Source organism: Paenibacillus antri, from assembly GCF_005765165.1.
Lineage (GTDB): Bacteria > Bacillota > Bacilli > Paenibacillales > YIM-B00363 > Paenibacillus_AE > Paenibacillus_AE antri.
The window spans coordinates 1-57,671 of the sequence record NZ_VCIW01000030.1; the positions used below are offsets into that span (position 1 = coordinate 1).

The 57,671-nt window shown below is 61.6% G+C and carries 49 protein-coding genes (1 of these 49 running past the window's edge); 13 read left to right on the plus strand and 36 right to left on the minus strand.

Annotated elements, in window-relative coordinates:
* Positions 1-301 precede the first annotated feature (301 nt).
* Entirely contained in the window at positions 302-1,162 is an 861-nt protein-coding gene (locus tag FE782_RS29030; protein ID WP_202914633.1) for an NAD(P)-dependent oxidoreductase, read from the minus strand.
* Positions 1,163-1,256: 94 nt separating this feature from the next.
* Here FE782_RS29030 and FE782_RS29035 point away from each other — a divergent pair, with 94 nt between their 5' ends.
* Positions 1,257-2,411 (plus strand): glycerate kinase, encoded by a 1,155-nt coding sequence (locus tag FE782_RS29035; protein ID WP_138197858.1) that lies wholly within the window; start codon positions 1,257-1,259, stop codon positions 2,409-2,411.
* Between the two features lie 73 nt (positions 2,412-2,484).
* On the opposite strand, the gene FE782_RS29040 is transcribed toward FE782_RS29035, so the two are convergent.
* Both FE782_RS29040 and FE782_RS29045 read right to left on the minus strand, forming a co-directional pair.
* Entirely contained in the window at positions 2,485-3,279 is a 795-nt protein-coding gene (locus FE782_RS29040) for a sugar phosphate isomerase/epimerase family protein (protein ID WP_138197859.1), read from the minus strand.
* 2 nt (positions 3,280-3,281) lie between these two features.
* Complete coding sequence (locus FE782_RS29045) at positions 3,282-4,361, minus strand: Gfo/Idh/MocA family protein (protein WP_138197860.1); 1,080 nt, start codon at positions 4,359-4,361, stop codon at positions 3,282-3,284.
* 149 nt (positions 4,362-4,510) lie between these two features.
* Here FE782_RS29045 and FE782_RS29050 point away from each other — a divergent pair, with 149 nt between their 5' ends.
* From FE782_RS29050 to FE782_RS29060, 3 genes are all read left to right on the plus strand, one after another.
* Entirely contained in the window at positions 4,511-5,350 is an 840-nt protein-coding gene (locus tag FE782_RS29050) for a helix-turn-helix transcriptional regulator (protein WP_138197861.1), read from the plus strand.
* Positions 5,351-5,498: 148 nt separating this feature from the next.
* Positions 5,499-6,401 carry a hypothetical protein gene (locus FE782_RS29055; RefSeq protein WP_138197862.1) on the plus strand — a complete coding sequence of 301 codons (903 nt, stop codon included), beginning with the start codon at positions 5,499-5,501 and terminating at the stop codon, positions 6,399-6,401.
* On the plus strand, positions 6,398-6,886 hold the full coding sequence (locus FE782_RS29060) for a flavodoxin domain-containing protein (protein WP_138197863.1): 489 nt from the start codon (positions 6,398-6,400) through the stop codon (positions 6,884-6,886). Before FE782_RS29055 ends, FE782_RS29060 begins: the two co-directional genes overlap by 4 nt.
* Before the next feature lie 77 nt (positions 6,887-6,963).
* Here FE782_RS29060 and FE782_RS29065 read toward each other — a convergent pair whose 3' ends face one another.
* The 9 genes from FE782_RS29065 to FE782_RS29105 form a co-directional block, all read right to left on the minus strand.
* Positions 6,964-7,284, minus strand: a complete 321-nt coding sequence (locus FE782_RS29065; protein ID WP_138197864.1) for a cupin domain-containing protein — start codon at positions 7,282-7,284, stop codon at positions 6,964-6,966.
* 78 nt (positions 7,285-7,362) lie between these two features.
* Positions 7,363-8,460 (minus strand): mandelate racemase/muconate lactonizing enzyme family protein, encoded by a 1,098-nt coding sequence (locus FE782_RS29070; protein WP_138197865.1) that lies wholly within the window; start codon positions 8,458-8,460, stop codon positions 7,363-7,365.
* Positions 8,461-8,526: 66 nt separating this feature from the next.
* Entirely contained in the window at positions 8,527-9,288 is a 762-nt protein-coding gene (locus FE782_RS29075) for an SDR family NAD(P)-dependent oxidoreductase (RefSeq protein ID WP_138197866.1), read from the minus strand.
* A gap of 18 nt (positions 9,289-9,306) precedes the next feature.
* Positions 9,307-9,984 carry a GntR family transcriptional regulator gene (locus tag FE782_RS29080; protein WP_158299605.1) on the minus strand — a complete coding sequence of 226 codons (678 nt, stop codon included), beginning with the start codon at positions 9,982-9,984 and terminating at the stop codon, positions 9,307-9,309.
* A gap of 106 nt (positions 9,985-10,090) precedes the next feature.
* Positions 10,091-11,761, minus strand: coding sequence for an extracellular solute-binding protein (locus tag FE782_RS29085; RefSeq protein ID WP_439116469.1), 1,671 nt, complete (start codon positions 11,759-11,761; stop codon positions 10,091-10,093).
* A 117-nt stretch (positions 11,762-11,878) separates the two neighbouring features.
* Complete coding sequence (locus FE782_RS29090) at positions 11,879-12,793, minus strand: carbohydrate ABC transporter permease (protein ID WP_138197868.1); 915 nt, start codon at positions 12,791-12,793, stop codon at positions 11,879-11,881.
* 16 nt (positions 12,794-12,809) lie between these two features.
* Positions 12,810-13,742, minus strand: a complete 933-nt coding sequence (locus FE782_RS29095; protein WP_238392704.1) for an ABC transporter permease — start codon at positions 13,740-13,742, stop codon at positions 12,810-12,812.
* 215 nt (positions 13,743-13,957) lie between these two features.
* Positions 13,958-16,249, minus strand: a complete 2,292-nt coding sequence (locus FE782_RS29100) for a helix-turn-helix domain-containing protein (protein WP_138197869.1) — start codon at positions 16,247-16,249, stop codon at positions 13,958-13,960.
* A 459-nt stretch (positions 16,250-16,708) separates the two neighbouring features.
* A complete protein-coding gene (locus tag FE782_RS29105) occupies positions 16,709-19,033 on the minus strand; it encodes a glycoside hydrolase family 95 protein (protein ID WP_238392705.1) in 2,325 nt (774 codons plus the stop codon).
* A gap of 353 nt (positions 19,034-19,386) precedes the next feature.
* Here FE782_RS29105 and FE782_RS29110 point away from each other — a divergent pair, with 353 nt between their 5' ends.
* Positions 19,387-19,833, plus strand: a complete 447-nt coding sequence (locus FE782_RS29110; protein WP_138197870.1) for a GreA/GreB family elongation factor — start codon at positions 19,387-19,389, stop codon at positions 19,831-19,833.
* A gap of 5 nt (positions 19,834-19,838) precedes the next feature.
* Positions 19,839-20,018, plus strand: coding sequence for a sporulation protein Cse60 (locus FE782_RS29115; protein ID WP_238392708.1), 180 nt, complete (start codon positions 19,839-19,841; stop codon positions 20,016-20,018).
* A 55-nt stretch (positions 20,019-20,073) separates the two neighbouring features.
* On the opposite strand, the gene FE782_RS29120 is transcribed toward FE782_RS29115, so the two are convergent.
* The 13 genes from FE782_RS29120 to FE782_RS29180 form a co-directional block, all read right to left on the minus strand.
* Complete coding sequence (locus tag FE782_RS29120) at positions 20,074-20,259, minus strand: hypothetical protein (protein WP_138197872.1); 186 nt, start codon at positions 20,257-20,259, stop codon at positions 20,074-20,076.
* A 311-nt stretch (positions 20,260-20,570) separates the two neighbouring features.
* A complete protein-coding gene (locus FE782_RS29125; protein ID WP_238392706.1) occupies positions 20,571-21,746 on the minus strand; it encodes a trans-sulfuration enzyme family protein in 1,176 nt (391 codons plus the stop codon).
* A 34-nt stretch (positions 21,747-21,780) separates the two neighbouring features.
* Positions 21,781-22,611 carry a carbohydrate ABC transporter permease gene (locus FE782_RS29130; protein WP_138197873.1) on the minus strand — a complete coding sequence of 277 codons (831 nt, stop codon included), beginning with the start codon at positions 22,609-22,611 and terminating at the stop codon, positions 21,781-21,783.
* Between the two features lies 1 nt (position 22,612).
* On the minus strand, positions 22,613-23,494 hold the full coding sequence (locus FE782_RS29135; protein ID WP_138197874.1) for a carbohydrate ABC transporter permease: 882 nt from the start codon (positions 23,492-23,494) through the stop codon (positions 22,613-22,615).
* A gap of 77 nt (positions 23,495-23,571) precedes the next feature.
* The gene (locus tag FE782_RS29140; RefSeq protein ID WP_138197875.1) at positions 23,572-24,909 is read right to left on the minus strand and encodes an ABC transporter substrate-binding protein; all 1,338 of its coding nucleotides are present in this window, start codon (positions 24,907-24,909) and stop codon (positions 23,572-23,574) included.
* A gap of 122 nt (positions 24,910-25,031) precedes the next feature.
* The gene (locus FE782_RS29145) at positions 25,032-25,709 is read right to left on the minus strand and encodes a FadR/GntR family transcriptional regulator (protein ID WP_238392709.1); all 678 of its coding nucleotides are present in this window, start codon (positions 25,707-25,709) and stop codon (positions 25,032-25,034) included.
* Positions 25,710-25,853: 144 nt separating this feature from the next.
* Positions 25,854-28,823 carry a DUF5005 domain-containing protein gene (locus FE782_RS29150; RefSeq protein ID WP_158299606.1) on the minus strand — a complete coding sequence of 990 codons (2,970 nt, stop codon included), beginning with the start codon at positions 28,821-28,823 and terminating at the stop codon, positions 25,854-25,856.
* 44 nt (positions 28,824-28,867) lie between these two features.
* Positions 28,868-30,379 (minus strand): sialate O-acetylesterase, encoded by a 1,512-nt coding sequence (locus FE782_RS29155; RefSeq protein ID WP_138197877.1) that lies wholly within the window; start codon positions 30,377-30,379, stop codon positions 28,868-28,870.
* A gap of 936 nt (positions 30,380-31,315) precedes the next feature.
* On the minus strand, positions 31,316-32,971 hold the full coding sequence (locus FE782_RS29160; RefSeq protein WP_158299607.1) for a DUF5005 domain-containing protein: 1,656 nt from the start codon (positions 32,969-32,971) through the stop codon (positions 31,316-31,318).
* Positions 32,972-33,018: 47 nt separating this feature from the next.
* The gene (locus FE782_RS29165; protein WP_138197879.1) at positions 33,019-33,969 is read right to left on the minus strand and encodes an ROK family protein; all 951 of its coding nucleotides are present in this window, start codon (positions 33,967-33,969) and stop codon (positions 33,019-33,021) included.
* Positions 33,966-34,877, minus strand: coding sequence for a carbohydrate ABC transporter permease (locus FE782_RS29170; RefSeq protein ID WP_138197880.1), 912 nt, complete (start codon positions 34,875-34,877; stop codon positions 33,966-33,968). Before FE782_RS29170 ends, FE782_RS29165 begins: the two co-directional genes overlap by 4 nt.
* Before the next feature lie 81 nt (positions 34,878-34,958).
* Entirely contained in the window at positions 34,959-36,332 is a 1,374-nt protein-coding gene (locus tag FE782_RS29175) for an ABC transporter substrate-binding protein (RefSeq protein ID WP_138197881.1), read from the minus strand.
* Between the two features lie 39 nt (positions 36,333-36,371).
* Positions 36,372-37,262 (minus strand): carbohydrate ABC transporter permease, encoded by an 891-nt coding sequence (locus tag FE782_RS29180; RefSeq protein ID WP_138197882.1) that lies wholly within the window; start codon positions 37,260-37,262, stop codon positions 36,372-36,374.
* Between the two features lie 160 nt (positions 37,263-37,422).
* On the opposite strand from FE782_RS29180, the gene FE782_RS29185 reads away from it, so the two are divergent.
* Positions 37,423-38,352, plus strand: a complete 930-nt coding sequence (locus tag FE782_RS29185; protein ID WP_138197883.1) for an AraC family transcriptional regulator — start codon at positions 37,423-37,425, stop codon at positions 38,350-38,352.
* 10 nt (positions 38,353-38,362) lie between these two features.
* On the opposite strand, the gene FE782_RS29190 is transcribed toward FE782_RS29185, so the two are convergent.
* The 8 genes from FE782_RS29190 to FE782_RS29225 form a co-directional block, all read right to left on the minus strand.
* Positions 38,363-40,963: a glycoside hydrolase family 38 N-terminal domain-containing protein gene (locus FE782_RS29190; RefSeq protein ID WP_158299608.1), complete on the minus strand. Its 2,601-nt coding sequence runs from the start codon at positions 40,961-40,963 to the stop codon at positions 38,363-38,365.
* A gap of 177 nt (positions 40,964-41,140) precedes the next feature.
* Positions 41,141-42,736, minus strand: a complete 1,596-nt coding sequence (locus FE782_RS29195; RefSeq protein WP_138197885.1) for an alkaline phosphatase family protein — start codon at positions 42,734-42,736, stop codon at positions 41,141-41,143.
* Positions 42,737-42,795: 59 nt separating this feature from the next.
* Entirely contained in the window at positions 42,796-43,353 is a 558-nt protein-coding gene (locus tag FE782_RS29200; protein ID WP_138197886.1) for a YhcN/YlaJ family sporulation lipoprotein, read from the minus strand.
* 141 nt (positions 43,354-43,494) lie between these two features.
* Positions 43,495-44,550 carry a DUF4432 family protein gene (locus FE782_RS29205; RefSeq protein ID WP_138197887.1) on the minus strand — a complete coding sequence of 352 codons (1,056 nt, stop codon included), beginning with the start codon at positions 44,548-44,550 and terminating at the stop codon, positions 43,495-43,497.
* Complete coding sequence (locus FE782_RS29210) at positions 44,547-45,416, minus strand: SMP-30/gluconolactonase/LRE family protein (protein ID WP_138197888.1); 870 nt, start codon at positions 45,414-45,416, stop codon at positions 44,547-44,549. Before FE782_RS29210 ends, FE782_RS29205 begins: the two co-directional genes overlap by 4 nt.
* 27 nt (positions 45,417-45,443) lie before the next feature.
* Positions 45,444-46,658 (minus strand): enolase C-terminal domain-like protein, encoded by a 1,215-nt coding sequence (locus FE782_RS29215; protein ID WP_138197889.1) that lies wholly within the window; start codon positions 46,656-46,658, stop codon positions 45,444-45,446.
* Between the two features lie 17 nt (positions 46,659-46,675).
* Entirely contained in the window at positions 46,676-47,467 is a 792-nt protein-coding gene (locus FE782_RS29220; protein ID WP_138197890.1) for an SDR family NAD(P)-dependent oxidoreductase, read from the minus strand.
* A gap of 3 nt (positions 47,468-47,470) precedes the next feature.
* On the minus strand, positions 47,471-48,145 hold the full coding sequence (locus FE782_RS29225) for a GntR family transcriptional regulator (protein ID WP_158299609.1): 675 nt from the start codon (positions 48,143-48,145) through the stop codon (positions 47,471-47,473).
* Positions 48,146-48,445: 300 nt separating this feature from the next.
* Between FE782_RS29225 and FE782_RS29230 the strand changes: the two genes are divergently transcribed.
* Positions 48,446-50,362 carry an electron transport protein gene (locus tag FE782_RS29230; RefSeq protein ID WP_138197892.1) on the plus strand — a complete coding sequence of 639 codons (1,917 nt, stop codon included), beginning with the start codon at positions 48,446-48,448 and terminating at the stop codon, positions 50,360-50,362.
* A 19-nt stretch (positions 50,363-50,381) separates the two neighbouring features.
* Positions 50,382-51,521 (plus strand): alcohol dehydrogenase catalytic domain-containing protein, encoded by a 1,140-nt coding sequence (locus FE782_RS29235; RefSeq protein ID WP_138197893.1) that lies wholly within the window; start codon positions 50,382-50,384, stop codon positions 51,519-51,521.
* A 58-nt stretch (positions 51,522-51,579) separates the two neighbouring features.
* On the opposite strand, the gene FE782_RS29240 is transcribed toward FE782_RS29235, so the two are convergent.
* From FE782_RS29240 to FE782_RS29250, 3 genes are all read right to left on the minus strand, one after another.
* Entirely contained in the window at positions 51,580-52,578 is a 999-nt protein-coding gene (locus FE782_RS29240) for an inorganic phosphate transporter (protein WP_138197894.1), read from the minus strand.
* A gap of 1 nt (position 52,579) precedes the next feature.
* Positions 52,580-53,200 carry a DUF47 domain-containing protein gene (locus FE782_RS29245; RefSeq protein ID WP_138197895.1) on the minus strand — a complete coding sequence of 207 codons (621 nt, stop codon included), beginning with the start codon at positions 53,198-53,200 and terminating at the stop codon, positions 52,580-52,582.
* Between the two features lie 338 nt (positions 53,201-53,538).
* Complete coding sequence (locus FE782_RS29250) at positions 53,539-54,588, minus strand: NAD(P)/FAD-dependent oxidoreductase (protein WP_138197896.1); 1,050 nt, start codon at positions 54,586-54,588, stop codon at positions 53,539-53,541.
* 200 nt (positions 54,589-54,788) lie between these two features.
* Here FE782_RS29250 and FE782_RS29255 point away from each other — a divergent pair, with 200 nt between their 5' ends.
* The 4 genes in view from FE782_RS29255 to FE782_RS29270 are tightly spaced (each overlapping or abutting the next) and all read left to right on the plus strand, a layout consistent with a single transcriptional unit that may run on beyond the window.
* Positions 54,789-55,661: an ABC transporter ATP-binding protein gene (locus FE782_RS29255; protein WP_138197897.1), complete on the plus strand. Its 873-nt coding sequence runs from the start codon at positions 54,789-54,791 to the stop codon at positions 55,659-55,661.
* Complete coding sequence (locus FE782_RS29260; protein ID WP_138197898.1) at positions 55,585-56,523, plus strand: iron-hydroxamate ABC transporter substrate-binding protein; 939 nt, start codon at positions 55,585-55,587, stop codon at positions 56,521-56,523. The genes FE782_RS29255 and FE782_RS29260 overlap by 77 nt, the downstream gene beginning before the upstream one ends.
* A complete protein-coding gene (locus FE782_RS29265) occupies positions 56,520-57,530 on the plus strand; it encodes a FecCD family ABC transporter permease (RefSeq protein ID WP_138197899.1) in 1,011 nt (336 codons plus the stop codon). Before FE782_RS29260 ends, FE782_RS29265 begins: the two co-directional genes overlap by 4 nt.
* Positions 57,527-57,671: the beginning of a FecCD family ABC transporter permease gene (locus FE782_RS29270; RefSeq protein WP_138197900.1), read on the plus strand. The gene runs 869 nt beyond the window's last position; only the first 145 of its 1,014 coding nucleotides appear in the window; its start codon is at positions 57,527-57,529; its stop codon lies off the right edge, out of view. Before FE782_RS29265 ends, FE782_RS29270 begins: the two co-directional genes overlap by 4 nt.

The window sequence follows — 57,671 nt, forward strand, 5'->3', positions numbered from 1 at the left end:
GCGGTGAATTGATAAAGAAGACAAAGAAAAAAAGACCGCTGAATGTCTCAGCGGCCAAACTTGAAAAAATTGTATGCGTTTTTCAGTGCTCTTCCGGTTGCGGGGCTCCTCTTTTTTGTGCTCGTTTCCTTCGCTGCATCGGAAGGCGACATCGTCCCAATCCGAGGCCATCGACCGGGCCTCTCGTTCCGAACGAAAAAAGCTGCCGGAGCCGGCAGCTTTTTTCTTCCTCGTTTTCCGGGTAAGGCGAGAGGGCGGCGCGGAACCGTACTCCCGTTCGGGCAAGTCGGCGTTCCGGTGTTTACTCCGTATAAAGTCGGTACAGCGACTGCGTGCCCTTCTCCGCGAAGCCCAAGTCGCTCAGCCGCTCGTACAGCGTCCGCGCGAGTGCCAGTCCGGGCAGCTCGAGCCCCATCTCCTCCGCGCTGTCCAGAGCGATCTTCATGTCCTTGATGAAGTGTTTCACATAGAAGCCCGGCTCGAAGTTGCCCGCGACGATGCGAGGAGCGAGATTGCTGAGCGACCAGCTGCCCGCCGCGCCCGATTCGATGCTCGCCAGCACCGTGCTCGGGTCGAGTCCCGCCCGCTTCGCATACGCGAGCGCCTCGCACACGCCCAGCATGCCGCTCGCGATCGCGATTTGATTGCACATCTTCGTATGCTGCCCCGCGCCCGGCCCGCCTTGCCGTACGACGTTCTTGCCGAGCACGTCGAAGATCGGCCGCATGGCGTCGAACGCCGCTTGCCCGCCGCCGACCATGATCGACAACCGCGCCTCCCGCGCGCCGACGTCGCCGCCGGATACCGGGGCGTCCAGCGCCTCGACGCCGCGTTCGGCGGCGGCGGCGTGAATGCGCCGCGCCAGCGCGGGGCTCGACGTCGTCATATCGATGAGCGTCGCGCCCGGCTTCGCGTTCGCCGCGAGGCCGTCCTCCCCGAGATAGACCGCCTCGACGTCCGAGGGGTAGCCGACCATCGTAATGACGACGTCGCAGGCCGGCGCCAACGCGGCGGGCGACTCATGCCATGCCGCCCCCCGGGCGAGCAGCTCCTCCGCCTTCGATTTCGTTCGGGTGTACACGTGCAGCCGGTGCCCCGCCTCCAGCAGATGCCCGGCCATGCTTCTCCCCATAACGCCGGTTCCGATAAATCCGATATCCATGTCCATGCGCCTCCTATCTCAACGATTCTAGTTGTATATAAATTATAGCCGTTCGTGCTATAATCGCCAAAAAAAGGGTAAGGAGCGTGGATAAGTGAACATCGTCATCGCACCGGATTCGTTCAAAGGCTGTCTGTCGTCGGAGGCCGCCGCGGACGCGATCGAAAGAGGCATACGACGCGTACTCCCGGAGGCGCGCATCGCGAAGGTACCGATCGCCGACGGCGGCGAAGGGACGTTGGACAGCTTGTTGGCGTCCGCTGGCGGGAGACGGGTGCCCGTGCGGGCGAGAGGGCCGCTCGGCGACGAGGTCGAGGCCGAATTCGGCGTCCTCTCGGGAAGCGGCGCCGCCGTCATCGAGATGGCGAAGGCGTCGGGGCTCGGCCTCGTCGAAGATGCGGACCGGCGAAACCCGCTGCTCGCCACGACCTACGGAACCGGGCAGCTCCTTCGAGCGGCGCTCGACGAGGGCTGCCGCGACTTCATTCTGGCGGTCGGCGGCAGCGCCACGAACGACGGCGGCGCCGGCATGCTGCAGGCGCTCGGCCTGCGGCTGCTCGACGCCGACGGCGCGCCGGTCGAGCCCGGCGGCGGGGCGCTAGCGCGCATCGCGGCGATCGACGACGCGGCGTGGGACCCGCGCATCGCCGAGTCGCGGTTCGTGCTCGCCTCGGACGTGTCCAACCCGCTGCTCGGACCGAGCGGCGCGAGCCATGTCTTCGGGCCGCAGAAGGGCGCGACTCCGGAAGACGTCGAGGAACTGGAACGCAACATGGCGTCTTGGGCGGACGTCGTCGAACGGGTTACCGGCGTTCGGCTGCACGACTTGCCCGGCGCCGGAGCGGCGGGCGGCCTCGGCGGGGCGTTCCTGGCTTTCTTCCCGGCGGAGCTGCGCCGCGGCATCGACGTCGTGCTCGAGGTGTCGCCGTTCCGAGACGCGCTCCGCGACGCGGACCTCGTCATTACCGGCGAAGGCCGGATCGACAGCCAGACCGCATCGGGCAAGACGCCGATGGGCGTCGCGCAGGAGGCGCGGAAGGCGGGCGTGCCGACGATCGCGATCGCCGGCTCCGTCGGACCCGGCATCGAGGCGCTGTACCCGCACGGCATCGAAGCGGTGTTCAGCCTCGCGAACGGCCCGATGAGCCTGTCGGAGGCGATGGACCGCGCGGAGCCGCTGCTGGCGCACGCCGCGGAGCAAGTCGTTCGCGCGCTTCGGGTCGGTGCCTCCGGCCGACGGGATGCGTAACGAAGACAAGAAGAAGCCCCGCCGGGGCGCCGCGGATGAACATCCGCGCCGCTTCCCGTGCGGGGCTTCTTGCTTATCGGCCGGCGAATTCGCGCAGCCAAGCGACCGAGCGAGCGACGTCCTCGGTCATCGTGCGAACCGGCCGCGTCTCCGGCGGATGCCACAGCTCCATCGCCAGCCAGCCGCCGTAATTCGCCGCGCGCAAAGCTTCGAGGAATGCCGCGAGGTCGATGTCGCCTTCGAGCAAATCCTCCGTCGGCGTCCGCCCGCGTTGGTTCCGCAGATGGACCGCGTACACGCGCTCCGAATACCGCGTCACCCACTCGATCGGGTCGCAGCCGGCGACGTGCGCCCAGCCCGTGTCCACGCACAGCCCGACGGCCGCGTCGGCGTATTGCGCGACCATTCGCAGGTCGGCCAGCGCCTGCTCCCGCTCCGCGGCGTGATTATGAAGGCTCAGCCGCAGCCCGAGCGCGCCAGCGCGCTCCGCTAATCGGGACAGGTGCTCGCCCTGCCGCTGGAGCAAGCTTTCCGGCCGCGGGAGCGGCGCTTTCCAGCCGCCGTACGGATCGGCGTTCACGATCAGATCGGTGCCGCCCGCCGCGGCGAGACGCTCCGCGAACGGCAGCACCTCCGCCTCCAGCGCGTTGTATTCGCCGTGCAGCGCGACGCCGACGTACGAGGCGGAGACGGCGAGTCCGGCCGCGCGGACGAGCGCCAGCTTCTCCGGCGTCGCGTCCGTCTCGACCGCGTCGAGTCCCGCCTCGGCGCAGGCCGCGTACAGACTCTCCCACGTCGGCTCCTTCCCGTCCGCCTTCCATCGTTCGACCCATCCGTACATATTCGATGAGATGCCCTTCGCTTTCATTCCTACGCCCCCTCGATGTCGATCGTCCGGCGCTCCCCGGTTTCCGCGCAATCGTACAGGCTTCGGATGAACCGATAATGGTCCACCGCGCGGCCGTTGACGTTCGCCAGCGACGGCAGGCCGCGAATATGGTTAAAGAAGTGTACGAGCGGGAGATCCATAACGGTGAACGGTCCGCGCTCTCCCGGATCGACGACTTCTTCGACGACCTTCCCGTCCCGGTCGGTCCGCAGCACCACAGGCTGCCTGGAATCGTAAGGCGTCCAGCGAACGGCGCCCTTGGTGCCTTCGATCTCGCCGATGAACGCTTCTTGGCCGTGCGTGCACGTGCCGCGCTCGTAATGGACCGCGACCGCGCGCACGCCTTCGCGCCGGAACGACAGGAACGCGCCGATATGATGCTCTACGTCGTAGACGACGTCCGTCGGATCGGCGGCCGTCTCCGGCTTCGCCGTCCACGCGGCGGCGATGTCGATCGAGGACGGCGACAAGACGTCCACCAGCGTCGAGATGTCGTAAGGGCCCCAATCCATCGCGATGCCCCCGCCGCTGCGCGCGCGATAGAGAAACCAGCGGCTCTGCGGCTGGTATTCGATGCCGGCGCGGCTGCGCTCCCACTTGTTGACGAACGTCACGTGGTAAATCTCGCCCAAGACGCCCGATTGCACCACGCGCTTGACCGCTTCGTTATGCAGCATGCCCTTGTACCGCACGGCGCAGCAGCCGAGCAAGAGGCCGCGCTCCGCGGCCAGCCGCTCCATCTCCTCCGCCTCTTCGACGTTCATCGCGAGCGGCTTCTCGCACAACGCGTGGCGGCCGGAGTCGAACGCGAGCCGTACGCCGTCCAGATGCAGGAACGGCGGCGTCGCCACGATGACGATATCGTCGTCGCGCGCCGCTTCGGAGGCGAGCATCTTCGCCGCGTCGTCGTACGCCGCAGCCTCCGGATACGCTTCTCGGAACGACGCGAGCGCCGCCGGATTCGGATCGGCGACGCGCAGCTCCGCCGGTTCGGGCAGCTTCGCCGCCGCCGCGGCGTGCGTGCGGGCGATGACGCCGGCACCGATCAAGTAAATACGCATTAGGATCACCTCATGTGGGAATCTTCTTCCGATGACTTCCACTCTACCATCGGCGCCGCCCCGGCGCTCGTCCAAGCCGTCGCGAAACTCGTCATTTTGTACACGGCATCGGCCGACAAGCGTTATAATGAAGTTCAGGTGATTCAAACATGTACGTAGAACAGTTCCGTCTATCGCGCAATTTCGCGTTCTTCCGGGGACGCGGCACGGACGAAGCGCATGAGCTGCATATCCACGACTGCCTCGAGGTCGGCGCCTTGCTCGAAGACGAGCTCGAGTACCGGTTCGGCGGCCGTACGTACGAGGGACGGCCGGGCGACGTATTTCTCTGCCGGCCGTTCGAGCCGCATTGGAGCTTCGCGAAGCCGGGCGGCCGCTTCGAGCAAATCATCGCGCTCTTCACCCCCGCCGCGATTCGATCCTTGCCCGACCGAGGCAGGCTGCTCGCGCCGTTCTACGCCGGCGTCGACGTCCCGCCGGTCATTCCGGGAGACGCGCCGCAAGCGAGGGCGATCGTGAATGCGGCGCGGCGGGCGATGGAGACGCAGGAGCGAGCCGAGCCCGCGTGGGTGACGCGGCAATTCATGTATTTGATCGACATCCTGCTGCAGGTCGACGATTACGCGCTCGCGACCCAGCGGGCGGGCGCCGGGAGCGAACCGCCGAGCCGAGCCGAAGCCGCCGAGTGGGTCGGGCTGCTGTTGGATTGTTACCGAGACCCCGAAGCCGGCGAGAAGCTCATCCAGGGCGCCGGGGTCGGGCGGACGCTGCTATACCGCGAATTTCGGAACATGACCGGCCTCTCCCCGCAAGCGTTCATCAATCGGCTCCGGGTACACACCGCGATGGATTTGCTCCGCTCGACCGACGAACCGATGATCGAGCTCGCCGAATCGAGCGGCTTCCAATCGCTCAGCGCGTTCAACAAGCAGTTCCGCGCGTATGTCGGCTGCGCGCCGCGGGAATACCGCAGCCGCTTCCGGACCTAATCCCGGAGTTGCCTATGACCCTGAGAAGTAAATTACCCGCGGATATGTCGTTTCCCCTCGAGCATGTGATCGATTCCATATAGTTCCATTAGCGTGTGGAGTATCATGGAAACGTGGGATAATCGGCAGCAATCCAGGGGGAACGACTGTGAACCAGACCGCCGCTTCAAAACCGTCCACGATTCTAGCAACGCTCGTCGGAATACTTTCATTGGGGGCCGCGACGGCCGGACTGTCGACCGGCACCCAGGGCACCGTACGTTCCGCGCTCACCGTCTTCGGCGAAACCGTCCCGCTTTACGGCCATGGTTTATACCGCCACGATTCCATTTCGGTCGCGGAGCAAGCCGTGGGACAAGACATCGTTACGTTGGGCGTTGCAATCCCGTTGTTAGGGTTAGCGCTCTTCCTCGCCCGCAGAGGGCGGTTGAAAGGTCAGCTGCTGTTGACCGGCACTTTCGGCTACTTCTTTTATACGTATGCTTCATACGCCTTCCTCGCGATGTACAACGCATTTTTCCTCGTCTATGTCGCCGTCATGTCGCTCAGCTTGTTCGGCTTCGTCCTGTCGTGGTCGTCTGTCGATCTCAAGAAACTTGCCCCGTCGGCGCAGCCGAAATTCCCGGCGAAACGTACGGCAGCGTTCCTATTCTTCGCCGCTGCCGCCGTCGGGCTCATGTGGACGGGACGAATCGCGCCCGGATTATTCAGCGATCCCATGCAGCCGCCTATTGGTCTCGATCATTACACGACGCTGGTGATCCAAGCGTTGGACCTCGGGATCGTCGCGCCGGCCGCCGCCGTAGCCGCCGTTCTGCTCCTTCGGAAGAAAGCAAGCGGTTATTTACTGTCGTCCGTCCTCGTCCTGAAGGAATGTACGATGTTAACCGCAATATCATCGATGCTGGTTCGCATGCGGATGGCGGGCGTAGAAATATCCATCGTCGAGCTGCTGTTATTTCCGGCGATGAATGCGGTAGTCGTCTATTTGCTTATTGCGATGCTTAGAAGCCTGAACGAAATCGATGCCCCGGGGAGGACGCCGACATGAGGAAGGCGATCGTGTATGCGACGCGGTACGGATTTACGGCGGAGGTGGCGGCCGCTTTGCGGGACAGACTGGGGCGCGACACGGAACTGTTCGACTTGGCCGTCGCGGGGGACGTCGACCCGGAGCCTTACGACGTCGTCGTGTTGGGGTCCTCCGTCTACATGGGCCGCGTACAGCGCGCCATGCGAAATTACGTTGAACGGTATCGGACCCGATTGGCCGCCAAGCGGTACGGCCTATATATATGCGCGGCAAACCCGGATCCTCTCGTTAGAGAACAGGAGCTGCGTGCCGCTTATTTTCCGCTGTCCTGCGAAGGGGCGGCGGCGACGGCGGTGCTCGGCCATGCGGTCCGCTTCGAACGACTCGGTCTCGTCGATCGGTTCGTCGCCCGCGCGGTGCTTCCGGAAGGCTCGGTTCGCGAACCGAGCGAGGAGGAACTCGATCGTTTCGCCGAGCGACTGCTCTCCGGCACGCCTTCCTGATCAAGAGACATCAGCCGAGAAAGACCCGCTGCTAAAGAAACGCCGGCGTCGCTCCCGCGACGCCGGCTGCCTGCCATCTATTCTCTCTTCAACAAGTCCAGCCTTAGCGGCGTGAACGCGTCGAGCAGCGCCGACGGCTCCAGCGCCTTCACGCCGTGCTTCGCCCCGCCGGGAATCGTAATCGTGTCTCCCGCCTGCAGCACGGTGACGCGGCCGTCGACGCGAAACTCGATGCGCCCCTTCAAGCAATAGCTCATCTGCTCGTGCGGATGCGAATGCTCGTATCCCTCGGCCCCTTCCTCGAAGTGGACCTCCATCATCATCAGCTGTTCCCCCGGGCCGAAAATTTTGCGTTTCACGCCCGGCTCCGCGTTTTCCCACTCGCCTGTGTTCGCCAATCGTACCGCTCCTCTCGAGGGATGTAATCGCTTTACTCCGTTTTCCATCATACCCGATGAAGAAGCGGCTCGTATACCTTAACGAACACGATATTTCTCGAAGAAGCTCGGAATCACTTCCGTAGAAGCGCCCGGCAGCTGCGGCAGCGCGTAGCGTCCGTCCTTTACTGTGGCGGGCTCGACGAATATGTCGCGGATCCAAGGAATGTACTCGAGCATAATCGCGTTCGGCGTCGCGGCCGCGAGATGCTGGTGAATTTGCCCCATATCGCCGACATGCGGAACGACCGGCAGATCGTACGCCGCCGCCAGGTTCGCCACCTGCATCCATTCGGTCACGCCTCCGACCCGCGTGCAGTCCACCTGCACGTATTCGACCGCTTCCGCTTGAATATAGTCGCGGAACGCGTATTTCGTATACACGTGCTCCCCGAGCGCGATCGGCACGTTCAGCTCCCGCGCCAGCTTGCGGTGCCCGGCGACGTCGTCGGGGTTGAGCGGCTCCTCCAGCCAAAACAGATCGAACTGCTCCAGCTTCTTCCCCCACGTCATCGCCGTGTTAACGTTCCATTGCTGATTGACGTCGATCATCAGAATAATGTCCGGACCGATCGCCTCGCGCACCGCCTTGACGCGTTCGAAGTCCTCCCGCGGATCCGGCTTGCCGACCTTCATCTTCACCCCGGTAAAGCCTTGCTCCACATACGACGTAATATCCTTAAGAAGCCGTTCCTTCGACCAGTTCAGCCATCCGCCGTTCGTGTTGTACGCTTTGATCCCGTCCGACTTGTGCCCGCCGAGATATTGCCATAACGGCTTATTCGACGCCTTCGACATAATGTCCCAGAGGGCGATGTCCACCGCGGCCAACGCCATGTGCGCGATGCCCGCGCGTCCGACCCAGTGCAGCTGCCCGAACCGCATGCCGTCCCACAGCTCCTTAACCATGAACGGGTCCTTCCCGAGCAGGACGGGCGCATAATATCGATCGATCGCGCCGGCGATCAAGTCGTCTCCATAGGCGCACGTCCCCGTGTACCCGTACCCGACGATGCCCTCGTCTGTCGTAATGCGCACGCCCGGCAGTCCCCAATGCGTCGGCGAATTAATGGCGTCGGTTATCGGCGGGGTAAGCGGCACGTGCAGGACGAAGCTTTCGACGTTTACGATTTTCATGGCTGTTACACACTCCTAACTCTCAGATTTTCGTATATCATGTATGATCATTTCGAAAAAGAAACCCTAATACCCCAACGACGCACCGCCGTCCACCGGCAGCGCGACGCCGGTGACGAACCCGGCATCGTCGCAGGCCAAATACAGCGCGGCTCTCGCGATTTCCTCCGGCGTCGCGCAGCGGCCAAGCGGATGCATCTCCTCCAGCGCACGCGACGCCGCGGCCGGATCCGGCTGCCGCTCCACCCAATCCTCCAGCAGCGGCGTCATGACGCCGGCCGGGCAGATGCAGTTGACCCGGACGCCGTCCGCGGCGTAATCGAGCGCGAGCGACTTCGTCAGCGCGATGACCGCCCCTTTGCTGGCCGAGTACACCGGGTTGTTCCGTTGTCCGAGCAATCCGTTCAAGGAGGCCAGGTTGACGATCGAGCCCCGGCGTCTCCGCAGCTCGGAAATGCACGCTTTCGTCGTCAAGAAGACGCTCTTGACGTTACTATCCATCACGCGCTGCCAATCGGCTTCCTCCACGTTCTCGAGCGGCCCCGGGAGGATGACCGACGCGTTGTTCACTACCGCGTCGATGGAGCCGAACGTATCGATCGTCGTTCGCGCAAGCTTCCGCACGTCCGCGTCCAACGAGACGTCCGTTCGAACCGCGATCGCCCGACCGCCTCCCTCGTTAATTTCCCGCGCAACGCGGGCCGCGGCCGCTTCGTTCCGATCCGCGACGACGACGTTCGCGCCGCGGCTTGCGAACAGCGCCGCGATCGCTTCGCCGATGCCGGAGCCGGCGCCGGTCACGATCGCGGTTTTCCCGTCTAAACGCATCCCTCAGCCCTCCCGTTCCTAGTCCTTGGTCTGCAGAAACCTCAAGTTCGTACGCTCCCGCGATCGTTCGATATGTTGCCGCATCGCGTCGGCGGCGCCGGCGGCGTGGCGCGCGGCGAGCCGCTCCACGATGCTCTGATGCTCGCGCCATTCCACGTCCGCATCGTCCATCTCGAGATGGAGCCGGATGAAGCCGAGATACCGTTCGATTCGTTCGATGTAACCCCTAACCGTCACGCGAAGATTCGCGTTGCCGCAATAATCGAGAATCGCGCCGTGCACCGATTCGTTCATCTCCGCCACGAACTTCAGCCGCCCTTCGGCCGCGTCCGGCAAGTCGCCGCGATGCGACGCCATGAAGCGCTCGAGCCGCGCCAACGCTTCGTCCGGAATGCGCGGCGAGGCTTTCTCCGCCGCGAGCGGCTCCAGCGCCAGCCGAATTTCGAACAGCTCGTTCAGGTCCTGTTCGCTCATGCCGTTAACGAACATGCCCTTGAAGGGCACGACGTGCAAATAGCCCTCCGACTGCAGCCGCGACAACGCCTCGCGAATCGGGATGTTGCTCACCTCGAGCGTCCGCGCCAGCTGATCGATGTTGACCTTCTCGCCGGACTTCAGCCGGTTCGAGAGAATGTCTTCTTTAATCATGCGATAAATTTCGTCCGTTAGGTTAACTCTGCTGATTTTCCCGCTCATGCGAATCCGTCCACCGCCTTTCCACATAATATATCATGTATGATCGGCGGCGTACAGCGAAACCAGGCGCTCCGGCATGGCCAGGCGCCTGATTCGGTAACGTACGTTATTTCGCGGAAGCGTCGTACGCTTCTTGCAGAATTTCCAAGTAGCGATCGAGACCGAGATCCTTAAGCCCTTTGACGTACCCGTCCCAGTCCGCGTTCAGATCCTTGCTGCCGGTGACGAACTGCAGCGAGCTTTGCTCGATGTACTTCTTGATATTCGTCTGCAGCATGCTCAGCTCGTCGACTTGTTCCGGGTTAACCCAGACGGACCACATCGGGAACAGCTCCTGCGGCTCGTGGCCTTGGTACAATAAGGTCGCCTGATACAGGCGGCGCTCGTAGTTCGCCGAGTCGTAGATGTCCGTGCCCTGCACCCAGCTGTCGCGGTATTCCTTCGGCATGTAGAAGTGGCCCATGCCGCTCCAGCCCGCGTTGCGAGGCTCTTCGCCTTCCTTGGCCGGAATCGGCTTTACCATCGGCTCGACGTCTTCCCCGAGCGCGGTGTCGCCCGGCGCCGGATCTTCCCAATCGATGCCCTTCATGCCGGACGCCGCGTTCGTTTGCCCTTCAGGCGTGTACATGTAATCGGCCAGCTTGATGAGCGCGATCTGCGCTTCCTTGCTCGCCTTGTTCGTAATGGCGAATTTCGCGCCCGGCGATACGCCGCCGGCGTCATGCGTCGCGAAGGAGCCGTGCGGACCCGTCAGCGGCGGGAGCGGATTATAGTGCGCCGAACGCTCGCCGTCGAGGTTAATGAAGATGGCGGGGTGCATGCCGGCGCCGGCGCCGAGAATTTCCGCGCCCGCGTTTTCGCCGATTTTCTTGAACGCTTCCGCGTTCTGCGTGAACGCGCCCGGGTCGATCAAGCCTTCGTCGTACAGCGACTTCGCGTACGCGAGGCCTTCCTTCCACTCCGGCTTGATCGCGGCGGACTCGACCTTGCCCCCGTTCAAGTTCAAGTAGTTCCGGTCGTCGTTGTACACGAATCCGTTCATGAGGAACGGCAGCACGCGCACCCCGAAGTCTTCCGTCGAACCGCTCAGCGCCACTTCGTCCGCTTGGCCGTTGCCGTTCGGATCCTGCGTCTTGAACGCCGTCAATACGTTCTTGAACTGTTCCGGCGTCGTCGGCATGTCGAGGTTCAGCTTTTCCAGCCAATCCGTATTGATCCACATCTTGTTCGGATACGAGCAGTGGAAGCACTGCGAGTACGCGACGAGACCGTAGATGTTGCCGTCCGGCGCCGTGTTGAACGTCTTCAGCTCCGGATTGGATTCCATCGCCGCCTTGATGTTCGGAGCGTACTGATCGATCAAGTCGTTGAGCGGCACGAGCACGCCTTGTTGACCGTATTTCAGAACGTCCGCTTGGGAAAATTGATCGATGTACGCCGTCAGAATATAAGCGTCCGGATAGTCGCCGCTCGCGAGCGAGATTTGGCGCTTCTCCTTCGCTCCGTCCGACGGGATCGTCTGCCAATCGAACGTAATGCCGAACATCTCCTCGGCATGCTTCGTGAACTTGTTCGTCGCGAGGTCGATGCCTTGCTCCTGCACCGCGAACACACTGATCTCTACCGGTCCCGCGGACGTCTCCGTCGGCGCTTCCGAACCCGTCGGCGGCTCCGCCGCGGGACCCTCCGCCGCGTTCGAGCCGCCGTTCGAGCATGCGGCCAAGACGACGCTCAATGCCATTACGATCGAAAATAACCCGAGTCCAACCTTCTTCACTGGGTAACGCTCCCCTTTCGATTTCGGATTCCATTATACCCCTTTTTTCCCGATCCATCTTCGGCCGGCTACATCGTCCTCACCACCTTGCCGTCGCCGCGCCCCATATTCCGGACCTTATCCCTTCACGGAGCCGACCAGCATGCCTTGCACGAAATACCGCTGCACGAACGGATAGATGAGCAGCACCGGCAGCGTCGCCACGACGATCAAGGAATACTTCAGCAGCTCCGCGAGCTGCGCCCGCTCCACCTGAATGCTCGGGTCCATGACGCCCGCGCTGTTGTTCTGGATAATGATGCTTCGCAGCACGAGCTGGAGCGGATACAGCTTATCCGACTTCAGATAAATGAGGGCGTCGAAATACGCGTTCCACTGGCCGACGGCGTACATGAGCACCAGCACGGCCAAGATCGGCTTCGAGAGCGGCAGCACGACGCTCGTCAAGAAGTGCCAGTCGCTGCAGCCGTCGATCTCGCTCGCTTCGAACAACTCGTTCGGTATCGTCGCTTGGAAGAACGTCCGCGCGATAATGACCTGCCATACCCATATCGCGTTCGGAACGAGGAGCGCCCAGCGCGTGTCGATCAGCCCCAGCTCCCTCACGACGAGATACGTCGGGATGAGACCGCCGCCGAACAGCATCGTGAACGCGATGAACGCCATGAGGCCGTTCCGTCCGAAGAACGTCGTTCGCGACAAGGGATACGCCAGCATGACCGTCAGCGTCACGCTGATCAACGTGCCGGCCGCCGTATAAAACAGCGAATTGCCGTAGCTTCGCATAATTTGCGGCGTGCTCAGCACCGTCTCGAAGCCCCGGAAGGAGATGTCGACGGGCCAAAGCCACACTTGTCCGGACGTCACCGCGGACGGGCTGCTGATCGAGCTGCTGAGAATGTACACGAGCGGATATAGTACGATGACGAGCACGATCGTCAGAATCGTGTAAATGACGGCCATGAACAGCCTGTCGCCCGCCGATTCGCGGATCGCCCGCTTCGTACTCGTCGTTGTTGTCGTCAATTCCATAGGTGTCTGCCCCTTCCTACCAGATGCTGGTGTTCGATATGCGCTTCGCTAATCCGTTCACCAGCGCGAGCAGGACGAGATTGATGACGGAATTGAACAAGCCCACCGCCGTCGCGAAGCTGTAGTTCGCGTTCAGCAGCCCGACGCTGTAGACGTATGTCGCGATGACTTCCGACGTCGCGAGGTTCAGCGAGTTTTGCAGCAAATAAATCTTCTCGAAGCCGACCGACATGACGCTGCCGACGTTCAGAATCAAAATGATCGTAATCGTCGGCAGAATGCCGGGCAGGTCGACGTGGATGATTTTCTGCAGCCGGGACGCGCCGTCCACCTTCGCCGCCTCGTATAACGTCGGATCGATGCCCGCGAGCGCGGCCAAATAAATGACCGCCGCATATCCGGCCGTCTGCCAGACGTCGGACCAGACGTAGATCGATCGGAAGAAGCCCGGCTCCCCGAGGAAATTGATCGATTCCAGCCCCAACTGCTGCAGCGCGATGTTGGCGAACCCGAGCCTCGGCGCGAGGAACAGCATAATGATCGACACCATAACGACGGTGGAGATGAAGTACGGCGCGAACGTAACGAGCTGCACGGCCTTCTTGAAGCGGGCGCTGCGCACTTCGTTCAACATGAGCGCCAGCAAAATCGGGATCGGAAATCCCGCCAGCAACAAATAGAAGCTCAGAAACAGCGTGTTCTTCACGAGCGTCCAAAACATCGGATTGTCGAAGAACAAATTGAAATGCTTCCACCCGACCCACCGGCTGCCCCAGATCCCTTTCATGACGTTGTAATCCTTAAAGGCCAACGCCGCGTTCGCCATCGGGTAATATTTGAAAATCAGAAAATACAGCACCGGCGGCAGCACGAGAATGTACAATTGCCAATGCGTTCGAAAGCTTCTCACGGCTTGCCCCCATAACCCTTGCAGAACGATCCCTCCCAACGAATCACCGATGTAGTAGGCTGACAGCGCTTACTTCTGGCATTGATCATAGTCGATCGCTAGTGCCGTCCGTAAGGTACATTTCCGGTTTTCGACGTACCATAACGCCGATTTTCGGGGTCCATCTCTTCCTAAGAACGGCCAAAGTTCCGATGGGGGAAAAGGAAAGCGCCCCCCGGTTACGGGAGGCGCTGAAATGGGCCGCGATTCGACTGTCAATTTTCTACGGATTGCCGATAGGCGCTCGGGGACACGCCCGTCACGCGCTTGAACGCCCGACGGAACGAATGCGAGCTGTTATATCCGACGAGCGACGCGATCTCGTCGATCGTGTGGGCGCTCTCCTTCAACAGCTCGACCGCCCGGTCCATGCGCACCTGCTCCAGATGATCGGACAAGTTCGTGCCCGTCACCTCCTTGAACAGCTGCGAGATGTATTTCTCCGGCCGCTCGACCCGCTCCGCGATCCGGTACAACGTCAGTTCCGCATCGGAATATCGCTCGCCGACGAACGACTTGATCTGCTCGACGATCTTGACGTGCATGTCGTTCTTCTTGCTGGCGATCGTATGACACATCGTCTCCATGACGGCGTCGACCTCCGCTTGGAACGCATCGAGCGATTCGGTCGATTGCAGCGCGAGGATCCGGGCTTTGACGTCGACCGAGGCCTCGGATTCCTGGAACGTCTTCTGGTCGAGCAGCTTCAGCAGCGTGCCCTTGATTTCTAACGCGAGCTGGTGTTTCATCTCGGGCGACAGCTCGCGGACGTCCTTGTTCTCGCTCACGATCATCCGAACGATACGCTTCGCCTCTTCGAGCTCTCCTGCGCGGATCGTACCGAGGAGACGCAGCTCCACGTCGAGCGGATAATAGTACGTATCGCTTTCGGGCTTCGTCTCGCCGTACCAGACGACGGATTTGTCGTTCGTCCGCGTCGGGTCGACGCGTTCGAGCGCCAGCTTCGCCTGCTCGTACGCGAGGCTGACGTCCGTGATCGACGCGAACGGATTGCCGACCGCGGCGAAGACGGAAATTTTGTACTCGCGGAAGAGCAGCTCGGACAGATGCCGGAACAGCGCATCCGCTTGATCGCGGTCGAACGCGCCTTCGCTTCCTTCTTCGGAAAACAGCATCACGACGGATTTGTCCGCGCCCAACTCGGTGATCGGAACCGGACCGGCCAGATCGAGCATCGCCTGCTTCAGGATGAGACGCGCCGCGCTCAGCTCGTTCAACACCTCGACGTCGTTCATCCCGGAGTAGCCGTTGATCTGCACGATGCCGACGAACCCCGCGTTGCCGCCTAAGCCGGCGCCCGATTGCACCGCCGCGGCGACGATCTCCTCGCGCGACTGGAATTCGCCGGCGATCAGACGCTTGTAGAACGCGTCGCGGACGAGCGGCTGCTGCCGGCGAAGCTCCGATTCGAGCTTACGGTTGTTCGTAATCATCTCGGCGATGTTGCCTTGCAGGAAGTCGAACGCGTTGCGTCCGGTTTTCGCTTCCTGCCCGAAGACGGTGAGCATCCGGTGGATCGGCGCGCTGTTGCGGTAGGCAAGCGCCAATCCGACCAACAGTCCGGCGAACAGGGCGATGCCCGTCACGGTCCACGTAATCGACTTGATTTTGTTCGCGTTCTCGAGCAGCGCCTCCCTCGGGATGCCCGCCTGGTACACCCAGCCGTTCTTCTCGGATCGGATCGTGATGACGAGATCGTCTTCGTAAAATTGGCTGATCCGGCCCGCGTCGAAACGCGAATCCGCCGCCATCGCCGCGACCGCCGACTCTTCGATGCCAGTCAAGCTGACGACGCCGCCTTGCTCGTCGCCGACGCGAACCCAGCCGCCGTACCTGTCGGTGATACCGGACAATAGACTCGCGATCGCGGCTTCGTCGATGACGACGACGACGACCGCGGGCGACGTGTCGTGGAAGCTGTCGAGCGGAAGCGATTGCATGTACGTAATGACGGACGTGCGCTGCGTGCCAGAGACGAATTCCTTCAGCGGGATCAGCTCGCTTCGGTGCGTCGCGTCGAGCACCTGCTCCCGCCATTCCTCGAACGGGAGATCGGCGTAATGATAGATCGCGTAGTAATGCTCCGGTCGGAAGTACGCGGAGCCCGGCGCTAATACGACGTTGTAGTTCTGAAGGTAAATGAAGAAATGCCGCAGGAAATCGTTCGTTTGGCCGACGGCGGTGACGTCGCGCATCATTTTCCAAATGCCGTAGACGTTGACGCTCTCTTGGGTCGCCCTCTCGTTGATCAGCACGGCGAGGTCCTGGTTGATCGCAAGCTGCCTGGTGAGCCCTTCTACCTCCGCCATCCGGCGTTCCAACAATTCTTTGCTTTTCTGCAGCTGCGTAACGCTGTTCTCGATCGACACCGACGTCGTGACGTTGATCGAGGTGCGGTAGGACATGTAGCCGGCGATGCTCGGAATGGCGAGAATGACTAAATAGGAGATAAGAAAATTGCGGAACACCTTCGTATGTCTGAACATGCACTTGCCCCCTCTTCCATTGTAAGCGCTGTCAGTCACTCGAATGGAATACCTCCTATTATAGCAGGATCCGCACACCGCCGAAATATTAAGAGCAACCTCGAGCGTACTAGATTCCGCCGAAGTTGCTCTCGTATGTTGTCGCGCTGCCGGCCTTCGCCGCCGCTTTAAGCTCATATTCGCGCTTAGAAGCGGAATTTTCCGCTTATCTCCCCGCTTTAAGCTCACATTCGCGCTTAGAAGCGGAATTTTCCGTCCATCTCCCCGCTTTAAGCTCGTATTCGCGCTTAGAAGCGGAATTTTCCGCCCATCTCCCCGCTTTAAGCTCGTATTCGCGCTTAGAAGCGGAATTTTCCGCTTATCTCCCCGCTTTAAGCTCACATTTGCGCTTAGAAGCGGAATTTTCCGCCTATGCGCCTGCCCCGTACAACCGACACGGCAGCGGCGCCGCCGGATGCGCTACGCCGGCATCGGCGTCAAGCCAGGCCCGAACCGGTACGTCCCCCCGGGCCGCAGCTCCAGCGGCAGCGTCTTCTCCCCGTACCGCACCGTCGTCCGCCCCGCCGTGCCGGCTCGCAGCGTCGCTTCCGCGAGCGCCCCGCCTTCCCAGACGAGGTCGACCTCGACGTCGCCCCGCGCGCGAAGGCCGGCGACCCGCCCCGACGGCCAACGGCTCGGCAGCGCCGGGAGCAGGTCGAGCTCGCCCGCATGGCTCTGCAGCAGCAGCTCGGCGATCGCCGCCGCGCCCCCGAAGTTGCCGTCGATGACGAAGATGTTCGTCTCCGCCCCGGCGATGCCCGCTTTGGAGAAGGTGAACAAATTATCGAAGCACAGCTTCCCGATTAAATCCGACAGCTGTCGATGCGCCGCGTCGCCGTCGCGCAGACGGGCGAAGCAGGCCGCGAACAGCGCGAGCGTAAACTCGACGTCCTCGAGCTCCGCGCGGCTCATGCGAAGCTCGAGCGTCTTCCGGGCGGCGGCCGCCAATGCCGGCGTGCCGAACGGCGTCACCTGATTGCCGGGGAACAAGCCGTAAAGATGCGACAGATGGCGATGATCCGGCTGCGCCTCGGCGTAATCCTCCAACCATTCCTGCAGCTGCCCTCGCGACCCGACGCGCAGCGGCGGCAGCGCCTGCACCGCTTCCCGCAGCCGTTGGAGCAACGCCGCGTCCACGCCCTGCCGTTCGGACGCCTCGATGCAAAACTCGAACAGCTCCCGCACGAGCATCTGATCCATCGTCGGCCCCATCGACAGCGCATGCGACCGCAACCGGTCGTCCCCGACGTAGAAGCTGTTCTCCGGCGAATTGGAAGGTCCGGTCACGAGCCAGCCGAACTCGGGATGGATCGTCATGGAATCGAGGAAGAACGCCGCCGCTTCCTTCAGCACCGGATACGCCGTTCGGGCGAGGAACGCGTCGTCGCGGCCGAACGCATACCGCTCCATTAGATGCGTCGCGAGCCACAAGCCGCCGGTGACGTTCAGCCCCCAAGACGTCTCCCACCCCGGCGACGCGAAGCCCCACGCGTTCGTGAAGACGTGCGCGACCCAGCCGTCGCTGTCGTAGAAGTGCCGCGCCGCCGTCCGCCCCGACGACGACGCGAGCCGCTCCACGAACCGCATCAGCGGCATATGGCACTCGCCCAGATGCCCGGTCTCGACCGGGTAATAGTTCATCTGCGTGTTGACGTCCAGATGATAGTCGCAGCTCCACTGCATCCGGTTCGCCTCGCCGTCGTTCCAGATGCCTTGCAGGTTCATCGGCAGCGGGGAATCGTCCCGGGAGCCGGAGATCGTCAAGTACCGAGCGTATTGATAGAACAAGACGTACAACGCGGCGTCCTCCGGTTCGCTTCCGATCCGCCGCACCCGCTCGTCGGTCGGCAGCGAGGAGCGGCCGTCCTCGCCGATCGACAGCGTCACTCTCGAAAATAACGTACGATAATCGCGTACATGATCCGCCCTAGCCTGCTCGTAGCCCTTGCCGATCGCCCGCGACAGCGCCGAGTCGCGCGCCCCGCGCCAGTCCTCGCCTTCGGCCGCGCCGTAGTCGGTCGCGACGGCGACGTAGACGACCGCTTCGTCCGCGTCGCTCACGATCAATCCGCCGCCTTCGTCCTCGCGAACGGTGCCGCCGCGAACCGCGAGCCGAACGGCGCCAGCGCTTCGCACCCCGCAGCGGCCGTCGCTGTGCATCGTCTCGAGCGCCTGCGCCTCGAAGCGAATCGTCCCGTCGCCCGCCGAGGCGCCCAAGACGCGGACGTAGTCGTCGCCCTCGATCCGCAGCGCGAACGACACGCCCCCGGGACGGTCGCACGCGAACCGCGCGGCAAGCACGCCGTCGACGTGCGACGCGAACGCCTCGCGCCGGAAGCGCGCGCCGCCGTTCGAGTAGGACGTCGAAACGACGGCGCGCTCGAGATCCAGTTCGCGCTCGAGCCCCTCGCCCGCCGGATCGAACGTTAGCGCCACGCGGCATAACGGCAAGTTCGTGCCGAAGTTGCGCTTCGCCGGCTGCAGCCTTGCGCGAGCCTCCGCCTCTCCGCGTTCGAAGTCGCCCGCGAAGAAATCGTCCTGCATCCGCCGGAGATCCGCCTTCGCATTCGAGGGCGGATCGAGCGGCTCCGGCCGCCCCGACCAGAAGGTCGTCTCCGTCAAGCACCACGTCTCGGCGCCGATCCCTCCGTACACGACCGCCCCCAATCGCCCGTTGCCGATCGGCAGCCCTTGCTGCCAGCCCGACGCCGGGCGGTCGTACCATATGCGTAAGCTGCTTGCCACAGCGCTCCCCCTTTTCACGAATATATAATATATCATGTATGATTTATACGATAGGTTCACTATAGCATCGCTTCCTAAAGCTGTAAAGACGCAGCAGACGTACGCGCTCGCAACGAAATAACCATTTCCTATATCTCCATCCTTTTAATGGATGTATTATACTTCATTGACATGATGTACCAGTTTTGATATGGTGGCGGAGAGAGACATTTCGCTTCCGTACAGCGAAGTGTCTTTCCTTCATTTTGCCGTCGTTTTACATTAAATGGCTATGGAAGGTGATGCTGTGTTTCCCGTCTTTATTCCGCCCCACGCGATATCGATCATCCTCGTAAAGGAGAGAACGACAAATCATGACCCATAGCTTATTATTAGAAGGGCCGCGTCTTCAGTTGTTAAATCAGCTCGTCTATTTCGAGGATCACCGGGCGCGCTTCTTGGACGAGCATTATCCGGAGCAAGGGCAAGCCAGAAGCCTCGTCGAGAAGACGCTGCGCATCTATGCCTCCGTGCTCGAAGACATTCTGGAAGGGGTCACCTTCCCCGACCTGCACGCGATCGCGTTGATCGGCAGCGAGATCGAAATCCGTTACCTGGACGACGGAAGCCGCGAAACCTACGCCCTCGTCCTGCCGCACGCCGCGGATCCGGACATCGGCCGGTTGTCCTTCCTGTCTCCGCTCGGCTTCCAATTGCTAATGGCTCGCAGGGGCGAAACCTATGAGCTGGATCTTCCCGCCGGCGTCGTTCGCGTGCGGATCGAGGGGGTTCGCTTTACCCAAGGAGGTGAAACCGCTTGATTCAAGTGAAAGAATTTCTAGACAGCGAGCATTCGCTCGCGGTAGACGAAGCGAATGCGTTCCTAGCGCAGCTGAAAGAAGAGGATATCGTCGAAGTGAAATACGGCTCGATCATTAAGAAATCCATCAACGGGACGGAAGGGCAGCGAAGCGCTATCCTGATCGTCTATCGGAAACCGAACTGAGGCCGAGATCGACGGCCCCCGACGCGAAAGAGAGCCCCGGAGGGCTCTCTTTTTCTTACCTTTTCATGAACGACAGCAGCTGAGCGATCAGCACTAACAAAATCGTCGCTGCAAAAAGAGGTTTATATAGAAGCGATGGAAGAATCAACAACAGCTTGAAGTGATGCAGCACGAGGATCGCGAAATTCAGAAGCAACAGCGCGAAGCTCAGTCCGTTCAGGAACGACGAGGCTCTCATCATGCGCTACCCGCCTTTTTCGAGATATGGGCCATACCGGTTCGGAACGACTCCCCGATTCCGCAACGGCGCTATAACGCGAAAGGCGGCATCCCTCCTCCACGGATATCGGCGCGCGCGAAAGGCGCATGCATCCCCGATCTTCATACTAGGCTCACCCTCCCGTGACGATGACGCGCGCTACGCCGCGCGAAGCGCTGTTCCTAGGATATGCGCCGCCGGCTCGGCACAATGTCTATTTCCGTTGGGGAAAAGGCGAAGCCGCCCCCGAATCGTCCGATGCGGACGTTCGGGAGCGGCCCCTAGCTCCGCGCTCAGTCTCGGCTCAGCCTCGACCAAGCGCGTTCGATGTCCCCGATCAGCACGTCGGGATCCTCCAAGCCGATATACAGCCTTGCGATCGACGGACTCTCGCCGCCTTGATTCCACCGGGCCGGCGCTTCGCCGACCGTGACCAAGCTTTCGTATCCGCCCCAGCTGACGCCGATGCGGAAGTATTCCAGGTCGTCCGCCCAGGCTTTCAGGGAAGCCACGGGATGCCGCGTCACGAAGGAGAACAAGCTGCCGTACCCTTGCAATTGCTTCTCCGCGAGCTCCCGTTGGGGATGCGCCGGAAGTCCCGGGTGGTTCACCCTCACGACGTCGTCTTTGCGCAGCAGATGCTCCGCCACCCGCAAGCCGCTCGCTTGATGCCGCTCCATCCGAAGCGGCAGCGTGCGGACGCCGCGCGTAATGAGCGAAGCGGTGTGGGCCGTCATGACGCTGCCGAGCAGCATGTAGCTCCGGTTGCTGATCGTCTCGACCAAGTCGCGCCGGCCGACGACGACGCCGCCTAAGCTGTCGCTATGTCCGGAGAAATATTTCGTAAGCGAATGAACGACCAGATCGATGCCCATCGAGATCGGTCGCTGGAAGACCGGCGTCGCCCAAGAGTTGTCGATGACGGTGAGCGCGCCGGCTTCTCGAGCGATGGCCGCGACCCCCTCCAAATCCTGGAGCTCGAACAGTCCGGACGTCGGACTCTCTAAATATATCGCCTTCGTGTTCGGTCGAATCGCCTGCCGGAAGGCGTCCAGCTCGGCGCCGTCGACGAACGTCACCTCGACTCGATACCTCGTCGAGAGGTCCGCGAGGAATTCCCGCGTCGGTCCGTACGCTTGGTCGACGCAGACGATATGATCTCCCGTCTGCAGCAGGGCATGCAGCGTGCCCGCGATCGCGCCCATGCCGGAGGCGAAGCAGCGGGCTTGCTCGCCGCCTTCGAGCTCGGCGATGCGCCGCTCCAAATACATGACCGTCGGATTATTCCCTCTCGAATACACATGCGCGGCGAGCACGTCCTTCATGGCGCAATCGAAGGAGGCGTGGTTCTCGAACGCGAACAAGCTGTTCTGGTATAGCGGCATCGTCACGGCGCCGTGATGGCGCGTGTCCACCGGATCGTGAGCGACTAATGTTTGCATATGACGTTCCGCGTCGCGATTGATCATGTATCTCCCCTACCCTTATCCGATCCCTCTGTCTCTAGCCTTTTTCGGCGCCTTGCGTTAACCCTTCTACGATGTATCTTTGCGCGAAAGCGAACAAAATCACGGTCGGGATCACGGACAATACCGTGCCGGCGGACATGGCGCCCCAATCCACGTCGAACTTCATAATGAACGAGTTCATCGCGACCGGCAGCGTCTTCATCGACTCGCTGTCGATGAACATGACCGCCGCGAACAGCTCGTTCCAGTTCTGCACGAAGGCGAAGATGAACGTGGAAGCGATGCCGGGCAGCATGACCGGCAGAATGACCCGATATAAGGAGCCGAGTCTGGAGCAGCCGTCGATCATCGCCGCCTCTTCCAGGCTCGAAGGAATGCGCTGGAAGAAGCCGCGGAGCATAATCGTCGAGAACGGGATCAAGCCGACGGTGTACAGAATGAGCAGCGAAAACCGCGTATTGATCAGATCGAGCTCCGCCAATAACAAGTAGAGCGGCGCCAGCGAAACGAAGCCCGGCAGCATCTGGGTCGAGAAGAACGCCATCATGATTTGTTTATGACCGCGGAACGTGAACCGAGCCATGACGTATGCGCTGAGAATCGAGATGGCGATGACGATGACCGCCGACAAGACCGAGACCAGCAAGCTGTTCCCGATGTATACGTGAAATTTCGATATTTTGAAAATATTGATGTAATTTTCCAACGTGAATTGCTGCGGCCAATAGTGCAACGGGAAGGAGAAAATATCCTTCTTCGGCTTCAGCGAGGTCATGACGATCCAATACAAAGGAAACACCATCAAGATGAGATGGAGCGATAAGTACAGCACTTTCAAACTAAGGAGAACGCGAGTCTTGGTCATCTTAGAAGTCCCCCACTTTCTCGGACTTCGTCACGAATAAATAGAAGACAGTATACAGCATAAGCATGGCGAGCATAATGACGCCGATCGCCGATGCGGAGCCGTAGTCGCCGCCCGAGAGAATCTTCTCCATCATGAGGGAGGATAAAATATGCGTCGAACCGGCGGGACCGCCGTTCGTAAGACCATAAATAAGCGACGGGTCGTTGAAGATCCAAATCGCCCGAAGCAGCGTCGTGGCAATGATCGTCGGCACGATGTACGGCAGCGTTACGCTGAAAAACTTGCGAATCGCGCCGGCGCCGTCCATGCCGGCGGCTTCGTACAATTCGGCGGGAACGGATTGCAGCGCCGCGAGCAGCATGATCGCGAAGAACGCGATGCCGTACCATACGTTCGCGACGATCACGGACACCATCGCCCAATTCGGGTCCGACAGAAAGCCGATCCGCTGCTCGATCAAGCCGGCGCGCATCAACAGATCGTTGACGACGCCCATCTGCGAGTTGAACATCCATTTCCAGATCAGACCGATCAGAAATCCGGACAACGCCCACGAATAGAAGACGAAGCCTTGATATACCCCGCGTCCGCGGAACCCTCTGCGCAGCACCAACGCCAGCGACAACCCGATCAGAAACTGCAGGGTGAGCGAAGAGACGACCCAGATCGCGCTGTTGCGCAGCGCATACAGAAACTTGGGGTCGTTGAAGGCATTCTCGAAATTTTGGAAGCCGATGAATCGGACGTTCGTCAGGTCGAACAGTACATAGTTTTGGAAAGCCATGACGACTCCGCGAAAGAACGGATAGAAGGTAAAGACGGCGAGAAGCAGCAACGCCGGCAACAGGCTGAACAAGATGAACGTTCTTTGTTTCGTCATGCAGAAATCACCGCCTGAACTATGAACGCGCGATGGGCAACGCAAGGTTACCCATCACAGGATCATATTAATATTTGTTATTTCACTGCTTCCTTCGCCTTCGTCCAGAAGTTGTCCCACTCCTTCAGCGTATCCTCGACCGTAGCTTGCCCGAGCAGCATTCTTTGCCCGGTTTCCATGTTGAGGGTACCCCACTGGCCGTTGGCCGGATAGTCGACCGTCGCCTTGAAGTTCAAGTACGTCTCCGGCAAGTTCGTCATCTCGATCAAGGTCTTGTACGGACCGGACTGGAAAAACTCGTCTTCGACGGCGGTGCTGTGAATCGGAATCGTGCCGTAGCCCTTCGAGAAGATCGTGTTTTGCTCCGGATTCGACAAGAAGGCGATCAGCTTCCACGCCTCTTCCTTGTGCTTGGAGTGAGACGCGAGGCTCCAGCCCGCGCCGCCGGCGGAGATAAGCGCTTTGCCCGCAGGACCGACCGGCATCATCGCCGAGCTCCACGTACCTTCTTCCATGTCGTTCTGCAGCGACGCGATAACGTCCGGGTCTTGCAGGAGGAATGCCGTGACGCCGGAGGTGAACGCCTGCACTTGCTCTTGGAAGCCCCAGTTCACGGAATCCGGCGGGGAAGCTTCCTTATACAGCTTCACGTACAACTCAATCGCGGCTTTCGCTTCCGGCGTCGAGAAGATCGTGGCGCCGCTCTTCAGGAAGTTAGGGTCCGTCAGGTCGACGTTGTCCGCGTTGTAGTCGCGGACCATCGTGTCCGGCACCGAGTTGGATCCAGGACCGCCGCGGAAAGAGAAGCCGTACCGGTTATTCGCCGGATCCGTCAACGCGACCGCCGCGTTCACGAGCTCTTCGTACGTCTTCGGCACTTCGATGCCTTTCTCTTTCAGCCAATCCGCCCGGTAGAACATCTGACGCTGGTACATCCCGTTCGAGATGAAGTACAGCTTCTCTTGCGTCGTGCCGACCGCACGAGCGACGGAGGTAACCGTCTCGAAGTCGCTCCACTTCGCGGCGTAATCGTCCAGCGGCTCCAAGTAGCCGTTGTTGACGAATTCCGCGACGTTCAAATCGCGCGATTCCAAGACGTCAAGCTCCTGCTTCGCCGCAAGCATCGTCCGGATTTTCGTGTCCGCTTGCTCGAACGGCGGAGAGATCAATTCGACCTTGATGTTCGGGTTTTCTTCTTCGAATTTGTCGATCATCGTATTCAGCATTGCCGTACGGTCCGGGTTCGTCAAGCTCTCGATCATGCGAAGCGTGACCGTCTCTCCGCCGCCGCTTCCGGAGCCGTTGGAACCTGTTCCGGTCGATTCGCCCCCGTTGCCGCAGGCCGCGATCAAACTCGCGACGGCGACGGTAGATACCGCGACTTGCATTGACTTCTTGATCTTAAGCGCTTTCATACATAATCCCCCTTTGTAAAAGTGACAAGTTCGGTATCACACTATCAACCTGTATGATAGGTTAATCATAGAAGGGGAAGAAACATTTTGTCAATACGAATGTCAGCTATTTTTACAATGATTTAATAATTCCGAATGTTGCCTTCGATTAAATCCATCATCTTGTTGAATTCCGTCAATGCGTGGTTCACGTCGCGCTTCGCGATCCCCTCGAACAGCGTGTGATGGAAGATGTAGGTGTCGTCGAACAACCGTTTCTCGCCGAGCGGCTCGACGAAAAATTTCTCGTACAGCTCGGAGATCGATTCGAAAACGCTGTGCAGCAGCGGATTGGAGGCGGCTTTGTAGATGTACTGGTGGAACGCGTAATCGATCTCGGAGGTGTCCAAATTCCGCCGTTTCCGATCGTCGTAAACTTTCAGACACTCCCGCATCTCCTCGATCGTCTCCGCATCGATTCGCCGGGCCGCCAGCTCCACCGCCTTCCCTTCCAGCGCTCTGCGAACGTCCAGAATGTGCAGCAGAAACTTCTTCTCGCTCTCGACCTTCACCTTCCCCGCGTACCGGAACGAGCCGGCCTCGGTCGCGTCCTTGACGAAGATGCCCTTGCCGTTCTCCACCTTGATGATGTCGATCGCTTCCAAGTAACGCAGCCCTTCGCGCAGCGAAGACCGGCCGACGCCCAGCAGCTTCGTCAGCTCCTCGACGGACGGCAGCTTGTCCCCTTCGCGCAGCTCGTGCTCTTCGATGTACTTCTGAATTTCCTCCGCGACCAGCTCATGCATATGGCGCTTCTTCACTTTGCGCAATTCGTATCCCCTCCCTTCTGACTCGCGAGTCGATTTGAGGGAATGGTATTAAAAATCACGCGCCTTGTCAACAACGAAAAAACGGACAACGCGGTCCCGCCCTTGCGACGGGACCGCGTTCGCTCCTAAAGCCGTCTACTCGATCCAACGCATCCGCAGCCAGCGCGGACGGTAGATCGTTCCGTCGACGTAATGCTGATTGCTGTCCGTCGCGTTCACGTTGTAGCTGATCAGCAGCTCTCCTACGTCGGACAGATGCGGGTGCGCCTTCGCGTTATACGTGTTCGTGAGCGGATTCATGCCCGGCTCGGGCGCGTAATAGAAGGCGACCGGCGCTTGGAACGGCCCTGTCGGACTGTCGGCGACGCTGTATTCCAACGTGTTGCTGAGCGAGTCCTTCTCATAGACGAGCACGTATTTGCCGTCCAACGGACCGCCCGCCATGCGCGTGACGCTAAGCTCCGGCGAGACGTTGACGCCGGGCAGCAGCAGGGCGCTGTCTTCGATGTGGCGCGACCACCCTTTTTCCGAACCGCCCCAAAACCGCCATTCGTTAAACGACTCGAACTTCTCCTCCGGCACCCGCGCGACGACCAAGTTCCGTTCGAACGCGTGATCCCGGTAACCGTACACATAGATGTACCCGTCCGGATCCGACGCGCCGGAAGCCGCCGTGTTCGGCATGACGCCCGCGCCGTACGTGAACTTCAGCGGCCATTGCCAGCCGGGCACGCCCGGCGCGTAATCGACGACCGTCTCGTAATACAGCGGCGTATCGGATTGCGTAATGCCGGTCAACGCCGGCCCGCCGACGTTCGGCAGCTTCGCCATCGCTACGCCGACGACCTTGAACTGCCAGCCCGGAGGCTGCGTCGGATCCGGCGCCATGTTGAGCGGGAACGCGTAGAAGCTGTCCCCGAGCGAGAGCCCGTCTTGCAGCCAGTACCAGTTGCCGGCGGGCGCCGACGAAGATGCGCTGTCGGCTTCCGCTTCGACGAATCGAAGCAACTCCCCATCAGCCGTATAGAAGCGTACCTGACTGAGTCCGAACGCCGCTTCGCCGCCGGTCGCGCCGCCCCAATTGCCGTCGCCGGGCGCCGCGTTCGGCACGATCTTCACGTATCGCGCGGCCGCGCCTCCGAAGTCGACGACGCCGCCCCCCGTCAAGTTCGTCGCGGGGAGCTTCGGCGAGCCGTCCGCCTTGGCGAATTGGAACGGATAGCCATCCGTCTGCAGCTCCGTATACGCGACGTCGTCCGTCGAATAGTAGATCTTCACGTTCTTCATACCGCGGTCGACGTACGGCACGTTCGGCTGCGCCGGGTCGTATTGATTATAGTTCCAGATCGGCATCCGACCGAGCGCATACGTTGCGCCCAGATCGAACTTGATCCAATGCTCGCCGCCGTCCGCCGCGGACAACCACATCGTATGGCCGTCCTTCTGATTGTCGTGCGCGTCCGTCGGCATCGGCGGCGTTACCGCCGTCGGCGCGTTCGGCAGCGCGGGCGGCGACATGCCGAACGCGTTGTTCGCGACGTTGGCCGCGACCGTCCCGACGTAAGCGTAAGGCGTATCCGGTTCGAAAATGCTGGAGAAATCCTGCCCCGTCCCGTCCGAGCCCCAGAGAAACCGGGCGTTCCGCGGGTCCGGCACGCTGCCTTCCAGCGTCGCGAGCGTATTGTTGTAGAAGCCCTGCAGGTCGCGCGCCTTCGTTACCGGATCGACGGAGCCCGTGAACGTGTCGCTGAACAGAAACAGCGTATCCGTCCGGTCCGACGCCCCTTGCGCATCCACCCCGTTATAGGCGATCGAGAAAATGCCGTCCGACCCCGTCCACCCCTCGGTCCGGGCAAACAGCGACGTCCACTCCGGCGCGGACTCCACGATCATCCCCGGCGCGCTGTAAAACCGCGCTTCGGCAAGTCCGAACGCGTCCCCGCCGCCCCAGTTGCCCGGCGCCTCCGCATCCGACGCGGGATTCGGCTCGATCCTTACGTAACGCGCGCTCGCGCCGCCGAGGTCGACGGGGCTTCCGTTCGTCAAGTTCGACGCCGCCTCCCGCGCGCCGCCCGATGCGCGAGCGAACTCAAGCGGCGCTCCGCCATTCGCATAGGTCCAAGCGATGCCGTCGAGCGAATGCTTCACCTTCGCCCAACGAATGCCCCGATCCGCGCTATCCGTAGCGTTGTAGTTCCAGACATGCAGCTCCCCGACCGGGAACGTGCCGCCGAGATCGAATTCGATCCAATTCGCCGCTCCCGGGGCGTCCGCCGTCGACCACATGGCAGCGCCTTCGTTGCCGTGCGTATCCGCGCGGCTTCCGACGCCGGACATGCCGTAGTTGTTGACCGCGTTCTCCGCGAGCGCGTCCGGCCTTTCGCTGCCGGCTTTCGCGCGCGCGACGGCGATGGAGTCGCCGGCTTCGTCCACGACATTGGCATGGCGATACAGCCTTACCTCGGCGACGCCGTAATGCTTGTCCTTGTCATTACCCGTGCCCCAGTTGCCGCTTGCGGCGTGCGAGTCGGGCACGATTTTGACGTATCGGGCGGGCGCGCCGGCGAAATCGACCGGGTTCGTCAGATTGGAGGCTCGCTCGTTCGGGGAGCCGGTCGCCTTTTCCAGCTTGTGTTTCTTCCCCGGGCCGCCCGCCGAGCTCCACCGGACGCCGTCGACCGAATACAGAACCTCCGCGTGCTTGACGCCCCACTCGGCTCCGCCCGGCTCGTTATAGTTCCAAATGAGCATCCGCCCGAGCGGCGCGACCGCGCCAAGATCGAGCTGCAGCCAATTGTCGGCGCCGGGGTACGCGTCCGTCCGCCACATCGTGCCGCTCTCTCCGCCGTGCAGCTCCAGCGGGCCGAAGAAGCCGGACATGCCCGAGTTGTTCGTCGCGTTCGCGGCTTCGAAGCCCGGCGCCTCGCTCCCGGCCGTCGTCGCGACCGGCTTCAGCAACAGCTGCTCGCCGTATAGGACGCCCTCGTTGGCGCCAAGCGGGCTTGAGCTTCCGGAAGACGCCGCTCCGGCGCTCGGCAACGCTGCGGATGCCGAGACGCAGAGGGCGAGACCGGCGGTAATCCATCGTCGGTTGGCGATTCTCACATCGATTCCTTCCCTTCCTGTTCGGATTCGGATAGACGGATCGGTTAGTTTTCCGTTAAAAATTCTGACGCGGCTGGGCTTCCCCTCCCTTCGCGATCCGTCCGGAACGGCGCCGCCGGCAGCCCGAAGCCGTCGGTCAAGTTCGCTTCGGTGAAGTTCGCCCATCCGTAGCGAGCGGCGATCGGCCGCGGCACCCGGTCGGAGAAGGCGATCACGGCGTCGCCCTCGATGCGCGCCTCCGCCGGGACGTAGACGCGGTCGACGCCGCACAGTTCGAAGCCGACGAGCGGCGCGCCGTCCCTCGTCGTCAGACGACCGCCGCCGCATCGGAACCGGAGCCGCGCCTCGCCGCGCTCGTTCACCCGCATCTGCTCGAAGCGCGGCCCTTCGCTATGGACGTCGGATCGGCCGTAGACGCGGGCCAGCGCCAGCCGCGCGAGCCGTTCGCCGACCGGCTTCTTGTCGGCCGGGTGGATGTCGTCCTTCTCCCCGCAGTCCAAGAGCACCGCCATCGCGACATGCGGCGCGCGCTCCGCGACGATCGCCTGCGACTCGCGCAGCAGCGCCCAAGCGTCTCCGTCCGGATCGCCGTCGCAGCCGAACGACGGGAGCTGGACGTAGAGGAAGGGCAGCGCGTCGTCTTCCCAGTCCCGCCGCCAATTGCGGATCAACGCTTCGAGCAGCTTGTCGTACGCCGTCGGGCGATGCGCATCTCCTTCGCCTTGGTAGTAGAGGAAGCCCTTGAGCGTGTACGGGGCCGTACGCTTCAGCATCGTCTCGTACAATCCGTTCGGGCGCATGAAGCTTCTCGGACTCATCGGCGGCGGCCACGGAACCGGCCCGAGCTCCTCCTTCGTCTTCCCCTGCGATTGCGCCGCCTCGTACGCCGCGAACGCGTCCTGGAACGCCCGCTCCTCCGCTTCGTACGCTTCCCAATCGAAGTCCTTCGCGATCGCGCGGAACTCGTCCAGGTAGACGCGCAGCGCCGGGTCCCGCTCCAGCGTCTCCTCCGCGACCCAGCAGGCGGCCGAGGTCGCGCCCATGTTGCACCCGACGATGCCGATCGCGACGCCCGTCTCCGCATGGACGCGCTTCGCGAAATGATAGGCGACCGCGGAAAACTCCCCCGCCGTCTCCTGCCCGCTCGCGCGCCACCCGCTCTCCCGCACGACGCCGTCGTCGTACGCGACCTTCGGCACCTCGTAATACCGAATGAGCGGGCAGCCGCCGGAGATCGCGATCTCCTCCGCCCCGCCGGCGGACGATCGCAGCGGCCATTGCATATTCGATTGCCCGCCGGCCAGCCACACGTCGCCGTACCACACATCGTCGAAGACGATCGTTTCGGCGCCTGACCTTGCCGCGAGCCGATAAGGTCCGCCCGCTTCGTTCGCCGGCAGCGTCGCGCGCCAGCCTCCGCCCGCCGCGACCGCCGTCGCGCGCCGACCGGCGCATTCGACCTCAATGACTTCGCCGTCGGCCGCCTCGCCCCAGACGGCGACTTCTTTGTCCCGCTGCAGCACCATATGATCGGAAAATATCGGATCGACTCGCACCCTTGCACCCCTCCCTTGGATGGGTTGAACCCTTTATGTATTCGCTTTCATTTCGATTCAAGTATAGTTCCGTCGCCAGGCCATGTCTAAGGACACCGGCCGGGGGGGAGGTAAGAAGTATCTTTTTCTTATCGTAGATAATTTTCTAAGTTAGGTAGCGATACGAAAAATAGAGAACACACTCCCCCTTGGCACAATGCATTCGGGGGAGCAGTGTGTCGGCGGATAGTGGTTCGGGGAAAGCAGTGTGTCGGCGGGCGGCGGTACGGAGATGGGGAGTGCCGAGGGCTGAAATTCCAGCAGCGCTCCAAGCGGCCGCCCAGGGCCCGGTTAGTCGGAGTTTCTCCGACTGCAGCGCCCCAACCGGGCGCCCACACCCGATTAGTCGGAGTTTCTCCGACTGCAGCGCCCTAACCGGGCGCCCAAGGCCGATTAGTCGGAGTTTCTCCGACTACAGCGCCCCAACCGGGCGCCCAAGGCCGATTAGTCGGAGTTTCTCCGACTACAGCGCCCCAAGCGACCGCCCAGGGCCCGGTTAGTCGGAGTTTCTCCGACTGCAGCGCCCCAACCGGGCGCCCAAGGCCGATTAGTCGGAGTTTCTCCGAATGCAGCGCCCCAACCGGGCGCCCAAGGCCGATTAGTCGGAGTTTCTCCGACTGCAGCGCCCCAACCGGGCGCCCAAGGCCGATTAGTCGGAGTTTCTCCGACTACAGCGTCCCAAGAGGCCGCCCAGGGCCCGGTTAGTCGGAGTTTCTCCGACTACAGCGCCCCAAGCAGGCGCCCAGGGCCCGGTTAGTCGGAGTTTCTCCGACTGCAGCGCCCCAAGAGGCCGCCCACACCCGATTAGTCGGAGTTTCTCCGACTGCAGCGCCCCAACAGGGCGCCCAGGGCCCGGTTAGTCGGAGTTTCTCCGATTGCAGCGCCCCAAGCGGGCGCCTACTCGATGCGGCGCACGTTCACGAAGCGGGGACGGTAGATGTCCCCATAACGAACGTGATCGTCCATCGACGTCGAGTTGACGTTGTAGCTGATCAACAGCTCCCCCGGCTTCGACAGGCTCGGATGCGCCTTCGCGTTATACACGTACCGGCCGCCGCCTTCCTTCGCTTCCGGGCAAGCGTAGAGCGCGATCTCCCCCTCGAACGGGCCGACCGGGCTGTCGCCGAGCTGGATGGCGACGGCCCTCGGCTCGTCGCTCCGCATATACGCGAGCGCGTATCGGCCGTGTTGCGAGCCGCCCCGCAGCGGCGAGACGCTATACTCCGGCGATGTCTCCGACGATACGGGAGCCGCCTGGGCTGGGTCGAGCGACCAGTCGGACCCGTTCCAGAACGTCCATCGCGCGCCATCGAACAGCTGCTCGGGGAGGGCGCGCGCAACGACCGCCCTATGAAGACGATCGTACAGCAGGCCGTACACATAGACGTATCCATCCGGATCCGGCACGTTCGATTCTACGGTATGCGGCATGACCGCCGCGCCGTAATACGCCCGATGGCCGGCCGCCGTCGCGCCGTAGAGCGGCGTATCGAACTGCTCCATCGCGCCGAAATCCGGTCCTTCCGGCGTCATGGGCGCACGGCAGATCGTCACGCCGTGCACCTGGAATTGGAAGCCTTCCGGCCCGTCCGGATTCGGCCCGACGATCATCGGGAAGCAGTAGAAGCTTCCGCCGACGCATGCGCCGTCCTGCAGCCAATAGTAGGCGCCGTCGACGGTCGCCGCCTTCGGCGTCGCCGGGACGATCGCGCTGTCCGGCACCGCCGGATCGGCGTCGTTCCACAGAAAGCGAAGACGGTCTACATCCGGCTCGGCGCCGTCGAGCAGCGCCATCGAATTGTTGATCATCGTCATCGTCAAGCGCCGTCCCGTAGCCGGATCCACCTCGCCGACGAACGTGTCGCCGAACAACAGCAGCGTCCTTCCGGAGGAGCCGTCGCCGTGGGAATCGCGCCCGTCCAAGGGGATCGAATAGATGCCGTCCGAGCCGGTCCAGCCGGAGGCGCGCCGGAACAGCGCGTTCCACGCTTCCGCGGGCTCCGCGGCCCAGCCGGTTCCCGCGTAGAAGCGAACCTCGCTTAGCCCGCCGAACCGGTCGTTCGCGTCGTATCCGCCCCAGAACCCGTCCGCGCGGAGGTCCGCCGCGATCCGCACGTACCTCGCGAGCTGGTCGCCCCATCGAATCGAAGTTTCCCCCGCTCCCGCGGATGAGCCGTTCGCCGGAACCAGCTCGTACGGAGCGCCTTCCCCGGCTAACTCGATCCACCGTTCCCCGTCGAGCGAGTGTTCGACGGTAATTCGCCGTAAGCCGCGCTTCCACAAATCCGGAAACCCGGGCAACGATTGTCGATAGTTCCGCACGCGCATTTCGCCGATCGGGTAGGTAGCCCCAAGATCGAACTCGACCCACACGAAGCCGTCCCGCTCGTCCGCGACCCAACAAGTTGGCGAACCGGTCTCGGCGATCAGGTTCTCGGCGCGAGCGTTCGGACTCGCCTCCGAGCTCGCCCGGACGCTCGCTACGGGAATTCTATCGCCGGTTCGAAGCGGTCGCGAGACCGCTGCGGACGTGTTCGCCGCCGCTGATGCCATATCGGTGCCCTCCTTCATGTATCGAACGGTGTGCGAACCGTCCGTCCTCACCCGCTCTGCGCGTTCCCCGCCTGCACGTCCGTGAGCAGCTTCGCGACGCCGACGAACGCGCTGAGATTCGCCCGGTCGCTGTAGCGGACGGCGACGTCCGGGAAGCCGAGCGCCGCGCGGACCTCGTCTTGGAACAAGTCGGCGCTCTTCGCGATCTGCCCGCCCACGACGATGGCGTCCGGCCGGAACCGCGCGACGAACGGCCGCAGCATCTCGCCGGCCAGAACGCCGAAGCGCCGGAACGTCTCCGCGGCCGCCGCGTCGCCGCCGCGCGCGAGCTCGGCGAGCTCCTTCACGTCCAGCCCCGGGTCGGCGCCCAGCTCGGCTGCGATCCGGAGGATGCCCCGTTTCGAGATGTAATCGTCCACGATCGATTCGCGGAAAGGCTCCTTATACAACCACCCGTTCGACGGCACGTCCGGCCGTTCCTTCACCAAGACGCCCCCGTCGATGAACGCCGAGCCGGCCCCCGAGCCGAGCGTAAGACAGATCGTTCTCTCATAAGCCCTCGCGGCGCCGGACAGCAGCTCGCCGAGCGCGAACAGGTTCGCGTCGTTCTCGAACACGATGGAGAACGGCGCCGCCATCCGCCGGCGCAGGCCGGCGTTCTGCAGCAGCCGATTCGTCAGCTCCTCGCGGAGATTGACGCCGTAAATATGATCGAATTTACCCAAGCCCCGAATGTAGCAGACGCCGTTCTCATAATCGAAAGGCCCCGGGAAGGCGAAGCCGATGCCGGACAGCAAATAATGTTTGTCGATAATCTTAGCCGCCTGCTGCTCGATCACGGACGTCAGATGCCTCAGCAGCGTCTCCTTGTCCTCCTTCGAGCGGGACGGATAAATCATGATCGTATCCATGCGCACGTCGCCGCTTGCGTTCAGCACCGCGGCTTTGATGAAGACGCCTCCGATGTCGAGGGCGATGGAATATACGTTATGGGTCACTTATGGTCCGCTCCTTCGTAATACACCCACGACTTGCTCGTTCGCAGGATAAGTAAGGTGAACATCAGGCTGATGACGAGAAGCACCCACGCCATGGCCGACGCGTACCCCATCTGCAGATCGCGGAACGCTTTATTGTACAAATACAACGCATAAAACATCGTCGAATTGACGGGGCCTCCGCCGGTCATAATGAACGCTTGCACGAACACCTGGAAGCCGCCCAACACGCCCATGATCAAATTAAAGAAAATGGTCGGCGTCAACATCGGAATCGTAATATTGAAAAACTGCCGCATCCGTCCGGCGCCGTCTACCGTCGCGGCTTCGTACAGCTCTCGGGAGATGCCCTGCAGGCCGGCGAGGTAGATGATCATGCCGCCGCCGACGCCCCAGAGGCTCATAATGATGAGCGACGGCTTCGACCACACCCGATCCTGCAGCCACCCCGGCCCTTCGATGCCGATCTGGGCGAGCGCCGAGTTGATCAGGCCGAAGCTGGGATCGAAGATCCATTGCCAGAGCAGGGACACGACGATGATCGAGACGACGCTGGGCAAGTAGAAGATCGTCCGCCAGACGCCGATGCCCTTCACCTTCTGGTTGAGCAGCACCGCCATGAGCACGCCCGCGACCGTCGAGAGCGGCACGCTGAACGCTACGTAATACAACGTGTTGTAGAGACTCTCCCAGAACAGCGGATCCTCGGAGAACAGGATGCGATAGTTGAGGGTGCCGACCCATTTCGGCGGGCTTAACATGTTGTAGGAGGTGAAGCTGAGATACAAGGAGTACAAAATCGGACCGCCTAGGAAGAAAATCAACCCGATCAGCCACGGAGAGAAAAACAAATATCCGTTAATCGCTTCCTTCGTTCGCATATTCATCTTGAATGTTCGGTTTCTCATTTCAGGGCGAACTCCTTTGTCCGGCCTTCGGCCCGGAGGTTCCGAGCCGAAGAACGGAAGTCAGATCGGTACGGCAAACGATTACTGCGTGGCGGCGAAGTTTTTCAACTCCGTCTCGACGAGCTCCTGCGCCTTCTTGAGAGCCTCCTCCGGCGCCATCTCGCCGAGGAGCACGGCTTCGACCTGCGGCTGAATATGGTTCGCCCACGCCGGGGACGCCGCGACGTATTCCCGGAAGCGCGTGTGATCCATAATGCCGACCATCGTCTTCCAGATCGGATCGCTCATGAACTGCGGATCGCTGACCGCGGCGATGTTGGAGTACAACCCTCTAGAAACCTTATGCATCTTGATTTGCACGTCTTTATCCAGCAAATATTTCATCAGCTCCCAAGCGGCGTTCGCCCTGGCCTCGTCTTTGTTGTCGATGATCTCGAGGCTGAAGCCGGCCGACCAGCTCGCGGGCGACTTCCGGGCCGGAATGGGCGCCACGCCGAAATCCAAATTCGGATTGTTCCGGAGAATGTCGCCGTACAGCGTATTGTTATCGACGATCATCGCCACCTTCTCGGCGATGAACGGATTGTAGCCGAGCGAGCCGGTCTGCGACTTGAAGGCGGTGAACGCTTTGTTGCCGTATTTCGCTTGCACGTCCGCCATCCATTGGAGCGCTTCGACGTTTTCCGGCTTCGTGAACGTCGGTTTCAAGCTGTCGTCCCAGAAGTCGCCGCCGTTCGTCCAAGCGAGCGTCCATAGGTACATGTTGCCGAGCGCCGGGGAGAAGCCGATCCGGTCGATCAGATCGCCGTTCATCTTCGTCAGCTTCTCGGCGTAGGATGCCAGCTCTTCCCAAGTGGCCGGCGGCTTCTCCGGGTCGAGGCCCGCCTCGCGGAACGCGGCTTTGTTGTAGTACAGCAGACGGACATCCGTCTCGAACGGCATATGGTAGGAAGCGCCTTCGTATTTCGACTGCTCCACGAGCACCGGGAACAACGCGGACGTGTCGAAGTTGTCGCGGCTGATGAACGGATCGAGATTGACGAGCGTGCCCGACTTCGCGCGGGCGCCGACGTTGTCGATCTCGTTGAGCGCGAGGTCCGGACCGCTGCCCCCGGCGACCGCCGTCGTCAGCTTCGTCCAGTAGTCCCAGAAGGAGACGCCCAGCTCCTCGACCGTAATGTGCGGGTTTTTCGCTTCGAACTCATTGACCACTTCTTCCATCATCGTCTTCATGTCGCCGTCCGAATAGATGTGCCAGAATTGAATCGTCACCGGCTCTTTCTCCGCTTCCGCCGGCGGCTCCGCAGCGGTTTCCGCAGGCTTCTCCGCAGGCTTCTCGGCCGGAGGCGCGTTGTCCTCGGGAGCTTCGTTCGCCGCGCCGCCCGAGCATGCCGCGAGCATGGAAAGAATCAGAGTCGTACTGAGCAGGATGAGCGAGCTTTTTCTACTTTTCATAAATACATAACCCTCCTTGATTGAGTTCGAACGTATTCGTTACCCCTTAACCCCGGTCAGCGTAATGCCTTCGATGAAATATCGCTGACAGGTGAAAAACAACGCGATCGTCGGCAGCATGACGATGATCGACGCAGCCATCATGACGTTCCAGCGAGTGCCGTATTGCATCTGGAACGAGCGCAGCCCGAGCGCCAACGTGAATTTGTCGGGATCGTTCAAGTAGATCAGCGGTCCGAGGAAGTCGTTCCACGTCAGCATGAACGTGAAGATGGCGAGCGTCGCGAGCGCCGGCTTCGACAGCGGCAGGAAGATGCGCAGGAAGATGAAAAATTCCGGACATCCGTCGATCTTGGCCGCCTCGGACAGCTCCCTCGGGATCGTAAGGAAAAACTGCCGAAGCAGAAAGATGTAGAACGCCCCGCCGAAGAAGAACGGCACGGTCAGCGGCAAATACGTGTCGATCCAGCCCAACTGCTTGAACAGGATGAACAGCGGAATCATCGTCACCTGCGAAGGCAGCATCATCGTCGCCAGGAGAAGAATGAACCAGAACGACCGCCCGGGAAAACGAAGCCTCGCGAACGCGTACGCGACGAGCGACGAAGAGAGCACCGAGCCGAACATCGAGACGGCGGTCAGGAACGTCGTGTTCCACGCGTACCGCAGGAACGGGAACGATTGCACCGCGGCCGCGTAATTCGACCACTTGACCGTACTCGGAATCCATGCCGGCGGAAGGCTGAACAAGCCCGCTTCATCCTTCAACGACGTCGAGATCATCCAGAAGAACGGCAGCAAAAACAACGCGCTTCCGGCGACGAGCAGGGCGTAGACGACGACGCGGTGCATCGCGTCGCCGATGCGAAGCGACCTTAGAGCGTATTGCTTTGGCGAAGCGCGTACAGTATCATTGGGATGGATCGACATTCTAAAAAATCACCCGGTTTCCGTGGAGTGTGCTCGCTCTACTCGCGGATTTGAATCCGCTTTCAATGCTTTTATCCTAAGCTTTCCGGCGAGTTTCGTCTTTGAAAATTCGTGACACTTTTTTATAAAATGGAGACACCGCGAAGAAGGAGAGCTCCCCATGAGATGGACCCAGCAGCAGCTGAACCAGAGCAACGCGTTCCTCAACGATTACGCCGTCACCCTGCGCGGGACGGACGTATCCTACTACGTACATTACTGGGGCGGCGAGACGCAGCTGCTTACCAACCACGTGCATAAGCACTCGTTCTTCGAGATTTGCTATATTCTCGACGGCGAAGGCGAGTACGAGGAGGGCGCGAACCGCATCCCGCTGTCGCCCGGCGTCGTCTTCCTGTCCCGCCCCCATCTTCAACACCAGATCAAAAGCGAGAACGGGCTGTACATCTTGTTCCTCGCCTTCGAATTGCTCGAAGCCGAGTCGAGCCCGGCGGCGATCGATCGGTTTCATCGCATGGCGAAGACGCATTCGTATTGGTTCGAATCGACGGCGGAGCAGCCGATTCCGCAGCTATGGTCCGCCCTGATCTCCACGGCGATCGAGCCGTGCTCGTTCTTGGACGATCACGTGCTCAGTCTGTCGCGGGCGCTCATTACGTCGTTCGAGGCGGCGTTCAACCGGCGGAAGCCGCCGCAGCAGGAGAAGCCCGCGAGACCGAATACGAGCACGTTCGTCCATCGGGCGAAGCTATACATCCGCGACAACCTGTCGCAATCGCTCAAGCTGTCCGACGTCGCCGATTATTTGCACATCTCGCCCCGCCATCTGTCCCGGCTGTTTACCGGCGAGCTCGGGCAGACGTTCACGAACTACGTCCGGAAGGAACGAGTCCGGCAGGCGGCCGCCCTGCTGACGACGACGGACTGGTCGATCAAGCGCATCGCGGAGGCGACCGGCTTCGATACCGTCCACTATTTCGCGAACGTCTTCAAGTCGGAAACCGGGCTCCCGCCCGGCGAATTCGGCAAGAAGTTCCGCGGCCATCAGGACATGTTCCAACCCCCGGCCGGGATCGCGGCCGGGGAGTAACGCACGCCCTCTACGACTCCGGGACGACGCGGATCGTCCGGAACGCCCGCGCGCCGAACGACGCGCGGACGGCTCCGCCGCCGTCGACGACGGGAAGCTCCTCCAGATTCCGCTCCAGCGCGTCGGTCGCGAAGGCCGCGGCGATACGCCGCTCCGGCAGCGAAATGCGCGCCTCCGTCTCCGCCTCCAGCAAGTTGTTCATCCGCAGAATGACGCCGTTCCCGTCCTCCGCCGGCTTGACGTGGATGACGTTCGCGCCTGCGCCGGACACCGACAGCAGCCGGCCTTCCTTGTACGCCGGGCACTCGACCGCGGGGAACAGCTGCACCGGATGGGAGGCCGCGAGCCCGGCGGCGGCGGCGGCCGACGCTTCGAAGCGGTCGAAGGCGCGCAGCTCGTACTTGAACGACATCGCGCCCGGCTGGCTCGCCTTGAAGTTCGTATCCCAATAGTTGTTCGCGGGCCAGGCGAGCAGCAGCGGATTCGCGTCGCGCGGCACTTCCGTCTGCTCCTTGCCGAAGCGGAAATCCCCGATCTGCACGAGCGGCGCGTCCGGGCAGGCGAGCGTCACGCCCCGGGAGCCGTCGAAGACGGACACCGACTGGTCGACCGTCGCCCAGTCGCGGCACATGCCCGGCAGCTGCTCTTCGTCCAGCTTCACGAACGTAGAAGCGCTGTCGAAGACCGCTTGCCAGCCCGCGCCGAGGTTCAGCGGGAACGCGAAGTACATCGCCTCCGGCTCGCGCACGTCGGTCTTCTGCATCGTCGCCGTCAGCTCGATGCCCGGGCGGTCCGCGAACATCGCGATGCGCTGCTCGAGTCGTTCGAAGCCCTCTCCCTCCCAAGCGAGCGCCAGCTCGACGGCGCCGCCGCGGCGCTCGACGCGGAGCGACGTCAGCTTGTCGGCGCCGCTTCGGCGCGCCTTCCACTCTCTCTTCCAGCAGCTGATATTGGCGTTCGTCTTGTCGACGTCGCGGTGGTACAACGACGTGCGATGCTGCGGATTCCGGAGCGGGTCGGGCTTCTCGTGCACGTATTGGAACAGCGTCCACTCGCTCGTCGGATCGATCATCTGCCAGCCCAGCTTCTTGTCGGTGAGCGCCGTGATCCGCCCCGTAGCCGGATCGTAGCGGAGCTCGTAGAAGTCCGTCTCGATCCGGCCGGGTTCGACCGCGACGTCGGCCGGCCGCGGCGGCGCGCTCAGCTCGGCGAACGGCACGAACTGGTAGCCGAACGGCGGCAGCGTCCGCGTCCCGGCGTACGGCAGCGAACGGTCCGCATCGTAGTTGTTCTGATGGTAGATGTACCGCGCCGCGGCGGTCTGTCGGCCTTCCGGCTTGTAATGAAGAGGAACGTGCAGATCGATCGTCTGCTCCGCCGGCGTCGGGTTGACGAGCAGCAGCCCTTCCGGCTGCTCCGACTGCAACGGGTTCCCCGCGAACTGCTCCAGCTTTCGATTCATCGCCATGCCCGCCATGCTGTTCCCCTGATACGCGTAATGCGCCTTATGCGCCCAGAGCGCCTTCGTATAATGATCGTCGGGGTCGGTGATCGAAATATTCGCGCCCCACGTATGTTCGTCGTACAAATTCACTTGCTCCCACGCCTCGTCCAGCCAGCGCCGGTCCGTCCGGTCCGGGCCATGCGACAGCGCCGCCAAATATTCCGCGGTTCTCAAGCTGATCTTCGACCTCCGGTTGAGGCGGGTTTCGTACGCGGAGCTGCCCGCGCCGAAATTCCAATAATCGGTCCAGTCTCCGGCGAAGGTCGGCACAAGTTCTTCAGGGAGTTCGAGAAGCCTCTCGCGGAACATCTCGGGCGTTACGAGCCGCATCTTCTGCGGATGACCCTCCGCGTTCCATCGCTCGATCATCTCGAGCAGCTCCGTATCCGGCGGCGTATTGTCGAGCAGCGGCACGTTCGTCGCCGATAGAAAGATGAAATCGTACGGGTAATCCTGCCGTTCGAGCCGCTCGAAATATTCGTCGAGCCCCTCCTTCATCCGTGCCGTGCTCTTCTCCCACAGCTTGCAGAACTGCGTAAACAACGAGTAATGCTCGCCGTTGAAGCACAGCAGCGTCCGGCCGTCCGGCGCCTTCCAGCGGAACGCGCGCGGCCGCTGCAGCGGGTACCCGCCGAAGTGAATATTGATGCCCGTCAGGTACAGCTCGACGCCGGCGTCGAGCAGCACCTGCGACAGCGTCCACGGCTGCCCGTTGATATCGTGATTGATCGCCGTATTGAGCTTCAGGCCGAACCGCTCCCGCAGCTCGCGGATCGGGTAGAGCATGCGGGCCAGCTGCTCCGCGTTCGTGAGCGGCGCCGTATGCGCGAACATCGCGGAGACGGCGAGCTGCCCGTTCCTCGCGCAGCGCTCGAACCGCGCGAGCTGCCGCTCGTCCGCCTGCTTCAGCCAGCGAAGCACCGGCGCGGTCGCCTCGCACGTCCAGTAAAACCGGGACGCCTCGGGCAGCGCCTCCGTCGCCTCGCATAGGTCCAGCGCCTGATCGATGTACATGTTCTGCAGCTCCATCAGGACGGGCTGCGGATGGGTGTATCCGACGTCGAGATGGCTATGATGGTAGATGAGGATTTCTTTAATCTTCGACACGCGGTTCGCCTCGCTTCGAATAGGGTGATTGCAACCGACAGCCCCCATTATATCGAGGCGCGTCCGTCCCGTCTTTGCGACCTGACGCCAGCGTTTTATAAAATCGTGACAACGTTTTCAAAATAACGAAAAAAAACGGGACGCACTCCGCCCCGTCTCGTTCTCGAATCGAATGTTTCATGAGGAAAAGGAAGCGAGCAACCGCATAATAAACGGCTTGATGTCCGTAATTCTTCGGTTGTCCGGTTTCTCGTCCGTGCCGTAAACGATGACCGGAAAGAGCGTGTCCGTTTTGTAGATGGACCCGTGAGCGCCGCCCCCCGGGTGGGTCGGCGAGCTTTCGTTCGCGAGCTCGTAACCCGGCTTCGCGTTGACGACCAAGAACTCTCCTTCGTGCGAATGCAGAGCGGCGTATAACCTCTGCAGGCCGTCGGGGTAATCTCCGTACGACAGGCTGTTGCCTGCTACTCGTAAATCGAACACATCCGGATTGCCCTCGACGGTCCAAGCCTGTTTATACGGATCCAGAACGGACCCGCCTTTTCGATATTGAAGCGTCTCCCCTGTCCCGCCTTGAACGACGTGGATCCAGCCGTCTTCTTTCCAAGACGCGAAATCGATGCGCTCGTCGGCGATCAGAACGTCGGCGACATCCCGGAGGGAAGGCTCGGACTTAAGTTTGTACACATACGCCATCGATTCGTTCACGGCCAGCGCCAAGTCGGTTTCCTCCGTTACCGAACCGCCGAATTGCAATACCCGGTACTGTCCGAGCAGCTCATGCAAGGGGACGGTCGAGTCGACGGTACGGGGATGAACTTGGCTCACCCCGCTGTCGCCCATCACGAGGATGACGGCTTTCCGGGCGGCTTCCTCGGGAGAACCGAACGCCTGCAATAAAGCTTGAATCTGCCGGTCTACGTCCTGCACCCCTTTCAAATCCGACGGTCCTTTGTTATGCAATCTGCTGTCCAGGTCCGGCAAATACACGAACAGAAAATCAGGCAAGCTGCCGTTCTTAATTAAAAAAGTAGCGACCTCGATCGAATACCGATTGTTCATTCCCAGGCGGCTGATCGCTCCGTCCGGCAAATCGACTTTCCCTTCGAGCGGATTCGAGAACGTTCCCAACGCTAAAAAATCGGGGCCGGTCACCTCCGCTTCCCCCGGAACGGCGAGCGCTTCTTGGAGCCAGACCGGGACGGACAGCGTATGCGGCGTCGTCCCCCGGAAAATCAAGCCGTTAATACTTCCCGATGACAGCCCCAGTTTCGCTGCATCTTCATAGATCGTCGGCGTTCGATCGCTGAGGTGCCGTCCGTTCAGATGAAGAAGCGCATTCAAGAAGACGGGTTGAACTCCGTTCTTCACGGTCTCGAAGCTTCCCGTCCCGTACGTGACGATTCGTCGCTCCGAGTCGGAATACCAGACTAATCCGGGTACCCGATGCCGGCTTGGATCCGCCCCCGTCAACAGGGCGCTGTCGATCGTTACGGACATCGTGGGGTACGAGCTTACGAAATCGTTAAAGTACTGCCCGTGCTTTACCAGATATTCGAAGGTAGGCAGCTTGTTTTGCGCGATGCCTTCCTCTATCGCTCGAGACAGCAGCGAATCGGCGACGACGAGGATCACTTTCTTCGTACGGTCGTCCGATAAGGCATGGAGCCGAGACAAATCGGCTTCCTTCGGCTCGTCAGACTGCTGGCCGCACCCGAGGGTTAACGACAGAAGAACGAACGTCATCAACGTTTTTTTCAGCTGCAGGTTCATGTTTGGTCCCCCTTTTGCAAGAAAGGGCCGCCGATAAGACCGGCAGCCTAGTTAGAACGTTATCTAGCGTTCGGGAACACTCTTTGGATCATCTCGTTAAACTGCTCCACGAACCCGGCGACAGGTCTTCCCTGCTGCACGTCGTCGACATAAGCGTTGATCCGGTCTACGAAGTCGGGGTTTGTCGACACGAATACGTTCCGGATGTTCGGATCGACTTGTCTGACCTTTTGCGCGATCCGGTCTTCCGTCTCCCGGCTTAGCTTCCCTTGGCCGTCGTCGGTTACGGCGGCCACATAAGCGTTGTTATCGGTGACCAATACATTGGCGGTTCGGACGCCTTGCAAGGCAACGATTTGCTCTGCCGCTCGATCCGCGATTTGTATCCGGTTTTCGTTGTCGTTCGCCCCGGTTTGCGTCGGTCGCTGCATGGAGGTATTCTGCCGGTTTGTTTGCATTCCTTGCTGCCGGACGCCGTTAGCGCCGTTAGCGCCGTTAGCGCCGTTAGCGCCGTTAGCGTCGTTAGCGCCGGTGTTCCCGCATCCCGCCGCCGCGCTCGATATAACCATGGCGCTCAATAAAATAAGGATCGACTTTTTCGCTTGCTTCGGATTCATAATTTGGATTCCCCCTCTATTTTCGTTGGTTATAGCATAGGTTGCTTTACGATCCTCGATTTCATTCCCATAAAAGTAAAAATACCCTCTCGGCTTGTTCCGCGCCGAAAGGGCATTTTGATTTGTACTTGTTTCACCTTCTCACACCCTGTACGGCTTCAGCTCCATCCGGAGCGACCGGGTCTCGCCCGGCCCGATCCGCCCCGCGCTGCCGTTCCGCGCCGCCTCCTCCAGTCCTCGCGTCGGGTACCCGCAGAACGGCTCCAGCCCGATATTATAGTGCCGCCCGTACCACGGGTAGCCCGTCGTCGCTCCGAACTCCTGCCAAAACCACAAATACGGCATCGCTTCCCCGTCCCACTCGACGCGAAGGCCCGCTCCCCGATCCGGACTCTCGATCTCGTACCACGCTTCCTTGCCGAAGCCCGTCAAGTACACGATGTCCGAAGCCGTGCCGACCGGCGGCAGGACGGACAAGTCGACGGCGCGTCCCGCTTCGTCGACGGCGTTCGGCCAGACGTGGCGAACGCCGCGCTTCACCCGCCCCGGACCCGAATCGGCGTCCGGCCGCTCCGTCTCCGCTTCGACGCCGGCGGGCAGACGGATGCGCGATCCCGGTCCGGCGAACGGCTTCCCGTATGCGAGATGCTGACCCCACATGTACCGCAGCTCCGACGCTCCCTCGTTGACGACCTCCTCCTCGACGATGAGCGCCGTCCGGCCCGACTCGAGAATCATTCGCTTGCGCAAGGAATACGGCGCCTTCTTCGTCCGGACCTCGAACCGCACCGCGACGCGCTCCGGCGTATCTTCTTCGATCGCGTAATCCCAAGGCATATGCGCGACCTCGCCGTGCTGGCCGTAGACGGCGCCTTGGTGCGAGCTCGTCGGCCCGCCGTTCGGGAACACCTCCTGCCAACCGCCCTCGTAATAATCGATGAACGTCGAGATCGGATCGGGCGACGTAGGCAAATACCGATGCGGCGGATGAACGCCCCGCTCGGTAATCCACATATAATCCAAATCCAACGGTTTATACAGAAATTCATACACATCGGTGCCCTTGTCGACGAGGATCGAGACGCGGAGCGTCTCGTTTTCCAATACGACGGTTCGCATCCCCATATACGTATATTGATCGTGAACGCGACATCCGTAGTTGCGCTGCTTCCGATACGCGCTTATTCCCGTGTTCATGCTTTCGCGGCCCCCAATAGCTTCGTAATATGCCATCTGCCGAGATTCGACGTGTACAAGTCGTCGCCCCGGAACGCGCAGTTGGTCGGATGGCACAGCAGATGCGCCTCCGGATCGTAATACAATAGCTGCAGCCCTTCTCGCTCCGACCACCGGTAGACGAGCGAAGGCTCGTAACAACTAATATAGAGCCGGTCGTCCGGCCCGATCGCGAGTCCGTCCGGCAGCGCGTCGACGGCGACGACCGTCTCTCGCTCCCCCGGAGCGCCGTCCTCGGTTATCGGGATCCGGCTGACGCGCCGTCCGAACGTCTCGGCGACATACAAGCAGCGCTCCGACGGGGACAGCGCCAGTCCGTTCGCGAACCGCAGCGGTTCTTCGCACCACAGTTCGCCTTCCCCGCCGTCCAACCGGAACCGCCAGATGCCCGGTCCTTCCGTCGACGGATCGCAGCTGTCCGTCACGTACAGCCAGCCGTTCTCCGCATCGACGACCGGCGCATTCGGATTTCGCATGCGGTTGCCTCGCGAATCCGTGTTGCCCCACGTCTCCAGCTCCCCGGTGCGCGTGTCCACGCGGAAGACGGAGGCGTGCTTCAAGTCGCAGCCGTACAGCCCGCCCCGACCGTCAAGCGCGACGCCCAAAGTGAAGCCGCCGGTGGAAGCGACGAGCTCGATGCCCGATCCGTCCGCGGCGACGCGAAAGATTTCCCCCGCCTCTCCCCCGCACCACACATGGCCATCCTCGTCGATCGCGATGCCTTCCGGGTGATTTAACTTCGGCGTCGAGAAGATCCCTTCGAAAAACACGCTCCCCCGCTCCGCCGCAAGCAGCGCCTCCAGCCCTCGCCAGCTCGCTTTCCCCATACGTTCGCCCTCCTTCGGGTCAGGTCGTTAGACGTTCGCCGCCCATCGGTCGTTCGGCACAAGCGGGAACCAGCCCGGCCGCGTCGGATCCTGGTCGTACGGATACCCGCCGAGCTCGCGGTACAGCTCCGCGTATTCGGCCAGCTTCTCCCGGTCGAGCTCCACGCCGAGCCCCGGCCGGTCCGGCACCCGGATCGCTCCGTCCTCGTAGCTCAGCTTGCCTCCGACGATGACGTCGTCCTTCAGATGATGGTAATGCGCGTCTGCGGCGAACGTCAGGTTGGGCACCGCCGCGCCCAGGTGAAGCATCGTCGCGAGCTGAACGCCCAGCTCTCCCGAGGAATGCACCGCAATGCCGATCTGGAACGTTTCGCAGACGCCCGCCGCCTTGATGCAGGGCCGGATGCCGCCCCAGAACGTCGTATCGAGCAGAATGACGTCCACCGCGTGGTCCAGAATGTTCGCCGCGAGCTGCTCGAAGTTGACGACGACCGTATTCGTCGCCGTCGGGATGCGAACCATCGAGCGAACGCGCCGCATGCCGTGCAGCCCCCAGGTCGGATCCTCGAAGTAGTCGTTATTGAGGCCCTCTATCGCCTGGCCGAACCGGATCGCTTGCTCTACGCCGAGCGCCGCGTTCGGATCGTAACGCAGCCGATCGTTCGGGAACGCGGCCGCCAGCGCCCGGTAGCATTCCAACTCCGCGTCGGGATGGAAGACGCCGCCCTTCAGCTTGTGCACCGTGAAGCCGTGCCGCTCCTTCAGCTCGCGGCAGTGCGCTACGAGCTGATCCGGCGTCCGCACCTCGCCGCCTCCGCCTTCGTGCGGCGGCCGGAAGAACAAGTAGCTGGCGAACGGTACCCGGTCTCGCACCTTCCCGCCGAGCAGACTGTAGACCGGCAAGCCGAGCTTCTTGCCCATAATGTCCAAACAGGCGAACTCGAGCGCCGCATGCAGCTGCGTGCGGTTGTTGTACAAGCTCGCCGTCGGATTGCATATCTTGAACCGAAGCTCCTCGAGCTGGAACGGGTCGTGGCCGATCACGTATTTCCGCAGCCCGCGGAACGCCGGCTCGGCGCTCTCTCCGCCGCCGCCCATCTCGCCCAAGCCGACGATGCCTTCGTCCGTCTCCAGTTCTACGATCGTTCGGACGAAGCGGCCCCAATGCGCCCCGTTCGCGTGCCGGATCGTGCCCTCGAGCGGCACCGTCACCGTCGTCGCCCGCATGTCGACGATTCTCATTTCTTTCGGCTCCCTCCTTATTCCGGCAGCGCGACGCCGATCGTCGCGAGCAGTCCGCCGTCGATCTTATACTCGCCTCCCGTAACGAACGACGCCTCGTCGCTCAAGAGGAAGGCGATCAACGCCGCGATTTCGTCCGGCGAGCCGACCCGGCCGAGCGGATGCCCCTTGCCCCAAGTCGCGATCACCTCGTCCTGCGTCGAATCGCCTTTGAACAAGTCCGCCGCCCATCGCAGCATCGGCGTATCGACCGACGCCGGAAGGATCGCGTTCACTCGGATGCGATCCGGAGCATGATCGATCGCCATCGCGCGGGTCAGCCCGAGGATCGCCGCCTTGGAAGCGCAATACGCCGCCACCTGCTTCTGGGCGACGAGCGCCTGCACCGAAGACACGTTGACGATCGAACCGCCGCCGCGCGCGATCATCTCCGGCACGACGTACTTCGCCGCCAGAAACATGCCCCGAACGTTGACGTTCATCACTTCGTCCCATAGCTCGACGTCCGTGTCCGCGACCGTGCCGTATCGCTGAATGCCGGCGCCGTTCACGAGCGCGTCGATGCCGCCGAACGCCGCCTTGACCCGCTCCACCGCGCCGCGCACCTCCTCGGCCGACGTCACGTCGGCTCGCACAGCCATCACCGCGTCGTTGCCCGTCCGCCGCTTCAGCGTCTCCGCCGCCTCCGCGCCGTCGTCGTTCGACAGCAACGCCACGGCGGCGCCCTCCGTCGCCAGCCGTTCCGCCGCCGCAAGACCGATCCCCCGGGAGCCGCCCGTCACGAGCGCCGCCTTCCCTAGAAATCTCATTCGTCATTCCCCCTCCGAAAGAAGTCGGTCTTTCCCGGAAGCGATATGCCGCCGGACGACCGCCTCGAGCCGTTCCGCGTCCCGCCGCTCGAGCGCCTCCGCCATCTCGTAGTGATCTCGTTTCGTCAACGCCCGCCGCTCCTCGAAGCGGTCATAGTTATAACGGGCGCTCTGCGCATGGAAATTCAAGGACCGGTACACCTCCGACAGTTTCCGGCTTCCCGCCGCGTCCACCAGCGTCTGATGGAACGCCGCGTCCAGCTCGTTGAATCGCATGAAGTCGAAGGCGTCGGCGCCCTTGGCCATCTCTTCGTCCAGCCGCTCCAATAGAGCGCGAAGCGCCTTCCTGTGCGCTTCCGTCGCATGGGCCGCGATTTCCTTGCAGCTTCCGCCCTCCAACAGAAGCCGAAGTCGGATCAGCTCCAACATATCCTGGCGCGTGATCGGGGTCGCGAAGGTCCCGACCTTCGGCTTCACCGTCACGAGCCCCTCGGCTTCGAGCCGGGCCACCGCATCCTTCAGCGGCGTCCGGCTGACCCCCCAGCGTTCGAGCAGCGCGTTCATGTCGATCCGCTCGCCCGGCTGAATCGCGTTCATCGTAATCGCGCGCTTCAATCGCCCGTATGCTTTCTCCGCCAGATCGTCCGCCCGAATCCTCGCGAACAATTCTTCTTGCATGTCTCCCCCCCCCCCCTTCCTACTGGAAAACGTTCCTTCTCTCATCGGCTTGGAAACGCTTCCGAAAATCTTGCCGTGCGGCCGGTTCGAATTGTCTGATAAATTTATGAGTAATTACCTTCATATTGGAGGCACGCCGCATCTTTTGTCAAGACCATGGCTTCCTTCCTAACCCGCATGCAACCTGTCCGCCGCCGTCGTTTCTTCAGAAATTTCCGATAACGATCTTCAATTCCATGGGGAATAATTCCTCCCGTTCGGCGAACGCTATGCCTACATCATTGGAAAGGAAGAGGCGAGATGGGCTTTAGGAACAAGCGGCTATGGATCGGCGTGTGTACGCTCTTGATTTTCGCGCTCGCGGCGGCGTCGGGTTGGAAGCTCGCCAAGCTGCAATATGCATACGTGCCCGGCCGGCATGAAGCGGCGAATCCCCCTCGCGAGCCGAGAACCTCGGACGGTCGCGGTTTTACGGCCGCGCAGGCGGAAGACCCGCTGCCGTACGAAACGCCGGACACCGTCGACTTCGGACGGAAGGCGTTCTATGGCGAGACGTTCGGGAACGAGGTGTACCTCACCGACATCCTCGGCATGTTCGACGGCCCGATCTCGCTGAAGTCCATGCTCGCGGCGACCGTACGCCTCCGCGGCCGGGGCACCTCCAACCTGCGGGTACAGGCGGAGAAGACCGCGATCGTCGGCGGACGCACGATCCGGAAGGGCGAATGGATCGATACCGGGCTGGACGTGGCGAAAGGAGCTTACGTCCCGCTGGGCATCAAGGTGACGGCCGACCGCGGCAAGATACGCGCCGGCGTCTCCTGCATTACGTGCCACGCCATCTACGACGGGCCTTCCGGCAAGATCGTCGAGGGCGCTCCGAATCCCGACGTCAACGCCGGCTTGCTGCTCGCGGCGAGCACGAACTCCGCATCGTTCTTCACGCATACGGACGTGGACAACCTCAGCGAATATTTAAAGGATGTAAGCCGCACCGTGCCGACGTCGGACGGCGGACAAGCGCCGCTGCCCGACCCCGACGCGCTGGAGGACGCCGTCGATCGGGCGCTTCTCCGATGGCCTCCGGGATTCATCGATACGGTGCTTGATCTGAAGAACGCGCCGGTCCAAATCCCGGACAGCTTTACGCGCGGCGATTTCCCGTACGCGCGGAACGGCATGTCCGCGAACGGCCCTCGGCACGGTCTTGTCTTCTTCAGCGGCGTCCCCAACGGGCAGAATATGGACCCGACCGCGCAAGCGCACCTTAGCAAGAAAGCGTTCGGTATCGACCCGGAGTTGTACCTGGGCACGCTCTTGCAGCGTGCGGCGAACCCGAAGTTTCGGTACGACCCGGCGTCGGGCAAGAAGCCGTCCGAGTTTTTCGCATCTATCGACCCGACCCCCGGAACGCCCGGCGTCAACGAGCTCGTGCCGACCCCCGATTATCCGAACGTCTCGTTCGTCTCCTTCGTCGGAATGCTGGCTTCGAAGCCCGGATATCGCATCGGCGAGCACTTGATCGGCCTCGCGGCGTATCAAGATGCGTTGGACCCGCCGCCGTCCCGCATCGAAGCCGCCCCCGAAGAGGTAGAACTTGGCCGACGCGTCTTCGAGAAAGCCGGCTGCATCGCTTGCCATGCGGGCGATTACCTGACCAATAACCGCGTAATCGCCCAGTCGATCATCGGCACGGAACCGACGCGAGGCAAAGCCCTCTCGTATTCCGAGAAGGCTTGGGGACGGAACCTGATGTACGATTGGAGCACGCCGGTCCCGCTCCCGTCTCGTCCGAAGACGTTCCGCATCCCTTACGAGACGCCGGCGGAAGACATCGAGCTTACGCTGGCGCACGACGGCGGCGAAGGCGGCGAAGGCGGCTACAAGATTCCTAGCTTATGGGGACTGTATTGGTCCGCCCCTTATCTGCACGACGGAGGCGTCGCCGTCGGCAAGGACGCCGGACGACAGCTCGGCATTCCGGGCACATGGTATGCCGGCGTCGCCCCCGATCCCGTCAACAGCTTACGGGCGCTCCTCGACCGCGGTCTGCGCGAACGGGTCGTCGCCGCGAACCGGGCGAACGCGGACGCGGCCGGCGCGCGCATCGTCGGCCAGGGACACGAATATTGGATCGATGCGTCCGCCGGCTTTACGAAGCGAGAGCAGGACGCCGTGATCCGATATTTGTTGAAAATCAATGATTCGAAGCAATGAGGACGGGGGCTGAGCCGGGATGAAGGCTGTTACGTACCAAGGGTACCGGAAGGTGGAGGTCGCAAGCGTCGCCGCGCCGACGATCCAAGATCCGGAGGACATCATCGTCCGGGTGACGCGCTCGGGGCTCTGCGGTTCGGATCTGCACCTGTATAACGGCATGATCCCCAGCCTCGAGCGCGGATACGTGCTCGGCCATGAGACGATCGGCATCGTCGAAGAGACGGGTCGCGCGGTCCATAAGGTGAAGAAGCACGACCGCGTCGTCATCCCGTTCAACGTCGCCTGCGGGAAGTGCCGCTTCTGCGCCTCGCAGCTTGAAAGCTTATGCGACGAGTCGAATGCCGAAGGCGAGATCGGCAGCGCCTTCGGGTATTCCCGCCTGCTCGGCGACTATCCGGGCAGCCAAGCCCAATACCTCCGCGTGCCGTACGGCAACTTCATGCCGTTCGTCGTGCCCGAAGCGTGCGAGCTGCCGGACGACCAACTGGTCATGCTGTCCGACGCCCTTCCTTCGGCGCTGTGGAGCGTCCGGTACGCCGGCGTGAAGCCGGGCGACACGGTCATCGTTCTCGGCGCGGGGCAGATCGGTTTATTGGTACAGAAGTACGCTTGGCTGTATGGCGCGTCCCGAGTCATCTGCGTCGAACCGGTCGAATATCGGGCGGAGCACGCGAAACGGACGAACGGGGTCGAGACGCATACGGAAATCCGAGCGGAGGAGATCGGACCGTACTTGCTCGAGAAGACGTCCGGCGGCGCGGACGTCGTCATCGATTGCGTCGGCATGGACGGGAAGAAAAACTTGCTCGAATCCGTCGAAACCGCGCTTCGGCTGCAAGGCGGCGCCGAAGGCGCCATCCGCAGCGCCGCGCAGATGGTGCGCAAGGGCGGAACGATTCAATTGACGGGCGTCTACGGCTTACGCTACAATTCTTTCCCGCTCGGCGACTTGTTCGCCCGGGGCGTCACGCTGAAGATGGGCCAGGCGTCGGTCCTGCACCTGGTTCCCCAGGTATACGACGACCTCGCGCGCGGACGCGTAGACCCTTCGGACCTTCTGACGCACAAGCTGCCGATCGACGCCGCGCCTCACGCCTACGACATCTTCCTGCACAAGAAGGAGCAATGCATCAAGATCGTCATGTGCCCGAACTAACGCGAGAAGGGGCTTTCCCGAGCGGATATATCCGCAGGCAGGAAAGCCCCTTCGTCGTTTACAAAAACAATAGTTCGATGAGCTTAAATACGGCACCGGCCAAGATCGCCGAGATCGGGATCGTGATGAACCACGTTACGATGATCTTGCCGGCGACGTTCCACTTCACGTCGCGGAACCGCTTCGCCGCGCCGACGCCGAGAATGCCCGACGTGACGACGTGCGTCGTACTGACCGGAAACCCGGTGAGCGTCGCGCCGAGGATGACGGACGCAGACGTCAAGTCGGCGGACACCCCGTTCGCCGGCTCGATCTTAAAGATCTTCGAGCCCATCGTCTTAATGATTTTCCAGCCGCCCACGGACGTACCGAGACCCATGGCCGTCGCCGCGGAAATCTTGACCCATAACGGTACCTCTAGGTCCGTCTGCAGTCCGCCGGCGACGAGCGCGAACGTGATGACGCCCATCGCCTTCTGCGCGTCGTTCGTGCCGTGCGTGAAGCTCTGGAAGCATGCCGTAACGATCTGCATCGTGCGGAAGTTTTTATTGAGTCGATGCGGACTGAAGTTCGCGAAGATCCAATAGACGAGCTTCATGACGATAAAGCCGATGACGAACGCGATGATCGGGGAGAAGATCAATCCCTTGATAATGCTCGCGAAGCCGGAGGAGTTAATGCCAGCGAAGCCGGCCGAAGCGATGACCGCGCCGGCCATCGACCCGATCAAGGCGTGCGACGACGACGACGGAATGCCGAACCACCACGTGATCAAGTTCCAAGCGATGGCGGCGATCAGCGTGGCGACGATAATGATCATGCCGTGATCGAGCGTCGACGGATCGGCGACTTTGCCCCCGATCGACTTGGCGACCCCGGTGAACGTGAGGGCGCCGATGAAGTTCAGGGACGCCGCGATCAGAATCGCGTTCCGCGGGCTGAGCGCCCGCGTCGAGACGGAGGTGGCGATAGCGTTCGCCGTGTCGTGGAAGCCGTTGATGAAGTCGAACGAAAGCGCCAGGATCACGACGATAACGATTAGGAACATCGGCTCCATACTACGAATATCTCAACAGAACGCTGTCCAGAATGTCGGCCACGTCTTCGCAGGAATCCGTCGTCGTCTCTAAGCGTTCGTAAATTTCTTTCAACCGGAAGTCGTGGTAGGGATCCTTCGGGTTCGTGAAGATGGCGCGAATGCCTTCCCGCATCAGTCGGTCGCCTTCGTTTTCTAAACTGTTGATCGCCACCGAATGCTCCCGAATTTCTTGATACTTCTTCTTGTCGAGCAGCTTGAACGCGGCCACCATATGCTCGCACGACTTCACGAGCACCTCCGCGAAGTCTTTCATGATTTGATCGGTGAACGTAATGTTCAAGTAGTCGAAACGCGCGATCGTCGCTTCGATCCCGTCCATGACGTCGTCGAGCGTCGTCGCCAGCGTAATGATGTCCTCGCGATCGAGCGGAGTGACGAACACTTGGTTCAGCCCTTTGTACACCTGGTGCGTGATGTTGTCGCCCGCATGCTCGAGCTCCTTCAATTGTTCGACGTAGATCGCAGGCGGCTGATCTCCGTTCATGGCGGTACGGAAAACGTGAGAAGCTTTCAAACTGTTTTCGGCGCTCTGGATCAACAGATTCAAGAAATCTGTGTCCGTCTTCTTTTTAAATAACAACTGTGCGGCCTCCTACCCTGGACCAGATTCATCGGGTTCGCATCTTATTCCGCGATTCCCCCATATTGTCATAACATAAATCGACATCGATCGGCAAGGAACATTTACGAAAACTCAATATTAGTTTTCATTTTCTTCACAATTAGTATCTGCCGAACCGGTTCGTTCGAAACGCTCCGTTGGGCATCTTTGATAAAAACGGGATGGATTAGTGAATCGCAAAAAGAAAAGGCCGAAAACCCGCATCGGCAAGGTTCCGGCCTTTCTTATCGATAATTGTCGTAATTCAGCTCCGAGGTCGATGCCAAGTCCAGCCTCGTTATCGTCCCGTCTGCCGTTCAACCCATCATTCGTTTCACTAACTCGCGGTTGCGCTCCTTGAACCGTTCGTTATGCGAGGACACCATCGCGGTCGCGCCGGCGTCCGGTTGAATGTACCGCTTCGCCCGGTTTACGGCGTTGGCCGCGTCATGGAAGGCGCCCGCGATTAGGTGCACCTTGCCGTCGTACTTCACGATGTCGCCGGCGGCATAGATGCCGGGTACGCTCGATTCGCAGTGCGCGTTCGCTCCGACATAATAGTCGTCGACGATTTCTATGCCGACCTCGCTGCCCGTCAGCAGCGAGGCGTCGCGGTCGTAGCCGTGGCTGATGACGACCTCGTCGACGTCGAGGATCGAAGCTTCGCCCGTCGCGAGATCGGTAATTTCCACTCGCTCGACCGTCTCGTGATTCGCGCCCGCGATCAGCCTCGTGATCGACGAACGGAGACGAATGTCGGCGGCGCCGTTCATGAGCAGCGATACTTGCGCTTCGTGGCCGGACAGCGTCTCCTTCCGGTGCACGACGTGCACGCGCTTCGCTACGGCCGCGAGCTCGTTGGCCCAATCGACCGCCGTATTGCCTCCGCCGGAGACGACCACCGTTTTATTCTTGAAGTGCTGCAGCGACTTGACCGTATAGTTCAAGTTGGACACCTCGAACCGTTCGGCTCCCTCGATGTCCAGCTTATGCGGATTCAGGATGCCGCTGCCGATCGCGACGATGACGGTCTTCGACAGATGCAACTCGCCGGACGTCGTCCGCAGCGCGAACCGCCCCTCCGCATCGCGGGAGATCGACTCCACTTTCTCGCCAAGAACGACCGTAGGCTGGAACGTAAGCCCCTGCTCGACCATCAGCTCGATGAGTCGGGCCCCCGGCACCGGCGTCAAGCCGCCGACGTCCCAGATCATCTTCTCCGGATATACATGCACCTTGCCGCCGAGACGCGGCTGGTACTCGATGATTTTCGTTTTCATTTCGCGCAGACCGCTATAGAACGCCGAATACAGTCCCGCGGGTCCGCCTCCGATGATCGTCACGTCGAACAAATCGGCTTCCCTCATCCTCGATCGTCCCCCATCCAAACATTAATGATTCTCATTCTCAATGAATATACACCGGAACAAACCAGATTTCAACACAAAATTTAGGGGTTGACATTATTGCCATTATCACTTTATAGTTCTGTTTTGAGTGAGATTGATTCTCATTTTCGATAACTCGAGGGTCCGCCCTTTCGATTTTCTTGGAGGTGAACCGTACCATGACCCGACTCGTTACGTCCCGACTTCAGGTCGGCTATGACGATCGGTTGATCGTGAAAGACTTGGATCTCGCGATAAACGACGGTCTCGTGACGACGATCATCGGACCGAACGGCTGCGGGAAGTCGACGCTGCTGAAGGCGATGACCCGCATTCTCCCCCACAGGTCGGGCACGATTTTGCTGGACGGGAAGAGCATTCATAAGGAAAACACCAAGCTACTTGCTCGGAAAATGGCCATTCTGCCGCAGACGCCCGAGAGCGCCGCCGGATTGACGGCCGGCGAGTTGGTCTCCTACGGCCGATATCCGTACCAACAAGGGTTCGGCCGCTTGTCCCCGCACGATTACGAAGTCGTCGACTGGGCGCTCGAGGCGACCGGAACGGCGGAGTTCAAGTTTCGCCCGGTCGACGCCTTGTCTGGCGGGCAGCGGCAGCGCGTCTGGATCGCGATGGCGCTCGCCCAAGAGACCGATCTAATCTTCCTGGACGAACCGACGACGTACCTCGACATGGCGCATCAGCTGGAGGTGCTGGAGCTGCTGCAAACGCTGAATCGCGAGCAGCGGCGGACGATCGTCATGGTGCTGCACGACCTTAACCAGGCAGCTCGGTTCGCCGACATCGTCGTCGCCATGAAGGACGGCGCGATCGTGAAAGCGGGCTGCTGCGAAGAGGTCGTCACGCGCGAGGTGCTGCGCGACGTGTTTCAGATCGACGCCGAAATCGGAACAGATCCATGGACCGGGAAACCGATGTGCGTCGCCTATAAACTATACAGAGGAGAGAATTCGAATGTCCGCATTGACCAAGAAACTCCGAAAGAAACTTCTTCCGATCCCGTTCGCCCTTACGCTTACGCTGCTCGTTAGCGCCTGCAGCGGCGCGGCGCCCGCGAACGAAGCCGGCTCCGGCGGGGAGACGATTACATACGAGTCGGAAAACGGTCCGATCGAAGTGCCCGCCGATCCGCAGCGCGTCGTCGTCGTCTCCACGTTCGCCGGCAACGTCTTGTCGCTCGGCGTCCCGGTCGTCGGCGCCGACGTCTGGACGATGATGAACCCCCGATTCGAGGAACCGCTGAAAGACGCGGAGGAAATTTCCGATGAAAGTCTAGAGAAAATCATCGAGTTGGAACCGGATTTGATCATCGGGTTATCCACCGCGAAAAACGTCGATAAACTGAGCGAGATCGCGCCTACGGTCACCTTTACTTACGGGAAGCTGGATTACTTGACGCAGCACCTGGAAATCGGGAAGCTGCTGAACAAGGAAGCCGAAGCGCAGGCTTGGATCGACGATTTCAAGAAGCGGACGGCCGAAGCCGGAGACGAGATCCGGGCGAAGATCGGCGAGGACGCCACCGTCACCGTCATCGAAAACTTCGAGAAGGAGCTGTACGTGTTCGGCGACAACTGGGGACGCGGGGGCGAAATATTGTACCGCGAGATGAAGCTGAAGATGCCGCAGAAGGTCATCGACACCGCGCTGAAGCCGGGATACTTCGCCCTTTCCCTCGAAGCGCTGCCGGAATTCGTCGGCGATTACCTGATCATGAGCAAGTATACGGATTCCGACACGTCGTTCTTGCAGTCCGAGACGTATAAGAACATCCCCGCGGTGAAGGAAGGCCGCGTGTTCGAGGTCGATTCGAAGGGGTTTTTCTTTAACGATCCGATCACGCTCGATTATCAGCTCGAATTTTTTATCGATAGTTTCCTTGGCGAACGATGAACGCGGGAGCGCGTTTCGGAATACCGTTCTCGCTCAAGCTGCTTCTCGGCCTTCTCTTGTTCGCGGGCATGTTCGTCGTCGCCATGACGACTGGGGCCGTCGACGTAAGCTTCCGGGACGTCTGGCTCGCGGCGGCGACGCAAGCGGACGGCGATAAGCCGTTAATGATTCGGGAAATCCGGCTCCCTCGCGAGCTCGCGGCGGTCTTCGTCGGCGCCGCGCTCGCCGTCTCCGGGGCGATCATGCAGGGCATGACGCGCAATCCGCTGGCGGATCCCGGACTGCTCGGCGTGACCGCCGGGGCGAACGCGGCGCTCGCCGCCACGATGGCGTTCCTCCCCGCGACGAGCTACTACGGCATTACGATCGCGTGCTTCGTCGGCGCGGCGGCCGGGGCGGCGCTCGTCTTCGGCATCGGGACGATGCGGCGCGGGGGGTTCTCCCCGATCCGCATCGTGCTGGCCGGCGCCGCCGTATCGTCCTTCCTGTACGCCGTGGCGGAAGGCGTCGGCCTGTACTTTAAGATATCGAAGGACGTCTCCATGTGGACGGCCGGCGGCATCATCGGCACGACGTGGAGTCAGCTGCAGCTCATCGGCCCGCTCATCGGCTGCGGACTGATCGGCGCGTTGCTCCTGTCGCGCCAGCTTACCGTGCTTAGTCTGAGCGAGGAGGTCGCTGCAGGTCTTGGCCAACGCATCCTCTTCGTTAAGACGGCGCTGCTCGGCATCGTCGTCCTGCTCGCGGGCGCGTCGGTCGCCTTGGTCGGCAGCCTCGCCTTCCTCGGGCTCATCGTGCCTCATGTCGTCCGCGCCGTCGTCGGCACCGATTATCGATATATTTTACCGATGTCCGCCGTCGGAGGCGCCGCGCTCATGCTGCTCGCGGATACGATCGCCCGCACCGTGAACGCGCCGTACGAGACGCCGGTAGCCGCGGTCATCGCCATGATGGGCATCCCGTTCTTTCTGGCGATCGTGCATCGAGGAGGTCGAACGTCGTCGTGATTCATCCCCGTGTCATTCGGAAGCAGCGATGGCTTCTTGGACTGCTGTTGGCGCTCCTTCTGCTCGTCTCCGTCGTCGGCGCCGGCGTCGGGTATTCGTCGCTGTCGTTCGACCGACTCCTGCCGACGCTGCTCGGGAGCG

What these genes read in the sequence shown, in the direction of transcription:
- FE782_RS29250 (WP_138197896.1), bottom strand. Translation starts at nt 54,588, where the DNA reads ATGAGGGAAGCCGATTTGTTCGACGTGACGATCATCGGAGGCGGACCC.
- FE782_RS29110 (WP_138197870.1), top strand. Translation starts at nt 19,387, where the DNA reads ATGACCCATAGCTTATTATTAGAAGGGCCGCGTCTTCAGTTGTTAAAT.
- FE782_RS29120 (WP_138197872.1), bottom strand. Translation starts at nt 20,259, where the DNA reads ATGATGAGAGCCTCGTCGTTCCTGAACGGACTGAGCTTCGCGCTGTTG.
- FE782_RS29180 (WP_138197882.1), bottom strand. Translation starts at nt 37,262, where the DNA reads ATGTCGATCCATCCCAATGATACTGTACGCGCTTCGCCAAAGCAATAC.
- FE782_RS29135 (WP_138197874.1), bottom strand. Translation starts at nt 23,494, where the DNA reads ATGACGAAACAAAGAACGTTCATCTTGTTCAGCCTGTTGCCGGCGTTG.
- FE782_RS29255 (WP_138197897.1), top strand. Translation starts at nt 54,789, where the DNA reads ATGACCCGACTCGTTACGTCCCGACTTCAGGTCGGCTATGACGATCGG.
- FE782_RS29185 (WP_138197883.1), top strand. Translation starts at nt 37,423, where the DNA reads ATGAGATGGACCCAGCAGCAGCTGAACCAGAGCAACGCGTTCCTCAAC.
- FE782_RS29130 (WP_138197873.1), bottom strand. Translation starts at nt 22,611, where the DNA reads ATGACCAAGACTCGCGTTCTCCTTAGTTTGAAAGTGCTGTACTTATCG.
- FE782_RS29230 (WP_138197892.1), top strand. Translation starts at nt 48,446, where the DNA reads ATGGGCTTTAGGAACAAGCGGCTATGGATCGGCGTGTGTACGCTCTTG.
- FE782_RS29090 (WP_138197868.1), bottom strand. Translation starts at nt 12,793, where the DNA reads ATGGAATTGACGACAACAACGACGAGTACGAAGCGGGCGATCCGCGAA.
- FE782_RS29060 (WP_138197863.1), top strand. Translation starts at nt 6,398, where the DNA reads ATGAGGAAGGCGATCGTGTATGCGACGCGGTACGGATTTACGGCGGAG.
- FE782_RS29210 (WP_138197888.1), bottom strand. Translation starts at nt 45,416, where the DNA reads ATGGGGAAAGCGAGCTGGCGAGGGCTGGAGGCGCTGCTTGCGGCGGAG.
- FE782_RS29225 (WP_158299609.1), bottom strand. Translation starts at nt 48,145, where the DNA reads ATGCAAGAAGAATTGTTCGCGAGGATTCGGGCGGACGATCTGGCGGAG.
- FE782_RS29235 (WP_138197893.1), top strand. Translation starts at nt 50,382, where the DNA reads ATGAAGGCTGTTACGTACCAAGGGTACCGGAAGGTGGAGGTCGCAAGC.
- FE782_RS29220 (WP_138197890.1), bottom strand. Translation starts at nt 47,467, where the DNA reads ATGAGATTTCTAGGGAAGGCGGCGCTCGTGACGGGCGGCTCCCGGGGG.
- FE782_RS29215 (WP_138197889.1), bottom strand. Translation starts at nt 46,658, where the DNA reads ATGAGAATCGTCGACATGCGGGCGACGACGGTGACGGTGCCGCTCGAG.
- FE782_RS29125 (WP_238392706.1), bottom strand. Translation starts at nt 21,746, where the DNA reads ATGATCAATCGCGACGCGGAACGTCATATGCAAACATTAGTCGCTCAC.
- FE782_RS29045 (WP_138197860.1), bottom strand. Translation starts at nt 4,361, where the DNA reads ATGCGTATTTACTTGATCGGTGCCGGCGTCATCGCCCGCACGCACGCC.
- FE782_RS29260 (WP_138197898.1), top strand. Translation starts at nt 55,585, where the DNA reads ATGTCCGCATTGACCAAGAAACTCCGAAAGAAACTTCTTCCGATCCCG.
- FE782_RS29075 (WP_138197866.1), bottom strand. Translation starts at nt 9,288, where the DNA reads ATGCGTTTAGACGGGAAAACCGCGATCGTGACCGGCGCCGGCTCCGGC.
- FE782_RS29175 (WP_138197881.1), bottom strand. Translation starts at nt 36,332, where the DNA reads ATGAAAAGTAGAAAAAGCTCGCTCATCCTGCTCAGTACGACTCTGATT.
- FE782_RS29240 (WP_138197894.1), bottom strand. Translation starts at nt 52,578, where the DNA reads ATGGAGCCGATGTTCCTAATCGTTATCGTCGTGATCCTGGCGCTTTCG.
- FE782_RS29265 (WP_138197899.1), top strand. Translation starts at nt 56,520, where the DNA reads ATGAACGCGGGAGCGCGTTTCGGAATACCGTTCTCGCTCAAGCTGCTT.
- FE782_RS29080 (WP_158299605.1), bottom strand. Translation starts at nt 9,984, where the DNA reads ATGAGCGGGAAAATCAGCAGAGTTAACCTAACGGACGAAATTTATCGC.
- FE782_RS29140 (WP_138197875.1), bottom strand. Translation starts at nt 24,909, where the DNA reads ATGAAAGCGCTTAAGATCAAGAAGTCAATGCAAGTCGCGGTATCTACC.
- FE782_RS29030 (WP_202914633.1), bottom strand. Translation starts at nt 1,162, where the DNA reads ATGGATATCGGATTTATCGGAACCGGCGTTATGGGGAGAAGCATGGCC.
- FE782_RS29070 (WP_138197865.1), bottom strand. Translation starts at nt 8,460, where the DNA reads ATGAAAATCGTAAACGTCGAAAGCTTCGTCCTGCACGTGCCGCTTACC.
- FE782_RS29170 (WP_138197880.1), bottom strand. Translation starts at nt 34,877, where the DNA reads ATGAGAAACCGAACATTCAAGATGAATATGCGAACGAAGGAAGCGATT.
- FE782_RS29205 (WP_138197887.1), bottom strand. Translation starts at nt 44,550, where the DNA reads ATGAACACGGGAATAAGCGCGTATCGGAAGCAGCGCAACTACGGATGT.
- FE782_RS29160 (WP_158299607.1), bottom strand. Translation starts at nt 32,971, where the DNA reads ATGGCATCAGCGGCGGCGAACACGTCCGCAGCGGTCTCGCGACCGCTT.
- FE782_RS29040 (WP_138197859.1), bottom strand. Translation starts at nt 3,279, where the DNA reads ATGAAAGCGAAGGGCATCTCATCGAATATGTACGGATGGGTCGAACGA.
- FE782_RS29200 (WP_138197886.1), bottom strand. Translation starts at nt 43,353, where the DNA reads ATGAATCCGAAGCAAGCGAAAAAGTCGATCCTTATTTTATTGAGCGCC.
- FE782_RS29050 (WP_138197861.1), top strand. Translation starts at nt 4,511, where the DNA reads ATGTACGTAGAACAGTTCCGTCTATCGCGCAATTTCGCGTTCTTCCGG.
- FE782_RS29195 (WP_138197885.1), bottom strand. Translation starts at nt 42,736, where the DNA reads ATGAACCTGCAGCTGAAAAAAACGTTGATGACGTTCGTTCTTCTGTCG.
- FE782_RS29100 (WP_138197869.1), bottom strand. Translation starts at nt 16,249, where the DNA reads ATGTTCAGACATACGAAGGTGTTCCGCAATTTTCTTATCTCCTATTTA.